The 56,077-nt window shown below is 42.4% G+C and carries 38 protein-coding genes and 1 rRNA gene (1 of these 39 running past the window's edge); 7 read left to right on the top strand and 32 right to left on the bottom strand.

Annotation, left to right across the window (positions count from 1 at the left end; all coding sequences use genetic code 11):
* From AC6EJC_RS20685 to AC6EJC_RS20590, 20 genes are all read right to left on the bottom strand, one after another.
* Nucleotides 1–74 (bottom strand): 16S ribosomal RNA (locus AC6EJC_RS20685); the annotation flags it as partial.
* Between the two features lie 379 nt (nt 75–453).
* Complete coding sequence (ligA, locus tag AC6EJC_RS20680) at nt 454–2,469, bottom strand: NAD-dependent DNA ligase LigA (RefSeq protein ID WP_444955583.1); 2,016 nt, start codon at nt 2,467–2,469, stop codon at nt 454–456.
* A gap of 90 nt (nt 2,470–2,559) precedes the next feature.
* Nucleotides 2,560–4,884: a DNA helicase PcrA gene (pcrA, locus tag AC6EJC_RS20675; protein ID WP_069290489.1), complete on the bottom strand. Its 2,325-nt coding sequence runs from the start codon at nt 4,882–4,884 to the stop codon at nt 2,560–2,562.
* A 41-nt stretch (nt 4,885–4,925) separates the two neighbouring features.
* On the bottom strand, nt 4,926–5,618 hold the full coding sequence (gene pcrB / locus AC6EJC_RS20670; RefSeq protein WP_498475311.1) for a heptaprenylglyceryl phosphate synthase: 693 nt from the start codon (nt 5,616–5,618) through the stop codon (nt 4,926–4,928).
* Between the two features lie 144 nt (nt 5,619–5,762).
* Nucleotides 5,763–6,635, bottom strand: a complete 873-nt coding sequence (locus AC6EJC_RS20665) for a phosphatidylinositol-specific phospholipase C/glycerophosphodiester phosphodiesterase family protein (protein ID WP_444955581.1) — start codon at nt 6,633–6,635, stop codon at nt 5,763–5,765.
* Nucleotides 6,636–6,741: 106 nt separating this feature from the next.
* On the bottom strand, nt 6,742–8,142 hold the full coding sequence (locus AC6EJC_RS20660; RefSeq protein ID WP_444955580.1) for an undecaprenyl-phosphate glucose phosphotransferase: 1,401 nt from the start codon (nt 8,140–8,142) through the stop codon (nt 6,742–6,744).
* The gene (locus AC6EJC_RS20655; protein WP_348620727.1) at nt 8,139–9,047 is read right to left on the bottom strand and encodes a glycosyltransferase family 2 protein; all 909 of its coding nucleotides are present in this window, start codon (nt 9,045–9,047) and stop codon (nt 8,139–8,141) included. Before AC6EJC_RS20655 ends, AC6EJC_RS20660 begins: the two co-directional genes overlap by 4 nt.
* 371 nt (nt 9,048–9,418) lie before the next feature.
* Nucleotides 9,419–9,496, bottom strand: coding sequence for a putative holin-like toxin (locus AC6EJC_RS20650; RefSeq protein ID WP_354005523.1), 78 nt, complete (start codon nt 9,494–9,496; stop codon nt 9,419–9,421).
* A 199-nt stretch (nt 9,497–9,695) separates the two neighbouring features.
* Nucleotides 9,696–10,607, bottom strand: coding sequence for a glycosyltransferase family 2 protein (locus tag AC6EJC_RS20645; RefSeq protein WP_444955579.1), 912 nt, complete (start codon nt 10,605–10,607; stop codon nt 9,696–9,698).
* A gap of 191 nt (nt 10,608–10,798) precedes the next feature.
* Complete coding sequence (rfbD, locus tag AC6EJC_RS20640) at nt 10,799–11,671, bottom strand: dTDP-4-dehydrorhamnose reductase (protein WP_444955578.1); 873 nt, start codon at nt 11,669–11,671, stop codon at nt 10,799–10,801.
* Nucleotide 11,672: 1 nt separating this feature from the next.
* Complete coding sequence (gene rfbB / locus AC6EJC_RS20635; protein ID WP_444955577.1) at nt 11,673–12,692, bottom strand: dTDP-glucose 4,6-dehydratase; 1,020 nt, start codon at nt 12,690–12,692, stop codon at nt 11,673–11,675.
* Nucleotides 12,693–12,719: 27 nt separating this feature from the next.
* The gene (rfbC, locus tag AC6EJC_RS20630) at nt 12,720–13,268 is read right to left on the bottom strand and encodes a dTDP-4-dehydrorhamnose 3,5-epimerase (protein WP_444955576.1); all 549 of its coding nucleotides are present in this window, start codon (nt 13,266–13,268) and stop codon (nt 12,720–12,722) included.
* A gap of 23 nt (nt 13,269–13,291) precedes the next feature.
* Nucleotides 13,292–14,035, bottom strand: a complete 744-nt coding sequence (locus tag AC6EJC_RS20625) for a sugar phosphate nucleotidyltransferase (RefSeq protein WP_444955575.1) — start codon at nt 14,033–14,035, stop codon at nt 13,292–13,294.
* Between the two features lie 28 nt (nt 14,036–14,063).
* A complete protein-coding gene (locus AC6EJC_RS20620; RefSeq protein WP_444955574.1) occupies nt 14,064–16,016 on the bottom strand; it encodes a hypothetical protein in 1,953 nt (650 codons plus the stop codon).
* Between the two features lie 39 nt (nt 16,017–16,055).
* Nucleotides 16,056–17,024 carry a glycosyltransferase gene (locus tag AC6EJC_RS20615; protein WP_444955573.1) on the bottom strand — a complete coding sequence of 323 codons (969 nt, stop codon included), beginning with the start codon at nt 17,022–17,024 and terminating at the stop codon, nt 16,056–16,058.
* Between the two features lie 12 nt (nt 17,025–17,036).
* Nucleotides 17,037–18,314 carry an ABC transporter ATP-binding protein gene (locus AC6EJC_RS20610; protein ID WP_444955572.1) on the bottom strand — a complete coding sequence of 426 codons (1,278 nt, stop codon included), beginning with the start codon at nt 18,312–18,314 and terminating at the stop codon, nt 17,037–17,039.
* 75 nt (nt 18,315–18,389) lie between these two features.
* Nucleotides 18,390–19,178, bottom strand: a complete 789-nt coding sequence (locus AC6EJC_RS20605) for an ABC transporter permease (protein ID WP_444955571.1) — start codon at nt 19,176–19,178, stop codon at nt 18,390–18,392.
* Nucleotides 19,175–22,393, bottom strand: coding sequence for a glycosyltransferase (locus AC6EJC_RS20600; protein ID WP_444955570.1), 3,219 nt, complete (start codon nt 22,391–22,393; stop codon nt 19,175–19,177). The genes AC6EJC_RS20605 and AC6EJC_RS20600 overlap by 4 nt, the downstream gene beginning before the upstream one ends.
* Nucleotides 22,394–22,918: 525 nt before the next feature.
* Complete coding sequence (locus AC6EJC_RS20595) at nt 22,919–24,070, bottom strand: class I SAM-dependent methyltransferase (RefSeq protein WP_444955569.1); 1,152 nt, start codon at nt 24,068–24,070, stop codon at nt 22,919–22,921.
* A gap of 298 nt (nt 24,071–24,368) precedes the next feature.
* The gene (locus tag AC6EJC_RS20590) at nt 24,369–25,289 is read right to left on the bottom strand and encodes an NAD-dependent epimerase/dehydratase family protein (protein WP_444955568.1); all 921 of its coding nucleotides are present in this window, start codon (nt 25,287–25,289) and stop codon (nt 24,369–24,371) included.
* Nucleotides 25,290–25,582: 293 nt separating this feature from the next.
* Between AC6EJC_RS20590 and AC6EJC_RS20585 the strand changes: the two genes are divergently transcribed.
* Nucleotides 25,583–28,039: an O-antigen ligase family protein gene (locus AC6EJC_RS20585; RefSeq protein ID WP_444955567.1), complete on the top strand. Its 2,457-nt coding sequence runs from the start codon at nt 25,583–25,585 to the stop codon at nt 28,037–28,039.
* Nucleotides 28,040–28,121: 82 nt separating this feature from the next.
* Here AC6EJC_RS20585 and galU read toward each other — a convergent pair whose 3' ends face one another.
* The gene (galU, locus tag AC6EJC_RS20580; protein WP_028542106.1) at nt 28,122–29,003 is read right to left on the bottom strand and encodes a UTP--glucose-1-phosphate uridylyltransferase GalU; all 882 of its coding nucleotides are present in this window, start codon (nt 29,001–29,003) and stop codon (nt 28,122–28,124) included.
* 188 nt (nt 29,004–29,191) lie between these two features.
* Here galU and AC6EJC_RS20575 point away from each other — a divergent pair, with 188 nt between their 5' ends.
* Both AC6EJC_RS20575 and AC6EJC_RS20570 read left to right on the top strand, forming a co-directional pair.
* Nucleotides 29,192–30,223 carry a glycosyltransferase family 2 protein gene (locus AC6EJC_RS20575; RefSeq protein WP_444955566.1) on the top strand — a complete coding sequence of 344 codons (1,032 nt, stop codon included), beginning with the start codon at nt 29,192–29,194 and terminating at the stop codon, nt 30,221–30,223.
* A gap of 14 nt (nt 30,224–30,237) precedes the next feature.
* Nucleotides 30,238–30,693: a GtrA family protein gene (locus AC6EJC_RS20570; protein WP_444955565.1), complete on the top strand. Its 456-nt coding sequence runs from the start codon at nt 30,238–30,240 to the stop codon at nt 30,691–30,693.
* 119 nt (nt 30,694–30,812) lie between these two features.
* Here the strand turns inward: AC6EJC_RS20570 and AC6EJC_RS20565 are convergent, their stop codons facing one another.
* The 4 genes from AC6EJC_RS20565 to AC6EJC_RS20550 form a co-directional block, all read right to left on the bottom strand.
* Nucleotides 30,813–33,323 carry a U32 family peptidase gene (locus tag AC6EJC_RS20565; protein WP_444955564.1) on the bottom strand — a complete coding sequence of 837 codons (2,511 nt, stop codon included), beginning with the start codon at nt 33,321–33,323 and terminating at the stop codon, nt 30,813–30,815.
* Nucleotides 33,324–33,759: 436 nt separating this feature from the next.
* Entirely contained in the window at nt 33,760–34,200 is a 441-nt protein-coding gene (locus AC6EJC_RS20560) for a GNAT family N-acetyltransferase (protein ID WP_444955563.1), read from the bottom strand.
* 260 nt (nt 34,201–34,460) lie between these two features.
* Entirely contained in the window at nt 34,461–36,380 is a 1,920-nt protein-coding gene (locus tag AC6EJC_RS20555) for a stalk domain-containing protein (protein WP_444955562.1), read from the bottom strand.
* A 49-nt stretch (nt 36,381–36,429) separates the two neighbouring features.
* On the bottom strand, nt 36,430–37,674 hold the full coding sequence (locus AC6EJC_RS20550; protein ID WP_444955561.1) for a S1C family serine protease: 1,245 nt from the start codon (nt 37,672–37,674) through the stop codon (nt 36,430–36,432).
* 359 nt (nt 37,675–38,033) lie between these two features.
* On the opposite strand from AC6EJC_RS20550, the gene AC6EJC_RS20545 reads away from it, so the two are divergent.
* On the top strand, nt 38,034–39,659 hold the full coding sequence (locus AC6EJC_RS20545) for a nitrite/sulfite reductase (RefSeq protein WP_444955560.1): 1,626 nt from the start codon (nt 38,034–38,036) through the stop codon (nt 39,657–39,659).
* A 112-nt stretch (nt 39,660–39,771) separates the two neighbouring features.
* Here the strand turns inward: AC6EJC_RS20545 and AC6EJC_RS20540 are convergent, their stop codons facing one another.
* The 3 genes from AC6EJC_RS20540 to uvrB all read right to left on the bottom strand — a co-directional run bounded on the left by AC6EJC_RS20540 (nt 39,772) and on the right by uvrB (nt 46,414).
* The gene (locus AC6EJC_RS20540; protein WP_444955559.1) at nt 39,772–40,983 is read right to left on the bottom strand and encodes a hypothetical protein; all 1,212 of its coding nucleotides are present in this window, start codon (nt 40,981–40,983) and stop codon (nt 39,772–39,774) included.
* Nucleotides 40,984–41,392: 409 nt separating this feature from the next.
* Nucleotides 41,393–44,254: an excinuclease ABC subunit UvrA gene (uvrA, locus tag AC6EJC_RS20535; RefSeq protein ID WP_444955558.1), complete on the bottom strand. Its 2,862-nt coding sequence runs from the start codon at nt 44,252–44,254 to the stop codon at nt 41,393–41,395.
* A 168-nt stretch (nt 44,255–44,422) separates the two neighbouring features.
* Nucleotides 44,423–46,414, bottom strand: coding sequence for an excinuclease ABC subunit UvrB (gene uvrB / locus AC6EJC_RS20530; protein WP_444955557.1), 1,992 nt, complete (start codon nt 46,412–46,414; stop codon nt 44,423–44,425).
* A gap of 208 nt (nt 46,415–46,622) precedes the next feature.
* Here uvrB and AC6EJC_RS20525 point away from each other — a divergent pair, with 208 nt between their 5' ends.
* Nucleotides 46,623–47,450, top strand: coding sequence for a flagellar motor protein (locus tag AC6EJC_RS20525; RefSeq protein WP_444955556.1), 828 nt, complete (start codon nt 46,623–46,625; stop codon nt 47,448–47,450).
* Entirely contained in the window at nt 47,434–48,246 is an 813-nt protein-coding gene (locus AC6EJC_RS20520; RefSeq protein ID WP_444955555.1) for a flagellar motor protein MotB, read from the top strand. Before AC6EJC_RS20525 ends, AC6EJC_RS20520 begins: the two co-directional genes overlap by 17 nt.
* 231 nt (nt 48,247–48,477) lie before the next feature.
* Here the strand turns inward: AC6EJC_RS20520 and AC6EJC_RS20515 are convergent, their stop codons facing one another.
* Nucleotides 48,478–48,702 carry a Spo0E family sporulation regulatory protein-aspartic acid phosphatase gene (locus tag AC6EJC_RS20515; protein ID WP_444955554.1) on the bottom strand — a complete coding sequence of 75 codons (225 nt, stop codon included), beginning with the start codon at nt 48,700–48,702 and terminating at the stop codon, nt 48,478–48,480.
* Nucleotides 48,703–48,960: 258 nt separating this feature from the next.
* The gene (locus AC6EJC_RS20510) at nt 48,961–50,382 is read right to left on the bottom strand and encodes a tetratricopeptide repeat protein (protein ID WP_444955553.1); all 1,422 of its coding nucleotides are present in this window, start codon (nt 50,380–50,382) and stop codon (nt 48,961–48,963) included.
* A gap of 256 nt (nt 50,383–50,638) precedes the next feature.
* Between AC6EJC_RS20510 and AC6EJC_RS20505 the strand changes: the two genes are divergently transcribed.
* Nucleotides 50,639–51,019 carry a helix-turn-helix domain-containing protein gene (locus AC6EJC_RS20505; protein ID WP_444955552.1) on the top strand — a complete coding sequence of 127 codons (381 nt, stop codon included), beginning with the start codon at nt 50,639–50,641 and terminating at the stop codon, nt 51,017–51,019.
* Nucleotides 51,020–51,102: 83 nt separating this feature from the next.
* Here the strand turns inward: AC6EJC_RS20505 and AC6EJC_RS20500 are convergent, their stop codons facing one another.
* Nucleotides 51,103–52,500 carry a DNA-binding protein gene (locus AC6EJC_RS20500; RefSeq protein ID WP_444955551.1) on the bottom strand — a complete coding sequence of 466 codons (1,398 nt, stop codon included), beginning with the start codon at nt 52,498–52,500 and terminating at the stop codon, nt 51,103–51,105.
* 265 nt (nt 52,501–52,765) lie between these two features.
* Nucleotides 52,766–56,077 carry the 3' portion of a glycosyl hydrolase gene (locus tag AC6EJC_RS20495; protein ID WP_444955550.1) on the bottom strand. The gene runs 756 nt beyond the window's last position, so only the last 3,312 of its 4,068 coding nucleotides appear in the window; the start codon falls outside the window, past its right edge; it ends in the stop codon at nt 52,766–52,768.

The following is a 56,077-nucleotide window of genomic DNA, read 5'->3' as shown; positions in this document are numbered from 1 at the left end:
CAACCCCGCTCGACTTGCATGTATTAGGCACGCCGCCAGCGTTCGTCCTGAGCCAGGATCAAACTCTCCATTAAAGACCAACCGAAGCTGGTTTATAGAAAGAGCGATAAGCTCATTTTTAATGCTAGCGATTCTTCTTTATAAAAGAAAAAATCTTTATTTCATCATCCATTTGTTCAGTTTTCAAAGAACTTGTCTGCTCTCGTTTCACTCAACGAGCCAGGAATTAGATCATATCATGTTAGTTGCTTTGTTGTCAAATCTTTTTTTGATTATCTTTTCAGCAACCTCACTTCAAGAAATGTTATTCTCAAAGCAACGTCTAATAATATATCATGCCTAAAGTTATTTAGCAAGCATTTATTTATATCTATTTTACTTCCTACTACACAACAGATAATAAGGCAGCCACCCCGCCCCAGAGCGAAATGACTGCACTCATTGCAAAACTATTTATTCTTGTTCCAGCAGTCTGATGAATTCATCCTCATCTTCTATGGTGTCAATTCCGAGCTGTTGGGCCTTAGCCAGCTTACTCCCAGCCTTTTCACCAGCTATCACTAGATCCGTCTTTTTCGATACAGACCCAGCCACTTTGGCTCCCAGCGCCTCCAACTTGGATGCAGCTTCGTCACGCGTAAGCTGATGCAAGGTACCTGTAAGCACGACAGTTTTGCCACTGAAATAGCTGTCTGTCTTCTTCTCCCGTGGAGCTTCGGGGGCCTGAGCTTTCACTCCTAGAGACAGCATCTTTTCAATCCCCGCCTGAGTAAATGGATCAGCAAAGAAAGCAACAATACTTTCCGCTACAATCCCGCCCACATCCGGCAGTTCTATCAGTTCTTCCACCGTAGCGGACATCGTCTTGTGCAAATCACGGTAGTGTTCAGCCAACATGCGTGTCGTCGCTTTACCGGTATTCGGTATGCCTAGAGCATAAAGGAAAGAAGCCAAATCTCTCTCTTTGCTCTTTTCAAGTGCCGCCAAGAGGTTACTAGCCTTTTTCTCACCAAACCGTTCCAGCTTTACAAGATCATCAAATTGGAGTGTATACAGATCCGCAGGCTCGCGCACATCAAGTTCGTCATGTAACTGGATGGCCGTTTTGTCGCTGAACGTTTCAATATCCATAGCATCACGTGAAGCAAAATGGGAAATGCGGGCCACAATTTGCGGTTTACAACCCAGCTTATTGTCGCAAAACAAATGGGCGCCTCGCTGTTGCAACGGAAACCCGCAGGCTGGACAATGATCGGGTACAACAATTTCCTCCCCGTCGTTCTCAGATGTTACCTTCCCCAATATCTCCGGAATGACATCATTTGAGCGCCGGATAAAAACACGTGCTCCCAAAGCAAACTTCAGGTTTTTGCGCTCGATGTCACCAGCATTGTTAAGTGTACAATTTTGTACAGTGACTCCCGCCAGCTCTACGGGTTCTACCCTTGCCAGTGGGGTGATCTTACCGGTTCGTCCTACATTCCACTCGACCGAGTTAAGAACCGTAGTCGTTTCCTCTGCTTCAAACTTATATGCCACTGCCCAGCGCGGGAATTTATCGGTGTACCCGAGAGCCTCACGCGTACGCATATCTGTAATTTTCAATACTGCCCCATCAATGAGATAATCCAATCCAGCACGGGATTCTTCAATCTCAGTCAGTTGCTCCATTACATCATCAAAATTATCAAAGTAAGTCAGGTATGGGTTTACCTTAAAATGATTTTCACGCAGGAAAGTCATCATTTCCTGGTGGCTGCTAAACTGGATACGGTCCGCATATCCCACATTGTAGAAAAATGCATTCAATCGCCGTTCTGCTGTCACTTTGGGATTCAAGTTACGCAAAGCGCCAGCTGCGGCGTTGCGCGCATTTTTAAGAGGGTCCACGGCAGTCTCATTATATTTGGACAGTACAGATAGATTCATTATCCCTTCTCCCTGCACTTCAATAGTTCCATTTTGAAAAGGAATTGTAAGTGGCACGGATTTAATCGTCTTCACCTGCGCCAGTATTCCTTCACCCACCACGCCATTACCGCGGGTAGAAGCCTGTACCAGCTGTCCATCTGTATAAGTCAGGTTCAGCGTCAATCCATCAAATTTAAGTTCTATCGCATAGCCTGGAGATGGCAAAGGTTGCTCCGGGTTCTTGGTATTGTAATCATTGACCAGCTTCACGACACGCGCGTTCCATGCACGCAGCTGTTCCATATTCTGAGCTTTATCAAGGCTCCATAATGGGGCAAGGTGGCGATGCGGTGTGAACCCTTTGAGTAACTCCCCGCCCACACGCTGTGTCGGCGAATCCGGCAGCACAAGGCCGCTCGTCTGTTCAAGCGCTACCAGCTCGTCATAAAGCACATCATATTCTTTGTCGCTGATCTTGGGTTCATCCAGTGTGTAGTAATGATAGTTATATGTGTTCAGTTCAGCAACAAGCTGCTCCATCCTGTGCATTGGGTTCATGCAGGCGTATCCCTCCGGGAACTTCATCAGGGCAGAGGTCCTAAGCCAAGCTGCCACTCATGAGGTTCGAGATTTAATGATGTTTGAGATTTATTCTACTTTTGTAATCGGTGCAAAGCCAGCTAACAGTCGTTTAACCCCTACTGGAGCCGGGAAAGCAATTTGAAGCTCCATATCATTGCCCGTCCCTTTTACAGCTACAATAGTTCCAATCCCCCATTTACCATGCTGTACCTTGTCTCCAGCAGCAAAAATGGAGGGACCTCCTGCCGAAGCAGCCGGAGTGGGTTTCGTGGATGAAGATGTCGTTACTGTTACGCGGGGTGACGCGGAAGCGGACGAACCACTACGGCTCATCGTATCAAACGAGCGTTCTCCACCAAAGTTGCTGCCACTACCTTTATTCAGTCCGCGCCCACCATAAGATCCGCCTACATTGCCTGAACGACGGTAGCGGTCACGTTTGATGATCGTATCCTCTTTTAACTCGTCCGGAATCTCTTCGAGAAAGCGGGAAGGCGGGTTAGCTGTGGTGCGGCCAAACAGAGTGCGCATCTGTGCGCATGTAAGGAACAGTTGCTCCTCTGCACGGGTGATCCCGACATACGCCAATCTGCGCTCTTCCTCCAGCTCTTCGTTATCCAGAAAGGCACGACTATGAGGGAATACTCCCTCCTCCATACCGACAATAAATACGATGGGAAACTCCAATCCTTTGGCGCTATGCATGGTCATCAATACAACCGCATCGCTTTGCTCTTCTTCATCGTCATTCATGGAATCAATATCGGCAATCAACGCAAGGTCGGTCAGGAAGGAGACGAGTGACTTGTCTTCCGCGCCTTTTTCAAATTCCATGGTTACCGACAGGAACTCATCAATATTCTCCAAACGCGAGCGTGACTCGAGTGTATTCTCGTTTTGCAGCTCCAATCGATATTGGGTGGTTTCCAGCATTTTTTCTGTTAACTCGGTAACCGACAGGTAGTCTACCATCCGACTTAAACCTTCGATCATATCGTAAAACTCTACCAACGCATTGCGCGTACGTCCTGCAAAGCCCAAATCGTCTACAACTTGAAGGACACGGAAAATCGAAACTCCACGTTCCGCTGCAGCTGCCTGCAATTTGCCGACGGTTGTGTCTCCGATGCTTCGTTTTGGCACATTAATGATTCGGATCAAGCTGATGTCGTCGTCAGGATTGGAGAGCAGGCGAAGATACGCCAGCAAATCCTTAATTTCTTTACGATCATAGAACTTGATACCGCCAACGATCTGGTAAGGAATATCCGATTTAATCAAAATTTCCTCGACAACCCGAGATTGAGCATTCGTACGATACAAAATGGCATGATGGCTATAGGTTTTGCCCGCGTTAATATTCTTATGAATTTCGGAAGCGATAAAGTAGCCCTCATCATGCTCAGAGTCAGCACGATAAACTTTAATCTTGGCTCCGCCTTCTTTGTCAGTCCATAGTTTTTTCGGCTTACGGCCTGTATTTTGACCAATAACTTCGTTGGCAGCATTGAGAATATTTGAGGTGGACCGGTAGTTCTGCTCCAGCAAAATGGTGCGCGCTTCCGGGTAGTCCTCTTCAAAATTCAAAATGTTGCTAATATCCGCACCCCGCCACCGATAGATGGATTGGTCACTGTCACCTACTACGCAAATCCGGTGATGCTTGTCGGCCAGCATTTTGCACAGCATGTACTGCGCACGGTTCGTATCCTGATATTCATCAACATGAATGTATTGAAATTTTTTCTGATAGAAATCCAGTACCTCAGGTACTTCTTTAAAGAGCTGAATCGTTGCCATGATCAAATCATCAAAATCAAGAGAGTTGTTATTTTTGAGTCGTTGTTGGTACTTGGTATATACCTTCGCCACAATCCCCTCAAAATAGTCGCCAATCTTGCGTTCATACATTTCGGGAGTGACCAGTTCATTTTTAGCCGTACTCATCATAGACTGAACCGCTTTGGGTTCAAACTTTTTGGTGTCTATATTCAGATCCTTCATGCAGCTCCGAATGACAGACAATTGATCCGTAGAATCCAAAATGCTGAAATTCGAGGTGAATCCAATCCGCTCGATATCCCGACGTAAAATACGCACACACATCGAGTGGAAGGTGGATACCCACACATCTCTTCCCTGTGGGCCAATCAGCTTGGATACGCGATCCTGCATCTCACGCGCGGCCTTGTTCGTAAAGGTAATCGCCAAAATGCCCCATGGAGCCGTCTTGCGGGTCGCAATGAGGTAAGCTATTCGATGTGTAAGCACCCGCGTCTTACCACTGCCTGCGCCAGCCATAATCAGCAGTGGACCATCTACCGCCTCCACAGCCTGACGCTGAGGCGGATTAAGGCGAGCTACCGCCTCGTGTATATCTATTGATTGCATGCGTGCATGCTCCTTTCCCTGAGCTTCCATAAATTCACGTTCTATACTTCCAATTTCACAGCTACCGTCTCCAGCGCTTTCGCCAAGTCACGATAAATGATGTTTCCTACTACAATGGTGTCACAAACGGCAGCCGCTTGTAACGCGGTAGATTTATCCACGATTCCTCCCCCGTATAGGACACGAGAGCGCTCCGTACTGCGATGTATTTTTTGCACCAGCTCCATATCCCCAAAAGCACCGCTGTATTCCACATATACAATCGGCAGATGCATGAGCTTGTCAGCAATCTGTGCATATGAGGCGGCAGATGAAGCATCCAGCGAAGTATCTGCTCCGGTAAGCTTAGCGACTGTGGAATCACCGTTCAAAACAATATATCCTTCCGTTACAAGCAAATCCCAAGGGATCATATAACCAAGCTGCTCAATCGCTCGTTGGTGTTGCCCTAGAATCCAATTACTGTCAGTGGTATTTAGTACCATGGGAATCATATATAGATCAAACCCCGGCACTACAGCCTCCAGATCGGACACCTCAAGCACACACGGCACCTCATAACGCCGAACTCGCGACAGCAAATCCACCGTATTTTCATAGGTAATACCTGAGGAACCTCCTACCATAATCGCATCCGTACCAGACATACACACGGCGTCAAGCGCCTCATCATCCAGTTCCTTGTCAGGATCAAGCTTAAACACATGCCTCCATGATTGAATTGAATCTGCCAACACACATTCCTCCAGCATTCATTGCTTTTGTCATGATCCAGACGAGCCGAATTCCAATATCCAAAAGCGTTCTATGCTAAGTCTATGATAGTGCTTAAAAGGTGTCAATGTTCGTATCAAATGGGAACACCCCATTCAGACAGCTCATGGTCGTAGCGCATACAACCAACTGCGTTTACTAAGTTCTTTTTCCGTTAAAATATCTGTATAGAAACCTCGCACACCCATCTGTTCATACTCAGCCGCATCCTTCAACTCATTAATGGTATTTACGTAGCACACTGCTCCTGCCTGGCGCAAACTTTCCACTAAAGCACCACTCACCCGATTCTCTGGTAAAGTTACTGCCGTTATATCATTTTGTTGTACAAATCGAACGATCTGGTCATCTTTATCCTCTGTGGCATAGAGCGTATAAATAACGGATGGATAGGGATAAATACTCCGCAACGTTTGCAGCATTTCTTCATTGTAAATTTGAGGAACAATACGGGACAAAAGCTCGGGGTTTTTCTCCTGTGCCTGACGGGTCAGTTGTGCAAACAACTGTTTGATTTGGGCAGGGTCCTGTTCTTTCGTATCGGTCACAATATAAGCATCCGGGTATGTTTCCAATAAATCCAATACATCCTTCCAATCTACTGGGGTATAGGAACCGTGTATAGGTGTGTTCTTAAATTGATGATAGCTCCAAGGTTTTCCGCCCTGTTCTGTAGCAACTGCGTGTTCCTGTTGCATTTGCTCTGTAAAAGATTCTGTCCATTCATGGCGCGCCACCAATTGTCCATCCGAAGTAAACATCAGGTCGACCTCGAATACGCGGCTGCCTTTTTTATAATTTTCCACAAACGCTTCACGCGCATTAGTATAGGCCAAACCATCAACGGCTCCCATGGCATGCGAAATCACGCGGTGCGTGGTAAAGCCAGTATGTTCTTCTGTAGATTGCCCTTTGTAAGCCAGTAAAAATGTGCCGATTAACATTAAAAGAATGACCGTAGCAATCAATCGTTTCATAGGGTGTCACATCCTTTTCGTACAGGTCAATACCCCACATACGCATACTCAAAACAACTGCCAGACGCAAAAACACCCTCCGGCTAAACCGAAGGGTGACTCTGGATTAATACGCGTTCTTGAAACCATTGCGAATCGTACGGAAAATAATTTTAATATCGAATAAGAGCGACCAGTTCTCAATATAGAAAATGTCATGCTTAATCCGTTCCTCAATAGATGTATCTCCACGCAACCCATTGCTCTGTGCCCAACCTGTGATTCCGGGACGAACATGATGCTTCACCATGTATTTTGGAATTGCCTCACGGAACTGATCCACATAATAGGGTCGTTCTGGGCGTGGACCAACGACACTCATATCACCAAGCAGAACGTTGAAAAATTGCGGCAACTCGTCGAGGCTCGTTTTACGAATAAAAGTACCAAAACGTGTGCGTCTTGGGTCATTAGCAGTCGTCCAGCCCGTATCTTCAGTTCCAGGGGGCAGCACCTTCATCGAACGAAATTTGTACATTCGGAAGGTGCGACGGTTCAAGCCTACCCGCTCCTGCTTAAAAATGATGGGCCCTCTGGATGTAATCATCACACCAATCGCCACTGCCAGCATGATCGGAGAGGTCAGGAGAATCGCGAATAAAGAGAATAAAATATCGAACAGACGCTTAAACAATCGATTCCCCGCCACATCCAGTGGAATATCCCGTACATTGATCATCGGCATACCTGCAAAGTTGTCAAAATACGGGCGAGCCGGCAAATAATCGAAAAAGTCGGGGATTATAAGCGTGCGCACTCCAGCCTTTTCACACATGTTGATAATCTTGGGGTACTTATCATGAGCATCCAGCGGCAGCGCCAGAATGACCTCGTCAATCATCAGACGCGACAACGTAGCCTCCAATTGATCTAAGCCTCCAAGAATCGGGCGGAAATGCGCTTCTTCCTCTTCACTCCAATGCCGCTTATCATCCAGAAAACCCACGACCTCGTATCCCAGATCAGGATACTGTCCAAGATTATGATAAAATCGTTGGCCTAGAGTACCCGCCCCGAGAATAAGCATGAATTGCTTGTTGTACCCTTTTTGACGGAGAGCTTTAAGAACTTGCTTCAAAAAAAATCGGTAAAACAAAATAAGCAGCACGTTTCCAACCATATAGATTGCCAGATAGGACCGCGAGATGTCGATTTGCTTCACGAAGAACATCACACTCAACAGCACGAACAGGCCAACGATATGAATCTGGGTGACTCGGAATACGTCGTCTGCAAACCGTTTTTTGCGTTTGGGCGAATAGAGCGAGAATAACATCCCCAGCACTACGGCAATCAGGCCGTAGATTAAGCTCCAGCCTCCATATACTTGAATAGGAAGCGGTTCTTTATAGGTGATCCATTCACTTTCAAATTTGAAAAACCAAGCGATCAGAAAGGAAAACTGAATGACCGCGAAATCCGCCACAATATATAATTGGGTTAAAAAACGCTGATTTCTGCGTATCATGCTTTCACCTCAGTACGAGATTGTTCCCCGCCGTCCGGCTTGACCGGTGCGGACAACTTATTTTTTAGAAAGGCCATTCCAAATTTCACGGTAATTCCTGCATATACAGCCATATTGGTGATCCAACTGTATTGCTGTTTATAGTGCTTACGATGAAATACCCACATAGCTCTATGAAACTCATAAATAATTTTCAAAGGACGACGGCGAGCGCTGCCCCCTTTGATATGAATAATATATGTGCGCGGGTAGTAGTAAATGCCCCACCCGGCTTGCTTAATCCGGTAACACCAGTCAATATCCTCACCATACATAAAAAAGGTTTCGTCCAAGCCGCCAACCTGGTCAATCGTCTCCCGGCGCACCAGCATAAAAGCACCTACCAGTACATCTACAGGATACTCATCGTCCGGGCTTAGATGCCCAAGCTGATATTGATTGTACTTCGGGTTATCCGGGTAACGCTTCGACCAGCCAAAAGCATAGTAAAAAGAAGCTGACGGCGTTGGAAATCCTCGCTTACAAGCCTTATCTAGCGAGCCATCTGGCAAGATGACCTTACAGCCCGATGCTCCCATCTCCGGATGCGTATCCATAAACTGAATCATTGTATCCAGCGTGTCCGGTTGCACCAACGTATCGGAGTTCAACAACAATACATAACGCCCGCTGGCTACTTCCATCCCCTGGTTGTTCGCCTTGGCAAAACCTGTATTATTCTTATTGGCTATCAACGTAATCTCCGGGTATGCAGCACGAATAGCCTCAACAGATCCGTCACTGGAGTGATTATCAATCACAATCACTTCATATCGGTACTGCGACTTTGACGCATACACCGATTGCAAACAATCCAGCGTCAATCGACACGTATTATAGTTGACGACCAGTATGCTTACATCCATATTTAAAACGCTCCTGACAAATTCAGTAATCTATTCTACTATCGCCTATTATAGCATACCGCGCAGACCACGGGGCGCAAAAAAGCACATAACTTGTAGCCTTACATAGTTAGTAGAATTTCACAAAATTCGATTCCAGTCGCTCCAAAGTGCAAATATAGACAAACGAAACCATTTCGATCTATATATTGTTCATTGGAAGTCGTTTATTAGATTTTTGTAAAATCCTCGGTTGAGGTCTAAAATTCATCGTGGTAAGATATACATGGAAAAAGGGCTGGTGCCAGCCAGCCCCTGCGCAACCAACGCTCCAAGAGCGGACGGTTTTGGAACAATCAGGCCGAAAATAGACCCTTCCTTGCGGGGGCGGTCTATTTTCGTTTGTTAAACTCTAACAGTGTGACGATTAACGCCCCGAACGTCAGCATTAAACTGAGCGCCTCAAACACTGTCACAGGCTTCACCCCCCTCCTCGGGAGAGTTAGCCGACCGCCCTTGCCAGCTCTATCGGTTGCACGTTTCAATTATACTATATTTTTCCATAAAGGAACACGCATTCGATGGTATTTTATCTAGTATTCATTTGCACCTTTGACTATTTGACGCTTATATATGGAAAAAAGTTTCAATATTTTTCTTTCCAACCCCCTATAACTTCCTCATTATGAAAACCAACTTATAAATCCAGTTGTCCAACCGTGACTGCCTATAAAATGGAGACTGCCAAATATATTTCATACGAGAAAATACACCCTTTTGGTAGCTGGCCAGGAATTGATCCATATCTTTATACATTTGAGGAGACATGTCTTGTCCATAAAGTTGAATAAATTGCTGGGCTTGTTTGCTTAAAATATAGCGATTTTTTCCTTTTGCAAATCTACTTAGTCTTTTCCTCCACTTGCTAACCCAACCATCCGTAGAACCTCCCAGCACATTGTTTTGATGCTGTCGATACCAAATGTACGGCTCGGGGTCAAAAACAACCTTACCAAAAGAGGAAGTGCATAAGTAAATCCACCAGTCATGCATAATAAGTTTATCCAAAGAATCTGGGATTCTCTTTTTCACGAGCTGAAGTGTTTCTTTATTGATCACCATGGTACAACCTACACATACATTCTCAATCAGAGCATTATAGAAGGATACAGGTCGGGGGATGTCAGCTGGCCATACTTTAAGTGGTTCCAATGTTTGAGAGACCATTTGAGTAGCAGAACAGTACATCAGCGGTCGGCTCCCATCCTGATCCCTGAGATGAGCCACAGCCTGAGCAAGTTTGTTAGGCATCCACACATCATCCTGATCACAAAAAGCATAATAGTCGAATGTCTCAGACGATCTTTGAATCAAATCAAAAAAGCTTTTAATAACCCCTACATTGCTCTCGAGGCATAAAATAATCTGTTGAGGATAACGTTGCTTCAGTGCTCTCAACTTGGCAACCGTATCATCTGTCGAGCCATCATCACGGATTAGAATCTGAATTTCTACGTCTTTTTGATTGATGAGACTTTCTATTTGCTCATCTAAATAAGCTGCTCCATTATATGTAGACAATAAAATTTGTATGTTAGGTCTGTTCAGAGTAATGACCTCCTTCTTTTAAAATGTGTAATAGAGGGACAATATGTTCCATCTGCTTATACATTATAATGCTCAACGTCCTTAATCAACATAGGCTTTAATATAATAAAATCTCCCAATCATGAACTGATGGGAGATTGTTGATATTTATAATAAGGTTTTATTTACTCGGATTTACTAAGACACTCCTGCAAAAAATCACGCAATCCCTCACGCCAGTTTCGCAAATCATTCAATCCATTGGTTCGGATCGCTATATGCTCCATAACAGAATTACGTGGCCGCGCTGCTGGTCTGGGGAATTGCTCTGTGCTGCATGGCTCCAATTTCGCTGTGATCTTGGCATCTAATATTTCCGCCGCATCCTGTAAAATAGCTTGCGTAAATTCATACCAGGTACAGGAGCCACTATTGGATGCATGGTATACGCCATAGTTCTCCGTTTGAACCAATTCCGCCAAAAAACGTGCCAAATCCACCGTATAGGTAGGTGAACCCTTCTGATCATTCACCACCTGCAGGAGCGGCTTCTCCTGACCAAGCTTCAGCATCGTTTTAACAAAATTGTTCCCGTACAATCCATATACCCAAGATGTACGAACAATAAAATACCTGGAGGAAAGTGTTTGGGTCAATACCTCTCCTGCCCGTTTGGACTTTCCGTAGATACTCTGCGGATTGGTATTATCGTACTCATGATATGGCTCTTTTGCCGTTCCATCGAAAACATAATCTGTGCTGATATAAACCAGCTTGGCTCCAACCTTTTCCGTAGCCAGTGCCATATTACGTGTACCTGCCGCGTTGACTTGATAAGCCCCATCGACATCAGTCTCTGCTGCATCCACAGCCGTATACGCTGCACAGTGGATTACGGCGTCAGGTTGATATTGTCCTACAATCTTCACGGTCTGCTGCAAATCCGTGATATCCAATTGTTCCCGATCGTAACCAAGGACATCATGTCCTTGCTCCTGAAAAACCTTTACTACGTCTTTACCAAGTTGACCGGATGCTCCAGTAACCAGTACCTTCATCTTACGCATCCCCCAGGCGGGCACCATACTGCTTAGCATAATATTGTTGATATTCGCCGGATTGGATGCGAGTCCACCATTCTTTGTTATCCAAGTACCAGCGAATCGTTTCTTTAATGCCGGTTTCAAAAGAGTGTTTGGGCTTCCAGCCCAGCTCGTTCATCGTCTTCGTTGGATCAATACCATAACGGCGGTCATGACCTGGACGATCCTGCACATACGAAATCAGAGATTCTGGCTTGCCCAGCTCCTCCAATACCGTTTTGACGATATGCACATTTGTCCGCTCGTTATTTCCCCCGATATTGTATACTTCACCCAGTTTACCCTGATGAATGACCAGGTCAACTGCGCTGCAATGATCCTCTACATACAACCAATCACGGATGTTCAAGCCATCCCCGTAGACTGGTAACTGTTGGTCACTCAACGCACGCGAGATCATCAGTGGAATCAGTTTTTCCGGAAACTGATACGGACCATAGTTATTGGAACAACGAGTGATATTCACAGGTAGACCAAAGGTTTCATGATATGCACGAACCAGCAGATCGCCACCTGCCTTGGAAGCAGAATAAGGACTATTAGGCTGCAACGGAGTTTCCTCCGTAAACAATCCTGTTTCCCCCAGAGAACCGTACACCTCATCTGTTGATACCTGTACAAACTTGGTCACGTTATATTTCTTGGCTGCGTCCAGTAGCACTTGCGTACCCAATACGTTTGTTTTCACAAACACTTCCGGTTCCAAAATACTCCGATCCACATGTGACTCCGCTGCAAAATTCACCACCACGTCAATTCCCTGCTGCATCAACTGGTCAATCGCTTGTGCGTCGGTAATATCTGCTTTCACGAAGGTATGTTTGGGGTGAGTTTCGATGGATTTCAAGTTTTCCAGGTTACCTGCATACGTAAGCGCATCTATATTCACAATTTCGTAATCTGGGTGCTGCTTTAACATGTACAATACAAAGTTACTGCCAATAAACCCGGCCCCGCCGGTGACAAGAAGTTTCATACAGACCTCCTAAATCTTATTATTCGTCTAATCAAAATTAATTTCTGCATCAGCCAGAAGCGGATGCTTCTGATCTTTCTCTGAAAGAATAGCATGAGAAGTTGGCCAATCAATCCCTAGTACAGGATCATTCCACAGAATTCCACGATCATTTTCAGGTGAATAATACTCGTCTACCTTATACAGCACTTGCGTATTAGGAACAAGCGTACAGAACCCATGAGCAAAACCCTTAGGCACCAGTAGCTGACGTCTATTATGCTCGCTTAGAATGACTCCGACCCATTGACCGAATGTTGGAGAACTTTTACGAAAATCCAAAATCACATCATAGATAGCCCCAGAAAGTACACGAATGAGTTTGGTCTGTGCTTTAGGATTGAGTTGGTAATGCAAGCCACGAATCACACCGGCTTCTGCAGACAAGGATTGGTTATCCTGAATAAAAGCATGGTCTATTCCGTTTTCTTTCATGATCTGTTCATTGTAACTTTCCATAAAAAAACCACGGTGATCACCATGAACCACGGGTTCAATGATTTTTGCACCTTCTAGTTTCAAAGGGATTACCTTCATTTCGTTCGCATCCTCCCTTTATTTTAAATCTTTAGCTTTCCAAACTCTTCACCAAACACAATATCCTTAGCCAATTCATTAGCTCGCGCAAGAGATGGGTGAGTTCCTGCATCTGTCCACCAGCCTTGAAGAATATCATACGTCAATGTTCCATTAGCAATATATGCATTGTTAACATCAGTGATCTCAAGTTCTCCCCGAGCTGAAGGTTCGAGCGTTTTTACAATTTCAAACACACTATGATCGAACATATAAATGCCTGTTACAGCATAATCACTTTTTGGTTCTTTAGGTTTTTCTTCAATTGACACAATACGCTCCCCTTGAAGCTCGGCCACTCCAAAACGATGTGGATCCTGTACCTGTTGAAGAAGAATTTTTGCACCCGTGGTTTGATTACGAAAATTATCCACGAAAGGTGCAATATCATCTTCAAACACATTATCGCCTAAAATAACAACCATTTGATCATCACCTACAAATTGTTCAGCCAGATCAAGAGCTTGTGCGATCCCGCCTGCCTCATCCTGAACTTTATAAGTGAATGTTACGTCCATCTCACGACCGCTGCCAAGAAGGTTAACAACATCTCCCATATGCTCTTTACCTGTAACGATAAGAATATCGTGTATGTCAGCTTGCTTGAGCTTGGATACGGAGTGGAAAATCATTGGATATTTACCCACAGGCAGCAGATGTTTATTTGTTACTTTGGTTAAGGGGTAGAGGCGAGAGCCTGTACCTCCTGCAAGAATTATACCTTTCATTAATAATAACCTCCTAAATAATTTTGTTTTATGATTGTTTAATTCGATTTTTAAAAAGTTCAGGGAAATTAGGATAAATCTTATCAAATTCTCCTCTTAAATATTGAATTTGTTTTTGCGTAAAAGAACTGCTTTTTTTATAAACCCTAAGCTTTATTCCGTTTTCTATAGTATACTCTTTTGAAAAAGTAAAGTTATTATTAATAATATGTCCCTGCATTATTTCCTTTGCCAGTAACCCCACTACTTGCTGATCTTCTGCCCTTAAATGATATTGAATGGGGTCTGCCACTACTACAATATCAGCATTGAGAAATTCAACCGGGAAACCGTCTCGCAAATCAACATTTGATGAGCTAGCCAAATTAGGCATATAGTTTACAACATCAGGAAGATATAGCTTCCTTAGAATATCGTCATTAATATAAGTTGAACTTGCTAACACATATATTTTTGAATTATGCTGTTGAGACATAGTATTTAAGTTATTTGCTAATAATTGAAGTTGAGGAATATCTGCTCTGACCTTCGGCTGGTAAGATTCTACAGAGTATATTATACCTCCTACTTTTGACAAAGGGATCAACCTAAAAGTATAAGCAAAATTTAATAAGAATAGCACAGCTAATACGGTTACTCCGATTCTTTTAACTGTGTCATGAATTAAAAAATTATATATCCCAGCAATAGCCACTAAAACTAACAAGCTTATTTGTGTGTATAATAAATATTTGTGATGAGGGCCCATACTTTGAATTCTAAAGAATAAAATTTGCGTAATTATAAAAGATAAAAATAAGGATAATGAAATTGAACGTATTCCTTTTTTCATAATCCCTATTAAAAATCCTAAAATAACAAAAGAATATAGGTATAATCCAAACGATTTTGTAACATCTCCAAACTTGTCCAAATTATTTCCATTACTGTATGCAGAATATGCCCTGGAAAAATCATTAAATACACTCTGCTCTAAAAAACCTCGAAAAAGAAGCAACAATATACCCAAGCTTAATGTTCCAACAAACGCCATATTAAGGATAAAGTATTTAATTAGATTTTTCCTTTGTTCTTTTTCAAATAAAAATTTTAAAACGATGGATGCACTTAAGGCAAGAATATAACTTACAGCGAAAAAAGCAAAATAGCGCCTTTGCAAAACCACTAAAATCAGCATAAGTGACATAACTATACATTTTCTATAATCCATTTTCCCCCAATCATAATCGATTGCAACTAACCAGAGTACAGAAGTAGCTAACAAGCAAGTCGCATCTAAATATCCAAAAAATAGTGGCATAAATAAAAAAGGAAAAGAAAATAATATTAAAAGTGTAGTATGTTCAGAGATCTTATTCCAACCAGCCTTTTTTGTAATCTTATAAAAACAAAAAGAAAGAACTAAAGACATCGGAAAAATGAAAAGGAATAAAACTAACATGACATAACTAACGAAGCTTTCTCCTACAATTTTCATAGGGAGAGCTAAAAGAGAAGGAATAATGTTATTGTATTCCATAATATTGATACTAACATATAGGTCGCGTAGTGTCTGAAAAGGGATTATAAAAAAATTACGGCTTTGCTCAATAGTTACACCCCAGTATCCACCGTAATCCCAGAAATAAACAAATCTATCTCTACTAACTTCTGCAAATACAAATACAGCAACGATAAAAAACACCAGAAAAGATAGCAACATATCTTTCTTTCTAATTTTTCTCCAAAAATCGAAAAACCCACAAATATTTAAGGTCCAGGAAATAATTCCGTAATAAAGCCCCAGAAAAGAAATGCAAAGTAAGGTTCCCGCAAAAGCACTAAATTTAGTGTCTCCTATATATGCAAACAGCAACCCTATTAAAAAAAGCAATATGCTTACAATACAAAGTTTAGCTATTAAAGTTTTTTTTATAACATGGAACATACAAATTGATAATGTTTTAATGTTATTTCCATTATTTTTTTTCTTTTCCATCATCCTAACCTTTCTGTACCAATTGAAATGAATCAAAAAAATTTATTCTTGAATATATTTGAATAACGATTCCCTTAATATTTTATTTTCTAAAAAGTTCAACTCAGGTTCTTGCATGCCTGACTTTCGGGCTGAATTAATATATGATCTTAACAACCAAAGAAGCCGATCATTCCCTTGTAGGTTAATTGATTCAGCCATTTCCTCTATTCCAGAAGAGTCTTCCATCAGTATAACATTACCCTCGAAACGATCAAGATGCGCTGCATAAATCCAACATATCTCAAACAGCATATGCTTTCTGTTAGTATGAATTGTATTAGTACCATGTATACGATAGTGCATTAATGGTTCTTCGATAAGAGCACATTCCCCATATTCGGCAGCTCTTAATGCAAAATCCCAATCATGTGCAAATCGTAAATTCCGCATTCCACCAATGTCTTGATACAATTTTTTAGTGAAAACCATATTACTTGTCGTAGAAATAAAATTAGACATTAATAAATTTTTGACAAAGTTATTACTATTAGCAAAAGATTTTTCTTTATTTGCCACAGGCCAAGGTTCCATATTTCTCCACCCTTGTTTAATACCTAATTTTTTCCCGGCATCATCAATAATCTTAATATATGAGCAAACCAAATGAATATTTGCCTGTGAGTTCAAATAATCCACACATTTATTTAAACGATTTTTCTCATATATATCATCAGAATTAAGGATAGTGAGATAATCTCCAGTTGCCATATCTAAACCACGATTAATAGTGTTGTGAGCTCCATTATTTTCTTGAGAAATAACTTGTAGACGGGGATCATTAATACTTCTTGCAATACTGAGTGACCGATCACTAGATCCGTCATCAATTACTATGAGCTCAATATTCGTATAAGTCTGATTGAGAACACTTCTTATCGCTTCTTCAATATATTTCTCATGGTTATATAAAGGTATAATCACAGAAACTTTGATATCTTGATTCATAGGAGCTTTTTTTTTAAAAAACATATATACTCTCCTCTACTGAACTTCTTCGAATTTTATCCCTGGAGGAACTAAATAACCTCTTCCTTCTTGATACGGTCTCGGGTCTCTCACCACTATAATCAAAACATCATTAATCCATTGTATTTGCTCATGTGCTTGGTACGTACCTGTTGCCAGAGCAATGTCAAGAGAATACTTACCGTTACGAAGGTATGGAAACTCTAACTTAAATTGATACCTATAAATTTGGTTCTTTTTTAAAGGCTCTAATTTCACTTTTTCAAAATGTGTATTTGTAACGATTACAGTATTTCCTAAAGCATCCTTAAGAGTGAATCCGAAAATTGGCATATCAACATCTTTATGCATTTTTATAGTGAAATCAATACAAACTTTATCGCCCCCTGCAACAATACTTGATTCTTTTCCAGATTCCTCGTTAATCAACCGGACAGTTTCAAAGTTCCCATCTCCATTACCGAATGTTTGTGGTCTTGTTTCTCCAGATAAAGCGCTTATTACTTCAGGTGTCTGCTCTTCATTACTGTTGTACACGGTTACTGCCTGCATTTCCTTAATATCGTAACTCATAAATGCTTGGTATTCGTCGAGTATTTTATCTGGCCGCCCTTCTTTAAAAATTTTACCTTCGTCCATCCAAATAATTCGGTCGCAAAAACTGGCCAAAATCCCCGTATCATGACTTACAAACAAAACGGTGCCTGTCTTTTTTACTTCACGTATTTTTCTGTAACATTTTTGTTGGAATCGCATGTCACCTACGCTTAAGGCCTCATCAACGATTAAGATTTCAGGATTAATATTAATTGCAATTGCAAAGGCCAAACGTACAAACATACCGCTAGAATAAGTTTTGACAGGCTGGTAAACAAAATCGCCTATGTCTGCAAACTCAAGAATCGAATCCACACTGCTGTCCACGTACTCTTTGCTATAACCAAGCAATGTACCATTAAGATATATATTCTCGATTCCAGATAAATCACCGTTAAATCCTGCCCCTAGTTCAAGCAATGCAGAAACATTACCATTCACTTCAATTTTCCCAGAAGTAGGAGCCAGTACTCCCGCTATCATTTTTAACAGTGTAGACTTACCAGACCCATTTTTACCCACGATACCAACTGTTTCTCCACGTTTTACATTGAATGAAATATTGTCTACTGCATGAAAATCTTTATGATATTTTCTCTTACTAATACTCACCACTTCTTTCACACGATCCAGTGGTTGATTATAAAGCTTATATACTTTGGACAGATCAACTATATCAATTAAACATTCTTCCAAGTCTGTACCTCCTACATGTTTTCACAAAAACTATCTCTGTTGTTCAGCTTAAATAAGTCACTATCAATAAGCCAACTATAAAACATCAGCAAAATGAGATTTCATTTTCTTATAAAACGTAAGGGCAATCGTTGCTAGAATCATAGTCACTCCCCAAAAATATAAAGTTTGCGTCGGGTGTTCAAAAAACCAAATTTTATTAATTAAAGCGTCTCTATATCCATTAACAATATAGTAAATAGGATTCAGCTTTATAAGCCATCTTAAATTTTCAGGAATTACCGATTCCTCCCACATGATTGGAGTCAACCAAATACCAAACTGGAGTAATATACCCACGATTTGTGTGGTATCTCTAAAAAACACATTGAGCGTAGAAAGAAAATAAGCTAGCGCGGTAATAAGTGCAAATAAGCAAATATTGAAATATATAATACTAAGCAAATGAATACCTGGAAAATCTCCATACAGACTATAAATTAGAATCAAAAAAATATTAAAGGCAATATTCAGAAAAAAAGAAGCTGTAACTTTTACTAAAGGTAATAAACCTATTTTAAAAACCAATTTTTTAACTACAAACGAATAACTTGTAAAAGCTCCCGTTGAATTAATAATAGCATCAGAAAAAAAATTCCATGGAATCATTGCTGCACATAACCAGAGTATAAAAGGAACGTTTGAGATAGGTTGAGCACGAAAACCAACTTGAAAAACAAACCAGAAAATCAAAATTGTCATAAGCGGTTGGATGATTGCCCAAACCACACCGAAGTAAGAACCTGAAAATCTATTCTTAAAATCACTTTTAGACATATTCATAAGAAGATGTCTATTTCTCCACAGATCATGAATTATATTCAAAGCATAACTCTCTCCTTTTCTTCCCCTGACTCAGAATGATATTTCCCAATAGCTTTTTGAAATGACTGATTCATCAAGCTTGCAGCTCTTTTCGATGAGAAAAAATCAACATTTTCTGAGATGCAATCTAATGAATTTTGTTTATATAAATGAAGATTAGAATAAAAAATGTCAAATGTCTGTTTTAATGTATTAAGATCATGTTGCTTTGAAATAATTCCAATATTATTTTTTTCAACAAATATCGAAACATCTCCTACATCTGTTGAGAAAATAGGTGTTCCTACACACATAGCTTCAATTGTAACAATGGGGAGCCCTTCATAAATGGATGCAATAAATAGCCCATCTATAGCTTTTATAAATTGAGATACATTTGAAATATACTTTATCCGATGTATACGACTCTGCAGGTTATAGCTTTCAATTAATTTTTCTACTTTCGAAGATAATTCTCCATCACCCACCATTATAAAATCAATATTATGGTGAGAATCAACAATATACTTAGCAAGTTCCAGTAACTTTAATGGCTGCTTTTGCTCAGTAAATCGACCAACAAAAGCAAAATACATCCTTTGAGGATCCAAATCAAATTGATTGAGTATATCTGCACGCGAATAACTTTCAGTTGTTAATGTTATTTTCTCTGTATCCGTTGCAGAATAAACTAAGTCTATATCTTCAGCATTTATACCGTACGTATGGATAAATTTTTCTTCGATTCTCTTATTAATTGCAATAAATCGATCATAAGAATGAATTACAGGTCGATTATAATACTCAATCCAACCATATTCATAATCGTATACGTCTTGTACTATTATAGGGATATTATAAAATATCTTTCTCAATTCGCTTGCATTTTCCATAGTCCAAGGGGAGCTATTACATATCCAGACCAAATCAGGATCATAAACCAATTTTAAATTTTCAAGCAAATAATTGTATTTATCAAATGTAGCCATCTCAGCAAAATCATAATAATCTAACCCCATTTGAGCAATTTGATAAAATAAACTTCCCTGCTCAGGTCGATGTGCTTCAAATGTAATCACGACAAAATTGTATGAGCCCTTTAAGCGTTCCATAATTTCTATTGTATTACGTTCTACACCGCCAACTGCCATAAATACCGTGAATACAAATACAGTTAGTTTTTCTTTACTTTTTTGCTGTACTTTTAATTGATTATTCCAAAATAATTCATGCGGTTTATTAATAAAAAGGGTGTTGTTATCCAACATCTTTAAATTAGGAATTTCTAATGTAAGATTGATTTCGTTCTCGATGCGTTTACTCCCAGGAAGACGTATAAACTTCCCTATAGCTCCCCCATTATTCTTACTGAAAGCATCATAAGGTGTCAAATGTCTAGATAATAAAATTGAGTCTTGAACAGAAAATCCGTGCATAACAGGAAAATATTCCAAACTATCCGATACTATCACAAAATCACAATTATATTGTGATAAACAAAAAACTGCATTAAGAAATTGATTCTTTTCCATACGATTGGAGGTATCCATTAAATCGTAAACAAATTCTATATATTGATTTTCTAAGCAGTTTAAAATATCGATATGAACATCTAATAAATTAGAACAAACTTCCCTGTATTCATTCAGCATATGAGAGAGGTTTTGATCTTTAGAGCATTTAATAGTGATCCATATTTTCCTCCTCATTTCAGCCGAATTTATATTTGCTGAATCTGCCAGTTTATTTTTTTTCTCTTCCGTCAGAAGTGAATATACCTTTTTTACAATTTTTTTTGTGAAGCCTAATAAATGATACCCTCTTTTTAAAATACGTTTGCTGAGTAGATAATTTATTTTATAACTGATCTCTACCGATTTTGTATTAGCAGGAAGGACATCACTTATAATAACAGGATCAAATTGCCTATGAAAGTAATATATTCCTTTTTTGTAATTATTAGCGTTAGTATAATTGAACGAAATTTTTTCTTTTGTTCCATTATTAAGATAAGCTATAGCATAGTCGATTTTTGTTTTGCAGATATTATCTAGAGGATCCAACCGAATTCTACCAACATTCTCCTCAGGTATATCCAATTTTAAAATTATATTTTTTTCTCCGACAGTATGAAAAGTGACAGCGTTCAGTTCGGAGAAATGATTACTTTTATCGTAGAAAACTTGAGCTTTACCAAAAAATAAATATCTAAAAGTAAATCTCTGCGCTTTATATTTCGGTCCAAATTCATAATTATTATATCCATATGCAAGCCCTAAATACATATAATAACTGAATATAATAGAATAAAACTTTGAACAAATCTTCTTTAACAAATTAAATTGTCTTTTTCGCAAAATCAATTCGAATAATTTGGTAAACTGCATCATTAGATATATAAGTAATCTACCTGTATCTCCTACAAAGTCTATAACTTTATTTGAATTCATATAATTATAATATTTCTCATGAAACTCGTTTATATTAAATTTGATTTCTTCGGTATTTAATTCTGGATGTAATTGTTTAAATGTATTTAATTCTTCTCCTGCCGACTGCTGTCTTTTGCAAAATTTTTCCACACTGTCATATACATGATCGTGATAGGCTAAAGCATTAGGATTGTAAAATATTTCAATCCCTCTTTTATGAAGCCTGTATCCTAGATCAATATCTTCAAAACCATATTTTTTAAATGCTGGATCAAACAAACAATCCAATTGTTCCAATTGCTCACGAGCTACACTAATATTAGAAGTATAAAAGTGCCGGAAATCAACAATCTCAAATGGACGCATACCAACAAATCCGAATTGTTCACACCCAATATCTGTAATATGTTTCATTAGATGGTTCATCCTAATACCTTCTCGCCAATCAATGCAACCCAATGTAGCGTACATACTTCCATTTTTTAAATAGGTTTCATAATGTTCATTCACAAAATTTAAAGTCGGAAATATGTCATCGCCTGTAAAAATAACAATTTCTCCTGTGGCATGCTGATACGCATGGTTTCTAGCTTTAGAAGCCCCACCATGCTTATTAGACAACACTTTTATAGGTAAATCTTCGAAATTTTCTAAAATAGATACTGAATTGTCAGACGATTCATCGTCCGAGAAAATGAGTTCATATTTATATTTCGTAACTTCATCTATCTTTCTCCACTGTTCTAATAGATCCGGAAGCAAAGAAGCCCTATTATATACAGCTATGATTACACTTACCTGCATCTAAACACCACCACTAAAATTATTTCCCAACGCTTTTCTTCATAATATTCATTTTGATCTTTGTTATAATTTGAATGTTTATCTCCCTTGGGTAAGGTCTTCCAAAGTAGATTGTTGTCTCTCTCATGATACGTGTTACTAAAAGGCTGAGGACACTTCAAAATATACCTGTATCCGTGCACAGACTCCAATTCCCGATAACTGCCCCCGATCAATGGTCGCAGTTTTGAACTTGCCTATAGGGTTCAATAGCTACCACCCCATAAGCGTTCTCTATAGGCAGAGCTGTCCTCGCCTTGTACAATGGCGCTCTATCCTTATTGTAAAGGACTTCTAGCTTTCTACTTTTGGTTATGCTAAGTTGTGAAATTCATGATCTGATTCCCCAAATATAAATGATATGTGATAACTTCATTTTACACAAATCAGGCCATGAGCCCCTTTATATCCAATGGACGTCGCACCTCAATATCATATAAAACATCTATTAACAATTTCACTTTTATGTTAAACATATATAGGATTTCAACTTTCTGTGTTATTGCTAGCGTTAATAGCGTTCATCATTTTATTATAAAAAATATCAACAAATTCGCTGACTTCTACTTGACTTAACACCTTGAAATATCCTTTCAAAGTAATGTATGTTGCTTGTTCAAATACTCCTCTTAATTCAAATTGAGGATCAATATTCATAAACAGAAATCCTTGTCTATGATATTCTAGGGCATTTAAAGGCACAGAAGATTCAATCAGCCCATCCGTCAATATTTCCTCAATGCTGCATATGCAGAAACAATCTTCAATTGGATCAAATCTAAATTGTTTTATTCCTTCGTTGCCAGAAATATCAAAAGTCACAGAAAACTGATTCGTTTCATCCACAATTAAAATCCCACTTTTTTTATGCTCTTGAGAATATAATCCTTCTCCAACGGCTGTATATAATGAAGAGATATTTATACCTAGAGGATTATCATACTTATAAACAGAGTTCAAATTAAATACAGATAGTGACTCAACATTATTGGCGCAGATTGCTACCATGTACTTCCCTGTCGAATCAAGATCTGCTTTTTTCAACATTCGAACCTCATGGTCCGTTGGATTTTCATCAGAGATGCTAGATACAGCATACAATGATTGGTTGTATATTTTTAAAGCACCAAACTCCTGATACAAAAAAGCTTTAAACTCTTCCGGATAAAATTCATGAATATGATAGGGGTTATGGTAACCACTTTTATCGGTATATATATATTTATTAGGTGTTGAAATAATTAAAACACCATTTTCATTAAGAACTCTCTTAGCTTCTTTCAAAAACGATTCCTGTATATTTTTATCCACATGTTCAATCACTTCTAAACTTACGATACAATCAAACTCCCCGTCCTCAAATGGGAGACTTTCCAGTGAAGCCTGTATAAAGGACAAATTTTCCTGAGTAGCATAGCGTTCATTGCACCATTCAACAGATTCGCTTGAAATATCAATGCCAACAACTGTGTTAGCTAATTGTGAAATAAGAAGAGAGCCGTAACCGGTACCACATCCCGCATCTAACACATTCATGCCTTTCAAATAATCAGAAATTATTGTATACCGGTGAACATGCTCAGCTTCTATTTCTACACCATCACTATTTGGAATAAACCTTTCACCTGTATATTTCATAATGTTTACTCATGGCCTCCTAAAATATTTTGGAATAAAAACGTAGATCTTATAAAAAAATCCTAGAAATACACGAATAACAAAAAAAACTAAACCTAATGGTATCATTAAAAATAATATAGAAGCAAGTAAGATCCCTTTGTTCTCAAGCCTATACTATATAAATTGAACTGAAAAACTTTATACCTGAAGAAGCAGACGGTCAATCATGATGTGTAAAAAAACATTTTCAATGAAATATTCCCCAGATTACTGCGTTAGAATAATATTTATTTTCAATTCATGTCGTACTTCATAATTACATTTTGTCATATATATTGCTTTTTTTGATCATTTTAAATATTCCATCTTCAATTAAAGTCAATGGAGAATAACCCGTCAATTGAATCAACTTACTATTATTAATACGATTATTCATTAGAACCTTATTATTGGATTTTTTATAAACTATTTTAATTACATCACCTACCCTCTGCTGAACAATATCAATTACTCTTTGAATAGATGTACACGTTCCACTGGCTATATTAATGACTTCATTTATTTGAGTAGTAGCTGACAAGTAAGTTGCAGCAAGAAAATCATCAATATAAATAAAGTCTCTTAGAGAATTTACATTTCCCCAGAAAGTAAAAGGCTCTTTATACAAAGCCTTGTCAATAAGGACAGGAATAATACCTTGATTTTTATGTGGATTTTGAATTCCGCCATATGGATTAGATATTCTGAGAATCACATAGGGTAAGTTATTAGATTCATAATGCTTAATTTTTATTAGGTTCTCACAGTAAACTTTCTGCAGTCCGTATATATTAATAGGATTCAAACAATCATTTTCTTCTGCTATTTTATCTGTATCCCCATATACAGTACCGGCAGAGGATAAAAAAATAAACTTACTGATCTTTTTATTAGAACATTCATTTAAAAGGTTTATAAATGATAAATAATTTTCACTCACATCCTGCGCTATGTCTTCAAACTTATTTGTAGCATTAATTGAACCAGCAGCATAAATAACCATGTCATTTTCTTCAATAATAGAGTTTATTAAATCAGAGTTTGTAATATCCATCTCGTAAAAATTTATTGTAGAAACTAAATGTTCCACGTAAAAAGATTTTTTGCCCGCTATTTTCACATTCCATCCCTGCTGATCAAAATAATTAGCTATATGTGACCCCAAGTACCCACATCCAACAATCAATACATTTTTCATCGTATTCCTCCAAGATCCTAACAATATGCTTAGCAACTAACTATCACGAAAGTATACCGAAAATTGTTCATTAAATTATACTTAAATCATCTAGAATCAATCTTAAAGCCGTATCGCGGTGTATTTGGTATCATCCTCACATATTCCTATGCACAATAATTTGAGATACGCTTAACCAACAGGCTTTTTAATTAATTTTTCAAACCAGTCACTCTTTTCGAAAGTAAACTGGTTCCTTTTAAAAGGGTATGCTAAAATGTTGACGTATCTACAAGAAAAGGAGATTGTAAACCTTGTCGAATCCAGTATACGGGAAACAGGCCAAAACGTCGACCCGTGACGATAAAAGGCCGGCTATGTTTTGGGTGTTAATTGTTGGCATGATTCTGTTTTTAGCTTGGGCCCCCTTCCAGGCTGCGCTTTTTAATGGTCAAATGCTCGACTTTGAGAAGCCTCTGTATTGGGCTTTGATCATCAGTACGATTCTATTGATTTTAGGAATCGTAACCTATTATAAGAAATTCAAGCTGGAAGAGCAAAGGGATTGGCTGGCTGTATTAGTACTGCTGCTTCCCCTGTCTTATGTGCTTTCACTGACTTCAGCAGCTTCGCATTATCTGGCCATGAATATGGTGGTGGTACAGTGCATATATGCCGCTCTGTTTATCATCTCAATCTATCTACTCCAGGATCGCTTAGGCAATAAGATTATTCACAATCTGATTATGACTGTTGCTTATGTCATTGTAGGCTTTGGCTTTATTAACTGGTTTGGACAGTGGGTGTTTGCCGGCAAGCTGGTAGGCTGGTTTACCCAATATGTGTATCAGTATCGTTATACCAATGCAGTTATGACAGATACAAATGGTCTCCGGCTGACATCAGTGTTTCAATATGCGAATACATATGCCGCCTTTCTAATGGCTTTCCTGTTCGCTGCCGTTTTCTGTCTGATGAAATCAAAACTATGGTATGGCAAGGCAGTTCACGGCTTCATGTTGGTACCTATTCTGGTCTCGTTATTCCTGACCTTGTCACGGGGCGGTCTGGTTATGTTGCCAGTCGTTTTCGTACTGCTCTTGCTCTTCTTTAAACCAGCACGTCAGATTATATGGATTTTGCATTGTGCCATTGCTGGTGTAGCGTCAATATCTATCTTGGCACCAATTACAAATATGGGTTTACAACTCAACAAGACCTACAACGGCGGAGAGGCTGCGAAGGCTTGGGGGTTACTTATTGGGGTCTCCCTGGCTGTAGCTGTCGTACTGTGGCTTGTTGAACGTTATCTGGCACCGAAGTTGGAAAATGCCCTCAAAGGATGGGCCTCCCGCAAGTTATCCAACCTGTGGCTACCTGTCGGATCAGTTGTGGTGATTGGCTTGCTGGCTTTTCTGTTTATTGGAACTGGCCTGCGCAGCGTACTACCAGAAAACGTCCAGGTCCGGTTTGAAAATATCAATTTCCGGCAGCATAGTGTACTGGAACGACTTGTATTCTATCAGGATGCTGCCAAATTGATTAAAGATCATCCTGTTATTGGCACCGGCGGCGGCGGTTGGGCTACTTTATACGAGAAATACCAAGATTATCCTTACACAAGCCGTCAGGCCCATAACTTCTTCATGCAGTATCTGGTTGAAGTTGGTATTCTCGGTTTTGTAATTTTCATGTCATTTATCTTATATATTTTCTACAAATATATCCGTAACTATATTAGACAAAATGATGAAGATCGGGATTCTCACTTTCTGTATCTCATTTTGGCGCTTTCGATCTTACTTCATAGCTTGCTAGACTTTAATCTGAGTTACGTGTTCATGGGCATACTGGTATTTATGAGTCTCGGTGGTATGGCTGCTGCTATGGACAGCAAACCTCTTAGACGCTTGTCCATGAGCACTTCTGGTTTCCGAATCATGTATAGTGCAGTCATCGGCATTCTAAGCATTGTGGTGCTTTTTGCAGGTCTCCGCTTCGTGCAATCGGCCAATGCTGCCACATATGCCAAACAGATCATGGCGGTCAGCACATCTTTTGAGGAAATCCAAAGTGCCATTAATAAGGATCTTGAACTTCGTCCTACGCACCCGGATTCGGTTATAAGATTGGCTGCACTGTACAAGAATGTGTATGATCAAACGAAAAAAGAGGAATTTTATAACGCTGCAATAGAGGTACTTAATACGGGCCTGAAGGCAGAACCGTATAATAAAATCATGTATAACTCCAAAGTTAACCTTTTAAAAGCAAAAGGTGAGCATGAGCAAGCCTTCAGTATTTTGGAAAATAACATTTCCAACTTCAAATGGGACAATGACTGGTACAATATGTTGATTACTCAAGCTTACTCTATTGGTGATAAGGCACGTGAACAGAAGGACACCGCCAAGGAGCAGAAATATTTCCAAGCAGGCCTTGCTGCTTATCAGAAGGTTCTGGATGGGGTAGCTCATATTAAGACGGTTCCACCTGAAATTCAATTGACACGTACTTTTGAGGTAACTCCAGGTATTGCGCTCAGCACTGGAAAAATTGAATTCATGTCAGGTAAGCCTGCTGAGGCTGCAAGCATCCTCAAAAACGGCTTGAAAGACGACCTGAGCGACCCTACAAATCGTGAGATTGCTCGATATTATATCGTCGCTCTGCAAAAGCAAGGGCAGGATGACAAAGCATTGTACGATAAACTAATAAAAGCTGATCCGACGGAAAAAGAGCAAATTGCTCAGTTAAAATCGGAGAAATAGTAGAAAAAAGAGACTATCAGATGATGTTATATCATCCGGTAGTCTCTTTCTTATTTTAATAAAGTGAGGTTGGGTGAGATGTCTATTTTTGTTGATCAATCTTTTCAATAACCTGTCTCATATAAGCCAATACTTCATCCTTAATCTCGTTATGCTGCAGAGCATAATGAATAGTAGTTTCAATGAATCCCAATTTCTCGCCAACGTCATGGCGATTCCCGTCAAATTCGTAGGCCAGGATCGGATTCTTTTCTCCCAGTTTGGACAATGCATCCGTCAACTGAATCTCCCCGCCTACTCCCGCAGATTGCTGACCCAGGATATCAAAAATATCAGGCGTCAAGATATAACGTCCCATAATCGCCAAGTTGGAGGTTGCTTCTTCCTTCTTTGGCTTTTCTACCAATCGTTCCGCCTCAGAGATTTTGGAAGTGAGTGCATGACCCTCAACTATGCCGTAACGATGTACCTCGTTCCAATCCACTTGTTTTACACCTACTACAGAACGCTGATACTCATCGAACACGTCAATCATCTGTTTGAGACACGGATTCTCAGACTCAACGATGTCATCCCCTAAAAGGACGGCAAAAGGTTCGTCACCGATAAACTTACGTGCACACCAGATGGCATGCCCCAACCCTTTGGGTTCCTTTTGACGAATATAGTGGATATCTGCCATCTCTGATGGTTTACGTACTTCATTGAGCAGGTCCCATTTTTCCTTCGCAGTCAAATTATGCTCCAGCTCAAAAGAGTAGTCAAAATGATCCTCAATCGCCCTTTTGCCTTTACCAGTAACGATAATGATATCCTCTATACCAGATGCAACAGCCTCTTCAATAATATATTGAATTGTTGGTTTGTCTACAATGGGAAGCATCTCTTTAGGCATCGCTTTTGTAGCAGGAAGGAACCGGGTTCCTAATCCCGCAGCAGGAATAATCGCTTTACGGATTTTCATAGGTTAAAACTCCTTTTCAACAAAACTTACTAAATTATTCAATAATTCGAGTAACGTTTGTAAATTGCTAATAGTTTATTATAGCACTTAGTCATTGCAATGTTATATAATTTAAGTAAACCATATTATAAATCAAAAAAGATAGAAATTTGAGTACCAGATATGCCAAAATTTGAGGAGAGAGTTCTTTGGATTCAATAATCAGTAACCCTGTTTTAACGTTAGTTATTCCCTGTTATAACGAAGAAGAGGTACTGCCTGAAACTATAAGCAGACTTACGGTCATTCTTGAGGAGTTGGCAGAGAGCCAGCTCATTTCTAAACATAGTAAAATGTTGTTTGTTGATGATGGTAGCCGTGATAAAACATGGGACATCATAGCATCATATAATCTAAAAAATCCTTTTGTCAGTGGTCTCAAGTTGGCGAAAAATGCCGGCCATCAAAACGCCCTATTATCTGGGTTAATGGAGGCTAAAGAGACATCTGATTGTGTGATATCCGTTGACGCTGACCTGCAGGATGATCTCAATGCCATCCGAGAATTTATAATAAAGTTCAAAGAAGGTTATGACATCGTATATGGGGTTCGAAAAAGTAGAACCACCGACACATTCTTCAAGCGTTCAACAGCCCAAGGCTTTTATCGTGTTATGAGTAAAATGGGAGTCAATATTGTATACAATCATGCGGATTACCGCTTAATGAGCAAAAGAGTTCTTCAGGAATTAAGCAACTTTAAAGAGGTCAATCTTTTTTTACGTGGTCTAGTTCCGTTAATAGGTTATAAGTCTACTGAAGTTTATTACGATCGACATGAACGCTTTGCAGGAGAATCCAAATATCCTTTAAAGAAAATGCTCGCTTTTGCTTTCGATGGAATCACTTCATTTAGTATAACCCCAATCCGGCTTATCTCAGCTGTAGGTTTTGCAATGTTTGGCATAAGCTTATTAATAGCTGTGTATACCATTATTAGTAAGCTCCTTGGAACCACTGTCTGGGGCTGGTCTTCTTTAATGTTGTCCATCTGGTTTATAGGTGGTCTGCAACTTGTAGCACTGGGGCTCATTGGCGAATATATCGGTAAAATATATAAAGAGGTAAAACAAAGACCCAAATATATTATTGAGACCCTATTAGATTCCCAAAGCACCCTAGATACTGAAAACACAAAAAAAGTGAAAAATAGTGAAAGGGAAGCTGTGGCTGTCCACTAAACAGATGCGAACAGGTGACTAATTTGACTTTATTTCAGAATAGCTTTTTCCGTTTTCTTGTCGTAGGTGTCCTAAATACAATATGCGGCATGTCCGTCATGTTCTTGCTCTTTAATACTTTAGGGACTAACTACTGGTTATCGACCTTTATTGGTAATTCTGTAGGTGCTACTGTAAGCTATTTCTTAAACAAAAGATTTACTTTCAAAAACAATGCAAGCCATGGACAGACCATTTTGAAGTTTGTCTTTATCATATTGATATGCTATTTACTATCGTATTGTCTCAGCTATCTAATCAGCCACTTCCTGATCTCAAGTCTGAGTATTAAAAACAATGCAATTTTAGGCAATCTGTCCATCCTAATCGGGAATATCTTTTATACTTTAATTAATTATGTCGGACAAAAGTTCATTGTTTTTTCTAAAAAAAACGAAAGCCCAAAAAGTATAACGATACGAGATTCTTAGTAGTTTAAATGAAATTATTGATAAAAATAGGGTATGTGCTTTCAACGCACATACCCTATTTTTTCTTTTTCTACGTTCAAATATTAAAATAAATAACTGTGATAACCTATAGCATCCTTTTACTTCACCAGCTGCCCACGTGTAACACCCAACTGATTCGTTGCTTTCAGCGTCTTCCATACTTGTGTTCCGCTGATTTCTCCGCGCAGGGCACGGTTATAGAGATCAATAACCTCATGCACTTGCTCCGGTGTCTCCTCCAAAAATTCCACGCGGTAACGGGACACGCCCAGCTCCAGGAAGTTGGACAGGTATTCGGCGCCGGATTGCTCAATCGCGTTGTATACCGTGTTGCGGCAGCCTTCGTCCACACGGACCGGATGAGACATACCAATTCGATCGCGCAGGGATGCGCGATGGTCCTCACACGGACGTCCACAATTGGTGTAGTCTGTGCCTTCACTCATGAAGGTACAGTATACGCAATGTTCAGTATGGAACATTGGCATATGCTGCTGGATCACGATCTCCAGCTTATCGGTACGCGTGCGTCTGAGCATATCGACCATTTGCTGAATGTTCAGATCGTACGACGGTGTAACCAGGTCGCAGCCGGAATCCAGGAACAGATCAGCCGCTTTGTGGTTGGCGATATTCAGCGAGAAGTCACCAATCAATTGCGGATGATGTGCGTCCGGGTTCTCCAAGCGATGTCGCAAGTAGAAATACAGTGCCCCTGGATTGCGTACCAGCACAGCATCCGGCTTCAGGCGCAGGATATTGTTGTGGTAGCCATTTTCACCCGGCATGTGAATACGTGGGGTCGCCAGCGCAATTCGGCGCCCTGCGGCGTGTACAGCCTCTACGGCTGCCGGGAATTGCTTGATGAACTCGAAGTCGGCGTAGATGAACTCCACGCCGGCCTCGAGCGCAGCCTCAACCTGAGGGAGGCTGCGGCACAGCGCGGTCAACTCTGCCTGACCGCGTGCCACAGACGATGCCGGAACCGATGCATCGCCATACACCTCTACCGCCCGCTTCGTGTACACGGGCGGTTTGGGGCGCTCGCCCGCGAGCAATTCCACCGCCTGACGGCGGATACTGTTCAGCTCGCGCATCGGCACGATGACGTCCCCATGCAGATGGACGTCCAGCTCTTCCAGCTGGAACACCGTTCCGCCCAGTCGGCCGAACTGCTCCTCGAGCAGTTCATGCGTCATCGGACGCTTCTGGGCAATTTCGAGTTCCAGCTCGGAGTCCACGCGGACCGTTGTGCCCTTCTGCACGTCGGTCCACCATGTCGACAGCGGTTGCCCTGGGGAGCCGCTGACCCGCACATGTACCGGGAAGACCCGGTACGGCTTGTCGGTGTCGTACGACTGGCGCAAACGCTTGTCCAGCGCTGGGTCGTTGGTCTTCCAAATGCGGTCGCCCACGTGCACACGGCGCAGATCCACATCGTTGCGTCCCGCTACGATGTCGATGATCCAGCCTTCTCCGGCTTCGCCTTCAATCTTCACGCCCTTGCGGCGGATATCATATACGCGTCCGCCTTCTTCTTTTTGCGTGGGATCTCCCGCATCGAATACAATCCCATCGCCACGCTTCAGCGGTGCATCAATACGGCACACTACGCCATCACGAAGGATTTGTTCCACTCGGCCCAGATACACCCCACGGCTTTTGGGGAACGTACCGTCAACCAGCTTCTTGTTATTGGTTCCTTCGAGAAAACCGTGCGTAAAGCCGCGTGAAAAGCTCTGCTGCAGTTCGCGGATATCTTCTTTGCTCGTCTTGGACGTATCGCCATCAAAATACTTATCAATGGCCTTGCGGTACTTGCTGACCACATTCGCCACATATTCAGGTGTTTTCAGTCGCCCTTCAATTTTAAAAGAAACAACACCCGCGTCGATCAGTTCAGGCATCAAGTCAATCGCTGCCAGATCCTTAGGTGACAGCAGATACGTCACATCTGCCATTGGTTTCTGCTCCCCATCCACCATCAGATCGTAAGGCAAACGACATGCCTGTGCACACTCACCACGGTTAGCAGAGCGGCCGCCCCACATTTCTGAAGTCAGGCATTGGCCAGAATAAGATACGCATAACGCTCCATGTACGAAAACCTCCATTGGAAGTCTCGCCTGATCGCCTATTTTTTGAATCTGTTTCAGGTTGTTTTCACGTCCTAGCACAACCCGTTCCATATTGTACGGCTTTGTAAACTCTACCGCTTCCGGCGAGGTGATCGTCATTTGGGTAGAACCATGGATCGGAAAATCCGGTGAAATATCGCGGATCATTTTCACCAAGCCCATATCCTGAACAATTAAAGCATCGACTCCGGCATCAATGCAGGCATCGACCAGCTCCTTAGCGTCCTCCAACTCGTTTTCAAATACCAGTATATTGAATGTTAAAAAACCTTTAACCCCATAGCTATGCAAAAACGCCATAATTTCAGGCAGTTCCTCCATGCGGAAATTATTCGCTCGTGCACGTGCATTGAACTTTTCCACCCCGAAAAAGATCGCATCAGCCCCATTCGCCACCGCCGCACGCATACAATCCCAGTCACCGGCTGGTGCCAGAAGCTCTACATCTTCTCTTCGTACTGCTGATTTCATCTTTGTCCTCCCCATATGCTGAAAACGAATGATCCCCTATTGGATAATCGTTGTTTTCAGGGCAGCTACGCTGCTTACTTGGTAATCTCATGAATGTTCCATCGACTCATTCCAAAGCTGATCATGTTTAGTCAGGGGAATGGAAGCCTACTAAGAATCACATTTTTAAATCCTATCTGTCTCTATTATCTTGTCCGATCATTCACACGCTGAACCATCGGTTCCTCGCATGAATTACATCCAACTCAAAAAATCCGCATCACGAACATTTGCGGCAGAATCATTCTTATCTTGTAACTAATCTAGTGTACCAGACTGCGCCCCAAGCTTCTACACTTTCCAAGCGATTCCTTTAAAAATATAATACTAAAAACACACAAAAAACACCTCCAATCCCGTCGAGCGGTACTTTGGAGGTGAGTCATCCTATTATTGACTAGACAAACCTATACTTCGCAAGCATTTCTCCCCAGGGTGATATTCCCTCTTCCCTGAAACCTGATTTTCTATATAGCTTTCTAGCTAGCTCATTGTCTGGTTTATATCCAATCATTATAACATCAGTCCTATCACTGGCTTTCCTTATTTCGTCGATAACCAGCAACATTGCATTGTAACCATGACCTTGACCTTGAAATCTTTCGTCAATCATAAATCGGTAAACCCAGTAATTTCCGTCATCCGGGTCTAAACCAAACATCGTAAAACCAATTAATACGTCATCTTTATAAATAGCCTTAGATAAAAATCCATCTAAAAACTGACGTTCCGCAATTGAAAAAAGGTTAGATACAATAAATCTTTTTTGCTCAGGTGTCGGTTTAAGTTCGGCACATGCTTCCCAATTATGTTTGTCGACTGCTTTTAGCGTAATCATTTTGGATTCCTCCTATACGGGGAAATCCGTATAGACTTCCCTAGTGCTTACTTCACTCATTATAAGATTGGTGGTATTTGGCGGGCGCCAGCGAAGCGGGACATTTGAATCCGAAGAAGCGTCAGCGTTCGCCTTTGACCTGGGATTCTTACTATTAAGTCCTTATACAATCCAAGAATCCCGGGTCAACAGCGATCGTAGAATCAAATGGCACGCGTAGCCTCTTCCCACCATACCTCGTAATCTTTTACCCACACTCTCTACTTCACAAAACTAAACGAATTCAGCGTCGAATCCAGAGCATTAGACTGTACAGCCGTGTTGTTCGCATCGTTCAATGTCGTTGTTACGGTGTACGTTTTTCCGTCACGTTCAAACACCAATTGGCGGCCTGTATAGCCAATGCCTTCCTCTATACGATGGAATGTAAAGGACACTGCCGGAACACCAGCAAACGTTACGTCCTTAACCTCCTCTACTTTGAGGTTTTTATAGTTCTTTGCTTGCTTATCGTAGAAGTCCTTGAGCTGGGACACCGTTAATTCAAATGATTGGTCATTGTCGATTTTGATGGAAAAACTTCCTCCGGTAAATTGGTACTCTACATCGCCCAATTCAAATTGATCGCTAACCGCAGTCCAATACCGTGGGATATTCACCGTATATTCATAGGCTTTAGACGTCTTTTTGACCGTTTTCGTTTTGTCCGTTAGATAGTCGTCTTCTTCCAACTGTCCAAAGTTACTCGCTACGGTTTGGAAATCAATTTGAAGCGAGGAAATGAGCGCGTTGAACTGGTCATTTCCTTTACTTACTTTTTCAGGCACCGCGTATTCAGCCAAGTAGCGGTATCCATTTTGCTGAATCAGCACATTGTACTCCTTGACCCATTCATCACCAAAATTATAGCGGTACTCCTGCACCAACCCTTGAATGCCTGCAACCTCCAGCGGATACGTCTTCTGTGCCTCATAAGCTGTGGACACAAATGAATCGCTCAACCATTTTTGCAGTTGCTGACCCCAGTTCTCCAATTTTCCATCCGCTGGAGCTGAGGTTACTTTCACGCGGAAGCTCGATCCATCATTGCTCTCGTATTGCATCCGCTGATCGTCCATTTTCCAGCCTGCGGGTATGCTGAGTGACACACCGTAGTCCGGATTCCCGGCCTCGCGTGTGCCTCCTACGACAGTGGACAAGTCTTTAATACTTTTATCCTGCGCATTAAAGGAGGTCTTGAAGGAATTTAACAGACCCGCATACTGGTTCAGATCTTTATAGTTCGTTGCTTTAGCATCGGAAAAATAAATCACATACAGTCGTCCGTTATCGTAGTACTGACGATTTTCCCACAATACGCCGTCCCCATCCTTCGTAATGACACGAGCATAAGGCACCTTCGCTTTCGGGAAGGATTTTCGATCTACAACAGTTTCGCCCGTTTCCTTGGCCGTCTGTACCAATTGTTGCAGCAGATCGTCCGCATTCAGTGGAACCGGCTGTGGCGCTGTGTGCACTTCCATATAGTACGCACTGTTCTCATCCATAAATGTGGAAATGCTCTCATCTCCACCTCCCTGACCGATGACGAGTCCTGTTGGATAGTTCATAGACCAGTCATAGTAACTGTTCCCGATCTGCGTCTTGCCCTCATCATTATCAATGTTCGGTGTCTCTTCAGCTACCGTGCCCGCCTCTTCTTGCGCTTCCATCCGAATGATGATTCCTGCACCATTCTTCTCCAACTTACCGCCAAGCCCTTCTGCTACTTGACGCAAAGGCACCATCAGGATACCTGATGACATTTCCGGTGGAGCCGGAAGTGTCACCTTGTGACCTCTCACCCAAGCTGTACGGCTACCAATGGTCAGCGATACGATACGAGTTCCGCTGGTGATTTTGACCACATTATCTTCAGCTAATCGAATTTTGCTGTTAAATGCCTTTTTAAACACACCAGCCGGAACCATCAGTGCACCACTTTTTGAATATGGCTTCGTAATATTGGCATTCTGGCCGTTCACGATGGCTGTATTGCTGCCGCTTTGCAAGCGCAATTCCAACATGGTTTTGGTTTTATCATGATCTGCTGCAACTGCTGGCAAAGCGGAAAGCAGAAGGGACAATGCGACAGCGCCGACCCCCAGCTTACGCATCATTTTTCTTTGAATATGCTTCACAGTAAATCTCCCTTTAGCTTTATTTTATAGATTCAAGTGCCGTTATCGTTCACTTTCCAGTAGCAGCCTCTTGAGCTGACTCCGATGCATCCTTTGAACGCGCTATACCGCCATCTTCAGCGGCTTCCGATTCATTCGAATCTTCAAGATCTTCTCCAGACTGAATGGATTCATAGATTTCACCATTATCTTGTGTCAGTACCAGCTTGCGCTTCACAATATCACCGTCCGACTGCATAAGTACACTCACCGTTTGACCTGGTTGATAGTTTTTAAGCAGCTCATTGACGTCGATGGCGGAAGCTACACGCTTACCGTTAATACTGTACAGTTCATCGCCTTCTTTGATTTTGGCCTGAACGGCGTTGGCTGAAGTAATTTTCGTGACTTTCAAAGGGTCCTCGGTAGGTAATCCGACGATAGCTGACCAACTCTCTTCCAGCCCTAGTCCAAGACTAGCACGCCGAACCTCACCATATTTAAAAAATTGACCGATGACATATTTCACCGTATCCGACGGAATCGAAAAGCCCATATTTTCAATCCCAACCGCCGAGAATTTCATTGTATTGATCCCGATGACCTCGCCTTTGAGGTTGACCAACGGACCGCCGCTATTACCAGGATTGATCGCGGTATCACTTTGGATCAAACGATAAGCAGCGTTGACACCACGGTTCAGCCCGCTAACGACACCCGAGGTTGCCGAATTACGAAGTGAAAAGGATATAGGCGTACCGATAGCCACCACCTGTTCACCTACCTGTAGACTGTTCGTAGAAGCTGCCAAGGTAGCGGGTTTGAGGCCGCTTGCCTTGATTTTAATTAATGCCAAATCACTGACCGGATCGCTGTAGCTGTCGGTGATTCCGTAAGATTTTCCGTCCGAAGTTACAACCACCGCGTCACCTAATCCTTCAATAACGTGTGCATTCGTAACGATCCATCCATCTGTCCGAATGATGACACCTGTTCCGTGAGCCAGATTGTATCGATCTCCTCCTGCTACGGTTTCTCCCGTGGCTGAACGGCCAATGATACCGACCACTGAAGGAGATACATTTTTAACGACCTGCGGCACACGACCGGCCGATAACGTATATGTACCATTTGCGCTGTTATACGCGCCGCTGGTTCCTAATGCCTTATTCATATCGCTTACGTTAACATAGACCCCGCCATTAATGACTTTGGCCTTTAACGCAGTTCCACTGCTGGCTGCACCTGCCGTTCCAGAAACACATAGAGCGCTGCCCAAAGCCAGAACAACCACCCTTTTCCCCATCTTACGCATATACTCACCATTTCCTCTCTAACAAGACCCTGTTCTATCAGTTAGTCCAAATCTACCATAGAGGGGACACGCATACAATCGCTTTAAGCCCTATCTTTTTCTAAAAAGCGCCGTTTGCCACCTACCTGTCCTCTCATACTATTTATATTATAAATTTTCCAAATCCTTATATCAAAAAAATAAGCAAAAACGATAAATAATCGTTATACCGTTTGGAGCTTTCCTTCGTTTACGGGCATAACCAACTGTGATACCATCACATTATATCTTAGTTTTATTGTCGGAAATAAAAAAAAACTCGTGAGTTCTCTATCCAAAATACTAAAGTATAAATAAGGCACATGAAGGAGGTTAAAAGGATGGCCTATGAACCAATCTGGAACGCTCATCCCGATAAGCTAAACAAATTTGAGTTTGTCAAGCTGGAAAAAGACGGTCTCGACGTTATACGTACCATTATCGAAAATTATGCAAACGAAGGCTATGACTCGATCTCTGCGGACGATATGGACCGTTTCAAATGGGCTGGTGTTTATCAGCAAAAGCCCAAGGATGGTCATTTCATGATGCGTGTTCGCATCAACACAGGTATCATGACTTCAGCACAGGCACATGCATTGGCGGACATCTCCGCGCTGTACGGACGCGGTCTTGTGGATGTCACCACTCGTCAGGCAATTCAATTTCACTGGCTGACGGTCGAAAGCTTGCCCGATATTTTCGAGCGGCTGGAAAAAGTCGATTTGTATTCCTTTGAAGCCTGTGGGGACTGCCCTCGTACCATTGTCGGCAATCCGCTGGCTGGCATTGATCCCAATGAATTGGTGGATACCAAGGAGATTGTAGATGAAGTAAACCGTTTTTTCTTATTGAATCGGGACTTCTCCAATCTTCCACGCAAGTACAAAATGTCTATCTCCGGTAATACGTACAACAACGCACAGGCTGAAATTAACGACTTGTCCTTTACGCCAGCCACCAAGATCCTCAACGGGAAAGAAGTGATCGGCTTCCATGTGATGGTTGGTGGAGGTTTGTCCGCCAAGCCGCATTTGGCACAGTCGCTGGATTTGTTTGTTCGTCCTGAGGAAGTACTGAAGGTAGCTGTTGCTGTCACAACCATTTTCCGTGATTACGGCTATCGGGAAAAACGGCACCATGCCCGCCTGAAATTCCTCGTTGCCGATTGGGGCCCGGACAAGTTTCTGGCCAAGCTCACCGAGTACATCGGCGAAATGCCAGGACGAGGCGAGGACAAAACGATCGGCTGGCACGCCGCCTATTTTGACGGTGTACATCCTCAAGCCCAAGAGGGCCTGAACTATGTCGGACTGAACGTGCCTGTCGGTCGCCTCAGTGCTGACGAGTTGCATGAACTGGCCGACCTGGCTGACCGCTATGGCGATGGACAGATTCGCACCACGATGTCGCAAAATATTTTGCTGAGCGGCGTGCCGGATGACCAAGTGGATGAACTACTGGAAGCTCCCGTGCTGCAACGCCTGACACCACAGCCCAAGCATTTTATGAGCCGTACGGTATCGTGCACAGGAAATGAGTTCTGCAATCTGGCGATTGTGGAAACCAAAAAGCGGGCGGTTGACGTTGCCGAGTATTTGGATCAGCACGTACAATTGGATGAAAAGGTACGCATTCATTTTATCGGCTGCCCGAATTCCTGCGGTCAAAAGCATATTGCGGACATTGGTCTGCAGGGCTCGCTCATTAAGACACCCGAAGGCATGGTCGACGCGTTCGACATCGCTGTCGGCGGAGCGCTTGGATCAGGTGCCCAGTTCAACAAGGCACTCAAAGGCCGCGTACGCGGGGATCAGGTTGGACCTGTACTGGCAGAGCTCATTCTGTTCTACAAAGAAAACAGGACCGCTGGCGAAAGCTTTTACGCGTATGTACAACGTGTAGGTATTCCGACTTTCCAGGAAAAGCTGTCTGCCATTTTACAATCCAGCCACGTTGCATCCTAGATATAACGTCCATTACCAGCCTGCTTGTATCTCATATACAAGCAGGCTGTTTCTTATCGTCATACAGCTGCACAATACCGTTTTCTTCGATTTCATAAAAAAAGATACCGGATTACTCCGGTATCAATATTTTCGCAAAATCGAGTACTGTTGGCTTCTGAGCGCCTTCTGTAGATGTTACCACTGCGTAGCCTGATGGTATTTTGTATATCAATCCCGTATCATATCGGATGCCGAAGGAGTTATCTTCCTTGTAATGAGTCTTAGTTTCCCACACCTTCGTACCGTTTCCTTTCAAGCCTGTAATGGTGATGCCATGCATCTTCGTGGTTTTGCCCAGTGGATCATATTGATCACTGAACTGGACGTACAACTGCTCCTCAGGCAGATACACCCGGTCAGCCACATAGTCCTCTGTATTACTAAACAATTGCAGACCATTACTTAACACCTGCGTACGCTTGCTATTTCCTTTAAGCCCTGTTACAGCAATATGACCGCTGGGCAACTCACGTACTGCGGCAATGTCTTTACCTGACCCCAAATCCAAATGGATATTACGGATATCGCGACCATATACATCTGCTTGTACCCCCACGGGACCATCTAAGCTGTTCAAAAGCGCATAATATCCATTGTGACTGCCGACCAGCCAACCCGAGGTCACTCCGGCCGTCGTTCGATTCCATTGTACATCGCCAGTTTTTGTGTATTTGAGTACAGTGAAGGACTGCTCAGCAAGATTCAGAGAGGAGACCAAAAAACTGCCATCCTCCAGTGGCTCCAAACCTACCTGAGAATCTTGCCCATCAGCTATCAAGTCATCTGTGGGTAACGTTTTGGACCACACGGTGTTTCCATCCGCGTCCAATCGTGAAGCCTGCAAATCTCGTATTCCGTTCGGTTTTGTATAGTCAATCAGAAACAGCAAGCCACCATCTGACGTCTCCCGCTGGACTCCCCTGCTGCTTGTTCCCGGTTGTACGTTCAGTTCCTGCTGGTGTTTCCATACGTTCTCCAGAAAACTGTCCAGCTTGCCATACGTGACGTGTACTACACTTGTCTCTGTATCGTCCTCGACGTTCAGCATTAAAAACCCGCCATTCGCTGCGGGCTGAATATAATTGTGAGCGTTTCCTAAATCCTTAATACTGCCAATCGCCGCACTCGTTTCAATCTCGGCTTGTTTGGGCGCAAACGCCTCGGACACCTCGGAGGCATAGGACGGTGCAGCACTATACCCCATCATACATGCCGCCAAAGCAACTCCTGCTGCCCATGAATATACGCGTGTACGTAAAACTCTACTTTGCATGATCTTCAAAATGTTCCAGCTCCCTTCATGACTTCCTCAGAGATGTTGTATAAACCTTAGATGTGATCAAACTACAGACGGTTTCGCTTCAACTTGTAATGGTTGTCACGTGGGCACGGAACTTCGTATGATGCTATATATTCATAAGTTATATATTTACCTCTTCAAGCCCGAGCCTAAACATTCAAAACTCCAAAATAGAGACTACTCAGAGACTTTCTGTCGATGAATATACGTATAGATTCATTATTCCAGCGCTTGGTAAACTATGTGTCACATGCTTTAACGCAAGAATTTGATAAAAGTTTTCTTTTCTACAAAAAAAATAAAGTCCTGCCAAGGGGAGGGCATAAATACGCTAATTCGTATTCCGCCTTCCTACCTGTGCAGGACTTCCAAAACGTACGTTAAACGGTATCTATAGATCGACTGTCTGAAGCGCTTGGCTACGCTGTGTATCCCGTTCAAGGATCGGCTTTAAGTATCGGCCTGTATAGGATTCTTCGACTTTCACGAGTTGTTCCGGTGTCCCGGTAGCCAAGATCGTCCCACCACCGCTTCCGCCTTCCGGTCCCAGATCAACCAAATAATCGGCTGTTTTAATCACATCCAGATTATGCTCAATGACCAGCACCGTCTCTCCTGAATCAACCAAACGATGCAGTACCGTCAACAATCGGTCAATATCGTGAACATGCAGACCGGTTGTCGGCTCATCCAAAATATAAATTGTTTTGCCTGTGCTGCGACGATACAATTCAGAAGCCAGCTTCACACGCTGTGCTTCACCGCCAGACAAGGTAGTCGCTGGTTGGCCCAGCTTGATATACCCCAAACCTACATCCATCAGCGTCTGAATCTTGCGATGAATCTTTGGAATATTTTCAAAAAACTCTGTCGCATCCTCTACCGTCATCTCCAGCACATCAGCAATACTTTTACCTTTGTATTTAACCTCAAGGGTCTCCCGATTATAACGCTTGCCTTTGCACACTTCGCATGGGACGTACACATCTGGCAGAAAATGCATCTCAATCTTGATTATGCCGTCGCCTTTACAAGCTTCACAGCGCCCACCCTTAATATTAAAGCTAAAGCGACCTTTTTGGTAGCCTCGGACCTTGGCCTCATTTGTTTTTGAAAATAAATCCCGAATATCATCAAATACTCCGGTATAGGTCGCAGGATTGGAACGCGGCGTACGGCCGATTGGAGACTGATCAATCTCAACGACCTTATCGATATGTTCAAGCCCGCGAATCTCCTTATGTTGGCCCGGTCGCACTCTTGCCCGGTTCAGATCACGCGCCAACGTTTTGTACAAAATTTCGTTGACCAGCGTCGATTTTCCAGAGCCGGATACACCAGTAACAGCCGTGAACACACCTAACGGAATTTTGACATTCAAATTTTTGAGATTGTTCTCCTTGGCTCCGCGAACCTCCAGCCACTTATCCGTAGGCTTGCGCCGCTCAGTATTGACCTGAATGAACTTGCGTCCGCTCAAATATTGCCCGGTTAAGGAATTCGGATCTTCCATGACTTCCTGCGGTGTCCCCTGCGACATGATCATCCCACCATGGATTCCGGCTCCTGGCCCGATATCAATGATATAGTCCGCCGCCATCATCGTATCTTCGTCATGCTCCACCACAATCAACGTATTGCCGAGATTCCTCATATGCTCTAAAGCACTAATCAGACGGTCATTATCTCGCTGATGCAGCCCGATACTAGGCTCGTCTAAAATATAGAGCACACCCATCAGACTGGACCCGATCTGTGTCGCCAATCGGATACGCTGTGCCTCACCGCCTGACAACGTGCCTGCTGCACGGCTTAAAGTCAGGTACTCCAGACCAACGTTAACAAGGAATCCTAGTCGGCTGTTAATTTCTTTTAAAATGAGATTGGCAATCGACTGCTCTTTCTCACTCAGCTCCAGTGTATGGAAAAAGTGAGAAGCTTCACCGATAGACAAAGCTGTCACATAAGCAATATTGCGCTCTTGAATGGTTACCGACAGACTTTCTTTTTTCAGTCGGTGTCCCTTACAGGTGTTACATGGCTTTGCGCTCATAAAGCCTTCAATAAATTCACGTATACCCTCAGAAGCTGTATCCCGATAACGACGCTCCAGGTTGGGGATAATGCCCTCAAAGGTCACATAGGCTTCCTTACGTTGACCAAAATCATTTTCATAGCGGAAACGGATCTTCTGATCAGCCGTTCCATGTAAAATGATGTTCATTTGTTCTGTCGTCAGTTGACTAACAGGAATGTCCTGCGGAATACCGTAATGTTCGCATACTGACTGCAAAAATTGAGGATAATAAGTGGAAGTTCCTCCACTCCATGCCTGAAACGCCCCATCTTCTACACTTTTTTCAGGATCGGGGATGAGCAAATCAGGATCAACCACCATTTTAACGCCTAACCCATCACAATCCGGACAAGCGCCGAACGGACTATTAAAGGAAAACATCCGCGGAGACAGTTCATCTATGCTGAATCCACAAATCGGGCACGCAAAGTTGGAGCTAAACCGCAACTCCTCTTGCCCCATAATGTCTACAAGCAACTGCCCGCCTGAAAGATTCAGTGCCGTCTCAATAGAGTCGGACAGACGCGCACGCACATCTTCCTTAACTACGATCCGGTCTACGACCACTTCAATCGAGTGCTTCTTGTTCTTCTCCAGCTCAATCTTCTCGGACAATTCACGCAGTTCGCCATCCACACGTACCCGTACAAAGCCCTGCTTGGCTATATCAGCGAACAGTGTCTTATGCTCACCTTTGCGGCCCGATACCAATGGAGCCAGGATCTGCAGCCGTGTCTTTTCAGGATACTGCAGAATGCGGTCTACCATCTGTTCGACGGTCTGTGAAGTAATTTCAATGCCATGTTCAGGACAATGAGGGTGACCCACCCGGGCAAACAATAACCGCAGGTAGTCATAGATTTCTGTAACCGTTCCGACGGTAGAACGCGGATTCCGACTTGTCGTTTTTTGGTCAATGGAAATTGCAGGAGACAGACCGTCAATCGAATCGACGTCCGGTTTCTCCATTTGCCCGAGGAATTGACGGGCATACGCAGATAAAGATTCTACATACCGCCGCTGCCCTTCCGCATAGATCGTGTCGAAAGCCAGCGACGATTTACCCGAGCCACTAAGCCCTGTCAGAACGACGAATTTGTCCCGTGGAATCGTCACGTCAATATTTTTGAGATTATGCGCCCGTGCGCCTTTGATGATGATGCTTTCATTCGCCAAATGTTTCATCTCCTTAGCCGTAGTTCACGTCATGCTATATCGCATTGGATTATCCCATGGAAGTGATATATCGCAAAGAGAACGACCACATAGGCCGCTCTCACTATATTTAAAAGCATTCAAACATTTCATTTTCAATATGTTTTATTTCCAGCTTATTCTCAATGTTTAATCAGCCTGCAACTCCAGCAAAGCGTCACGCAGCTCGGCAGCCCGCTCGAACTGTAGGTTCTTGGCGGCGTCCTTCATTTCTGCTTCCAGACGCTGAATGAGGGATTGACGCTCCTTCTTGGAAAGTTTACCCGTCTCATTAGGAAGGTAATCATTCTTCGACTCTGCCACCTTGGTTGCTTCAATAACATCACGAATCTTTTTACGAATTGTTTGCGGGGTAATCCCATGCTCTTCATTATACTGAATTTGAATCGCACGGCGACGTTCGGTTTCCTTTATCGCTTTATCCATAGAATCGGTAATCTTATCGCCGTACATAATAACACGACCGTCACTATTCCGTGCTGCCCGTCCGATCGTCTGAATCAGAGAGCGCTCAGAACGCAGGAAGCCTTCTTTGTCCGCATCCAAAATCGCGACCAGAGATACTTCCGGCAAATCAAGACCTTCCCGCAACAGATTGATCCCGATTAGCACGTCGAAGGTACCTAGACGAAGATCTCGCAAAATAGCCATCCGCTCCAGCGTCTTAATCTCGGAGTGCATATACCGAACCTTGATGCCCACTTCTTTTAAATAGTCAGTCAAATCTTCAGACATCTTCTTCGTAAGTGTGGTCACCAGTACCCGTTCTTCACGTTCTATGCGAAGCCGTATTTCATTAATAAGATCGTCAATCTGCCCCTTGCTCGGACGCACCTCAATAATGGGATCAAGAAGCCCTGTAGGACGAATAATCTGCTGTACCATCGTTTCGCATTTCTCCATCTCATAGGGTCCTGGAGTAGCCGATACATAGACAATCTGACTTACCTTATCCTCGAACTCTTCAAACTTCAACGGGCGATTATCCAATGCAGATGGCAGACGAAACCCATGTTCCACCAGCACATTCTTACGCGCCTGGTCACCGTTATACATCGCCCGAATCTGCGGCAATGTAACATGAGATTCGTCGATGACGATCAGCATATCATCTGGAAAATAATCCATTAGCGTATAGGGTGTCGCTCCCCGCTCGCGAAATGTCAGTGGACCTGAGTAATTCTCGATGCCGGAACAAAAACCAACCTCTTTCATCATCTCGATATCATAGCGGGTACGTTGTTCCAAACGTTGTGCCTCTAGCAGCTTTCCTTGTTCCTTCAGCACTGCTAGCCGCTCTTCAAGCTCACGTTCAATGTTGACCAGTGCTACCTTCATTGTATCCTCATGGGTAACGAAGTGAGATGCCGGGAAAATGGCAATATGCTCTCGTTCACCGATCAATTCACCCGTAAGCACATTAATCTCGGTAATCCGTTCAATCTCATCCCCGAACAGTTCTACCCGTATAGCATGTTCCCCATGGGAAGCCGGGAATATTTCAACCACATCCCCCCGTACACGGAAAGTACCCCGCACGAAGTTGATATCGTTCCGCTGATATTGAATATCGACCAAGCGGGACAAAATCTGATTGCGGGGTTTCTCCATACCGACTCTAAGCGAGAGCAGCAGGCTTGAATATTCTTTCGGGGAACCCAAACCATAAATGCAGGAGACACTCGCTACAATAATAACGTCACGACGCTCAAACAGAGAGCTTGTCGCTGAGTGGCGCAGTTTATCAATCTCCTCATTGATGCTGGAATCCTTCTCAATATACGTATCGGAAGACGGGATGTATGCTTCCGGTTGATAGTAATCATAGTAGCTGACAAAATAATCGACGGAGTTATTCGGAAAGAACTCTTTAAACTCACTCGCCAGTTGAGCAGCCAAAGTCTTATTATGTGCAATAACCAGCGTAGGTCGATTCAACTTGGCAATGGTCTGTGCGATGGTAAACGTCTTACCTGTTCCCGTAGCACCCAATAGCGTTTGATGCTTCTTTCCTTCTGCAATTCCCTCTACCAATTCAAAAATGGCCTGAGGCTGATCGCCTTGAGGTTGGAATTCCGACTGAATTTCAAAAGTCTTATCGCTAACAACGATATCACTCATTGCCCTGCATCACCCTTATCGTCTAAAATGGAAACATCATGATTTTACACCAGTCGAGCTTTACCGTCTTTACCTGTAATTCTATGTCGATATTTCCCGAGCAATGATACTTGGGAAATATGGTTGGATAAGAATGTTTGTTCCCGTATTATACCTCTTTCTTACCGGGGATGCAAACGATAAGTCTTGAATAGGAGTGAATTAAATTTTGGATATCACCATCGTATTGGGCATCATCGCCGGAATCATAGCATTAATCGGTGGCTTCTTATGGGAAGGCGGCGAATTTACAGGGCTGCTTCAAGGTACATCGGCTCTAATTGTATTTGGTGGAACTTTCGCCGCAGTTGTGATCAGCTACCCTGCCTCCAAGCTGAAGACTATACCCATTGCTCTTCGGATGGCATTTAGTCGTGAGGACAATCCTACGGAGCAATATATAGAAGATTTGGTTTCCATGGCGACCACCTCCCGCCGATCCGGTGTGCTTGCGCTAGAGCGAATTTCATCGGAGCATCCGAATGCATTTTTGCGTGAAGGTCTTCAATTGGTTATCGACGGCACCGAACAGGCGCAGATCAAACAGATTTTAGAGCTTGAGTTAGATGCCATTGAACACAAACATGAAGGGTACGCCAAAATATTTGAATCCGCAGGCGGCTATGCCCCTACGATGGGGATTATCGGTACTGTAATGGGTCTGATCCATGTACTGGGCAGCCTGACCGAGCCAACTGCGCTTGGTCCGTCCATTGCTGTTGCTTTTATCGCAACACTATACGGCGTTGCTAGCGCCAATCTGATCTTCTTGCCCATCGCGTCCAAAATAAGAGCATGCAGTGAAAGTGAAATTATCATTATGGATTTGCTGCTGCAAGGTATTCTGGCTATCCAAAATGGAGAGAATCCAAAGCTTGTACGCAAAAAGTTGGAGTTCTTTATCCGCTCAGAGCAAATCATGGATCGCAAACCGCCTCGTCGCTCACGCACAGAGGACGCTTCTCCAAAGGAGGACTTCCATGAGAGCGCGCGGTAAGCGCCGTGGGCGTCAAGAAGGCGGAGACCATCGTGATCGCTGGATGATTACCTATGCTGATCTGATCACCCTACTGCTCATTTTTTTCGTCGTGATGTATGCCATGAGTAGTCTGGATGCCAAAAAGTACGATGTCGTTGTTCAGTCCCTCCAGGATACGTTCCACAAGGGTAACTCTATTTTGGAGCAAGGCTCGGGCATTACGGGTACTGCCGATCGTTACACCAATAAGAATCCACCCACGACCAAGCAACCGGCATCCGATAAAAAAGAAGCGGGATCGAACAAACTCACCGAGCGTGAACAGGCATTTCGCATGCAGGAAAAAGAGCTGCAAAATCTAATGGGTGTCATTCAAGAATATATTACGGACAACAAACTGGAAAACCAGATTTTTGTGTCAGATCAGCCGCGTGGTATTGTCATTACGCTGAATGACCGCTTTTTATTCGATCAAGGCAGAGCCGCACTCAAGCAAGGCTCTGCCAACACGTTATCCAAGTTAGCCAGTCTGTTTCGAGATTTGAAAACACCAATTAGCATTGAGGGCCATACGGACAACATTCCGTTCACTCGCTCCTCGAACTCATCGACCTATAAGGACAACTGGGAGCTTTCCGGCGCACGGGCACTATCTGTACTCCGATTCTTTCTCGACAGAGAGCAACTGTCACCCTCAGGATTTCAGTATGCGGGTTATGCAGATACCCGGCCGGTTGGTGACAATAGCACCGAAGCTGGACGACAAAAAAACCGCCGTGTCGAAATCACTGTGCTGCGCCAGCTTCAGCAGTAAAACCCAAAAACCTCCTGAGTCACGCAACAACGTGAATCGGGAGGTTTTTTAGATACATATCATCATGTTACATGGCTTCCCCTCTGATGTAGACGCAGAACAATAAACCGTACGAACAACGTGTATAAGAGCGGCGTACGAGATGCAATAGAGATTATCTTGTTTATTCTATATCCCACTATGTATTAGAAGCCAAGGTGAAGTTAGGTATATTTTGCTGCTACTCGAAAATTAATAAGATAGGACAAGCTCATGTTGCTTCTCTTGCATCTGTGAACTATTGGTTATAGTATGTCTACGATAGCTGCATTTCCAATCGCTGTACTTATTAAGGAGTCGATCCAACTCCATGGACTTGATTAACACCCGCCGATCCTTCAATCCCACCTCATTCGCCAAATCATTTAATTCTTTCCGCTTTTCTTCGATGCAGTCCTCCAATTGTCGCAATTTCACATCAATAAACCTCCTGTTCGGTGTGGTATTTACATTAGTTTACAAGCTGATACCTTCCCCAGAGGTTAAAATTATAATAAAACCCAATTCATCCCTTAAACGGGATGAAACAAAAAAGCCAATCCAAAGGAATTGGCTTAGAAGTATAATTTCTAATTCTACTAATGTCCATTTCCATGCCCATAAGTGCTATAGTTCCCATTTCCATGCCCGAATATATCCAAATTAGTATTAATCGTTTTTCCAAAACTAACAAAACTAATTAGACTTAGTGCCAACAAGGAGAACATCGTTAATTTTTTCATCATCTAATATCTCCTCCATTATAATTTCATAATTCTTTCTATGCTGAGATGTGGAGTCCTTTCTGAACTTTTCGAACAAAGCAACACATTCTACAAACTTTGTTTTGTTATTAATATTTTTATAAAATTTTAGACTTTCTAAAATAGAATCAAGACCTTGATCGATTTTTTCATTACCAAAATAGTAAATTGCCAGTTTATAATGTAAATCAGCATATCTGTCCACAGTTGGCGCTAGCTGATAATATCCACTATCCAAAAAGAAACTATCATTAAAATCTCTAATTTCCTCTGAGAAATCGGAAAGTATGGCATCAATACTGAAATTATGTTTAATAGCAGACTCAACAATAGTAAGCAAACCAGGCAATACTTCAAGGGGATTTTTCTTAAGAAAATTAACATACGAAGGTAAACTCCCCTTTTCACCCATTAGAACCTTTAAATTAAGTTTATTTGCTTCTGCCCATAATTTGAGAAGTTCAACTTCTTCTAACCCTAATTCATCCAGTCCTTCAAACCAGCCTAAATCAGCGTAACCTTCAATGTATTCCATTGCTTTTTCATACATTCCTTGTAGTTCCAAAGCATTGCCTTTAAGTAAATAACCTTGTCCATAGTAAACAACAAGCGGCCTTTCAGTCTCTAATTGTCTATACTTTTTTATGTTTTTTCGCTTCTGAATTTCATTTTTATATACAGTTATCGCCAGGTTTCGTAGCTCGTCAGCATACCTTTCCACCTCTTTCCATTGGTGAAGACTAAAGTAGATATTAGCCAACTTCAACAAAGCATCTAAATGATAATTTTCAGGAAGTCGGTTACGATAGGGGATGAATCTTAAAACCGCTTCCAAGTTCCTCTCTAAATCTTGACCTATCGAAGCTACAAACAATTTATAATGACTAATTGCCAATCTCTCAGAATGTTGGTACTTTTCATTTTCAATGACACATTCATAGAAAGGAATTGCCTCTTGCAGCTTTCCCCCTTCGTACAACTCCTCTGCCAAAGCAAAGATTGTAGGGATGTGATTAAGATCTTCCATTAATCGAGATAGTACTTTCTCCACACACCTCAGATTTCCTATTTCAACACAACGTATAAGGAACGGCTTAACTCTTTTCCAATGAGGTCTTCCATCGTAAAAGCATTCATCAACGTATAGGTCATACAACCAGTCCTCTGGATAATTAAGCGCTTTAGTGATCAAGTCCATTTGTCGTACGGAGATAGGTTTAGGCGGATTCCCGTTAAGCATAGCACTAAAAATGCCCCGGTTAAGACCTGTAGCTTGTCCAAAACTATTAAAAGTGTAACCACCAAGTTTTAATTCTTTCTCAATTTCCGAACGAATCGTGGTTGCATTTTCCAATAAAAACACCTCCCGGCGTATTCAGATGATTTTAAAAAATCACCCTCCTCGACAATCAATTACAATATACTAGAAATTATATGAATAAATTGGATGATGGTCAACCCCTTTTTCTACACTGTTTTTTATATTATGGAATTTAATGTTTATTAAATAGTCCTCACAAAGACTTAATATCGAATAATTAAGGTAATTCAATTACCTCCACGCCCGATCTACCTTTGTCTACACTCATACTATAGGAGTGTGGATGTCTATGGAAACAACGAAACTCATAGGAGCGAAAATCCGTCAATTTCGAAAATTGCTTGGTATAACACAAGAACAGCTGGCAGAAGCATCCGATTCAACTGGTTCCTATATCGGAAAGTTGGAGCGCGGCGAGGTCAATGTGCAGATCAAAACATTGGAGAAAATAGCCGAAGCGCTGGACACAAACGTGTTTGCATTTTTTGACTTCAATCCACATGAAGAACTCAGAAGTCAGCCCTGGATATGGGGATGTATTCATATCCTTTCCCAGCAGAGTGAAGCGGAGCAAAATAAAGCTTATCGCATACTAAAAGAACTGTTTACGTCAGAGAGTGAGCTTTTGGAGAGTAACTCCTACACCCCTGATACACATGAGGAATATTAACTTTCACTCGATTAACATGCACGAAAAATTAAAAGAGCTGTGTGATCTTCTACTCTAGGTAGAGAAACATAGCCCTTTTTGCTCTAAGAGGTCATTTGCCTCATATTATTTTCCACTGCTTTTATCACTTTCTCATATTCTGTCCGTTGTTCTTCGGTCGAATGATCCTTATATTTCTCAAACAATAACGTGATGGACTTGATATAGTAAGTCTTATCGTTTAACTGTAAGGATGCTTTTAAACTAATCAGCATACTATCTATTGCCTCGGTGTAGCTTCCTTTATTAAAATAGTATCGACTAAGCTCAAGAAAAAAACGAGAATATGTTAGCAGATCATTATTTGTATGATAATACGAAATATTTGTACGTAGCTCCCTAAATTCATTAATATTCTCAGCAAAAAGGACCAGAGTATCGTCTACTGAGTAACTGTAATGATTGGCCGATTCTATAATGGTTAATAGCCCAAGTAATATTTCCTGAGGATTATTTCTAATAAGTTCAACATAGGCAGGCAAACTAGCCATATCCCCCATTAGAATTTCTAAATTCAAACGGTTAGCTTTTCCCCATATTTCGAATTTCTGTGCCTCTATCATACCAATCTCATCCAGACCTTCAAATCCAGTTAGATTTTCATAGTAAGGTATGAACTTCATAGCCGCTTCATATAGTCCTTGTTTTTCGAAGGAATTTCCCTGCATTAAATAGGCTTGACCATAATAAACGATTTGATGTCTTTCTGTATTTAGACGTATAACTTCGCGATTCTTCGCCCTCGCTTGAGCTTGATGCCAATAAATGCTTGTGACTAGTACCTCAAGTTCCTTCGCATAGTGTATAGCCGTCTCATAATCATAAAATTGGAAATATGCATTGGTCAATTTTAATAATGCGTCTAGTTGATAATTCTCGGGGAGATTCTTTCGAAACGGTGCAAACTTTATAGCTGCTTGCCGATTATTATCCAAATCAGTATTTAGAGAATAACAAAACAAACGATACTGGCAGAGTGCCAACCGCTCCGAGTGGTAATATCTCTCATTTTCGATTACACACTCGTAAAAGGGGATAGATTCCTTTTTCTTACCTACTTCGTGCAATTCTTCTGCAAACCCGAATATCGTCGGCACATAAGACAAGTCCTCGGTTAGTCTCGACAGTACCTTTTGAATACAGTCTTCCCTCCCTAACTCTACACAACGCAATAAAAAAGGCTTAATACGCTTCCAGTGCCCTTTTCCCTCGTAAAAGCATTCATCTATGTACAACTCATACAGCCAACCTTCGGGATATCCCAGTGCCTTGGTAATAAGGTCCATCTGCCGAACGGAGATCGGCTTGGGTGGGTTGCTGTTCAGCATGGTGCTAAATATACCACGGTTAATTCCAGATATTTTACTGAAGCTGCTAAATGTATAGCCTCTTTGCTTTAATTCTGTCTCTATCTTCGAGCGGATCGTTGGTGTATGTTTCATTCCAATCCCCCTCTTTAACTTGAAGAATTATATTTTTCGTCTCTTATAGCATTATAAGGTAATTTTAGTTCGTGATTTCTTAAACCTGAATATAATAATCAAACATATCTCTTGGAGGGTTTTTGTACAAAAAAATGAGCAGGTGGGATACTAAATCCCCTGCTCATTTCAACGATGGTATTTAAATAATTTTAAAATGGCGGGATCTCCCCATCGACGCAAATAATCGGTTGATTCACATGTCGCCGTATATCAGACGCCTGTCTTAATTAGCTGTCGGTTCGGTTCCCCAAACAAGTACGCCATTATGATACAACGTAGCTTTCGTATGATCGGCGAATGAAGTCTGCGTGCCTTTATACGAGTAATCGTCACTTTCGTTATAGTTCGACCAGTCTGTTTTATGAATACGGGTTTGAATTCCGCCCGTGCTTCCTCCAGGTGCTAACACGTCTGCACTCGAGTTGAAGCTGACTTCCAAATAATAATCAGCGCCGGTTACAGATTTATCCATTTTAACCAGCTTACCATTCAGCTTCGAGCAGCTCAGCATCGCATAGTCACAGTTGAATGTCTGCGCGCGGTCGCCGTCGATCGTGTAGTAGTAGCGAATTTTCAACTCGTTGATCGGTACGGAGGCTGTACCTTTGTTTAAAATTTGGAAATGCGGGTTCAAGTGGTTGTCGTTCACATTTGTATCCGCTGTGCGATACTGGAGCACCAGTCCCGTTGTCGGCTGCTGAGTATCCGCTTTCGGCGCTGCGCTAGCCGTGTTCGAAACCGTTTGACCTGCATCGTTCTTCGCTACGACTTGGTAATAGTACATCGTGTCTGCCGTTACGGCTATGTCGGTGTAGCTGCTTCCGTATACATCGCTCGCTACTGTGGCGAACGCGCCGTTTTCAGCCGTCGAACGCTTCACTTCATAGCTTGCCGCATTCGCCGATGCTGTCCAACTCAGCGCTACTTTCGCCGTTTCGCCCGCTGCGTTCAGTGTGAAGCTGCCCGGTACTGACGGTTGCTCAGTAATGCCATACGTTTTTAAGTTAGTAGGGAGCTTTTCAAGCGTAATGACGTTCGGATGATTATACACTTTTTTCAGATGCTCAAGACTGTTTTGTTTGCCGTCTCTCAGGAAGTCCCCATACCATGTAGCGAACCAGCTCCAATGGGCTTGATACGCCTTCATCAGATCAGGATCCGGGATAGGTCCGTTTTCGCTCATGGCAACTAACTTTTTGTCCTTACCCAATGCAACAAGGTCTTCATATTTTGCAATTTGCGGACTGTAGTCGCCTGCTTGCGGATAAGAGTCGAAGCTCAAAATATCCACATACTCATCCCCTGGATACCAGTCGGGAGCAACAGAGTTCCAGACCCAGATCAGATTGTTCAATTTGTGCACATTAGTCAAACGGTCGTGCATCAAAATATACAATTTTTTAACAGGCTCAGGACCTTTGGCCCCCCACCAGAACCATTTGCCTTCCGCTTCGTGCAAAGGACGGAACAGGACAGGAACTTTCGCATCCTGCAACTTCTTCAATTGCTCTGCAATCACATCGATGTCGCGAATAAGTAATTTATAATCTTCGGACTCTGGATTATTCATCGCATATTCTATATCGAATGTGGTCGAATCGGCATAGAAGCCTCTCCACCATTCTTTTCCCTGCGTATCGATCAGACCTTTCGGCGCGTTCCAGTGCCATGCAAAGGTAACAATGCCCCCTTGCTTATCCCATTCAATCGCCTTTTCCGCCTCTGTGGAACTGAGACCGTGTTCCGCTCTGCTTGGCGAATAGTCGATCAGGTCAAGCGCTGCAATAGCCGGCTTCTTACCTACATTTGCTTGAAGCCAATCAATTTCGGTTATTTCCTCTTGACCGGAAAGCATATTCTTGCCGTATTGATCAACCAGATAGTTCATCAATGCTTTTGCTTCTACCGTCGCATTCGGATTGATGAGCGTTTTGGTTACCGCATGCGGTGGACGGTCAGCAGCTGGCTCCAGCTTGACGTAGTCGATATCATACCAGCCCCAGCCTGTTTCAAAACCGATCGTATTTGCCCCTGCATTCAACAGAAGCTTACCACCGGAAGTTTCTTTAAAATCAGCCGATTTCGAAAGTATCAGCTCGCCAAACGCTTTGCCGTTTAAAGAAAAGTTGGTGCGTTTGTCATCATGAGGCGAACGGTAGCCGATTGTAAGATTGTACAAGCCTGCCGCCTCTGCCTGGATCGTCATCGTCAGGGAATCCCCTGCATTGTGGAAATTAGTTACATAGCCGGTACCTGAGAAGCCGGTCCCGCTGGATTCCACAATGGTTCCCTTCAGCGTGCCATCTTCGGCTTCATAGCGAACCGGACCGTTTACGGACGCCTGCGGAACCGCTTTCAAGACATTGGAATCGCTTGTTCCCGCATTTGTTTTTGCGGTTACTTTATAATAGTACGAAGTGCCGTTCGTTACGTTAGTATCCGTATAAGACGTTTCGATCAAGTTGGATGCTACAGCAGTAAAAGGGCCGTTTTCATACGTTGCCCGCTGTACACTGTAACCTACAACTCCGCTGGAAGCGTCCCAGGACAAATCGACTTTCCCATCGCCAGCCTCAGCTCTCAGCGCAAAGCTTTCAGGACCTTCCCCAGGTGGCACAGACGTATCATTGCCGACAGTCAACACGATGTGATAAGCCGTCAAAGGCGGTACTGTATAGGTAAAGCGGTTGCCTGAAATTTGCGTAATTGGCGCTGCTTCCTTAATTTCCGAGCTATTTTTGTCGAAGCCCCATACTTTACCGGAACCATAAGTCGTCTCGCCGGAAAGATCAAATTGGGCGTCGAATGCGCTGTCCATGCTTTTATTCATGACAACAAGGTGCAGTTCTTTGTAGGATGCATCCGTTACGGAAGCATGCACTGAACTATTGACAATATCGGACGTTTGCGCATTAACGCTGATATCACCGAAAGTAGAGCTTTTTCCGTCATAATTGCGGTAAAGCTTGTAAGCGGCACTAACGTAGTTGTTGGCACCATCCTTTAGCTTCCAGTAGTTTGCCATATAAACGTCGTTTTTGCCCAAGATGCCCAGCACATCGGTCATCGCGATACCGCCGGAAATATCATTTTCGCCGCCATAGCTATACTCGGTCAAAGCCAGCTTGGTTCCCGGGTAATACTTATCTACCGACTGCTTCAATCGAGGCAGTAAAGGCAAGAATTCGCTGTTCCATTGAGCAATCCAGCTATCTTCCTTGTAGGTCGGATCCCACAAAGTACGAGGCGCCTGCATTCTGGCTTTCTTCGTTTCGTCATTGCCTACCTCATTCGTAATTCGTATGCCTCCGCCCATCGCTTCAGGATACCAGTGCACATCGAACACATCCAGCAATCTCTTGCCTTCGGCTTGCGAGCTGAGGCGCATTTGATCCAGGTAATAGTCCACGAACCAACTGTAGCTGCCTTTTACAGAGTTCCAATCAGGTGCAGTTTGAAGATCTTTATAGGCGCCAAAACCGTAAAGAACCGGGCCAAAAATTTCCGCACCCGCGTCAACCGCTTTTACAGCTTT

It is taken from the genome of Paenibacillus sp. TY11 (genome assembly GCF_059772165.1).
The sequence above is the reverse complement of the archived record's forward strand: the minus strand, read 5'-3'. Positions and strand labels throughout refer to the sequence as shown.

Coding starts and splice junctions, on each gene's coding strand:
- ligA (WP_444955583.1), bottom strand. CDS start 2,469: ATGAACCCAATGCACAGGATGGAGCAGCTTGTTGCTGAACTGAACACA.
- pcrA (WP_069290489.1), bottom strand. CDS start 4,884: ATGCAATCAATAGATATACACGAGGCGGTAGCTCGCCTTAATCCGCCT.
- AC6EJC_RS20665 (WP_444955581.1), bottom strand. CDS start 6,635: ATGAAACGATTGATTGCTACGGTCATTCTTTTAATGTTAATCGGCACA.
- AC6EJC_RS20660 (WP_444955580.1), bottom strand. CDS start 8,142: ATGATACGCAGAAATCAGCGTTTTTTAACCCAATTATATATTGTGGCG.
- AC6EJC_RS20655 (WP_348620727.1), bottom strand. CDS start 9,047: ATGGATGTAAGCATACTGGTCGTCAACTATAATACGTGTCGATTGACG.
- rfbD (WP_444955578.1), bottom strand. CDS start 11,671: ATGAAGGTACTGGTTACTGGAGCATCCGGTCAACTTGGTAAAGACGTA.
- rfbB (WP_444955577.1), bottom strand. CDS start 12,692: ATGAAACTTCTTGTCACCGGCGGGGCCGGGTTTATTGGCAGTAACTTT.
- rfbC (WP_444955576.1), bottom strand. CDS start 13,268: ATGAAGGTAATCCCTTTGAAACTAGAAGGTGCAAAAATCATTGAACCC.
- AC6EJC_RS20625 (WP_444955575.1), bottom strand. CDS start 14,035: ATGAAAGGTATAATTCTTGCAGGAGGTACAGGCTCTCGCCTCTACCCC.
- AC6EJC_RS20620 (WP_444955574.1), bottom strand. CDS start 16,016: ATGATGGAAAAGAAAAAAAATAATGGAAATAACATTAAAACATTATCA.
- AC6EJC_RS20615 (WP_444955573.1), bottom strand. CDS start 17,024: ATGTTTTTTAAAAAAAAAGCTCCTATGAATCAAGATATCAAAGTTTCT.
- AC6EJC_RS20600 (WP_444955570.1), bottom strand. CDS start 22,393: ATGCAGGTAAGTGTAATCATAGCTGTATATAATAGGGCTTCTTTGCTT.
- AC6EJC_RS20595 (WP_444955569.1), bottom strand. CDS start 24,070: ATGAAATATACAGGTGAAAGGTTTATTCCAAATAGTGATGGTGTAGAA.
- AC6EJC_RS20590 (WP_444955568.1), bottom strand. CDS start 25,289: ATGAAAAATGTATTGATTGTTGGATGTGGGTACTTGGGGTCACATATA.
- galU (WP_028542106.1), bottom strand. CDS start 29,003: ATGAAAATCCGTAAAGCGATTATTCCTGCTGCGGGATTAGGAACCCGG.
- AC6EJC_RS20565 (WP_444955564.1), bottom strand. CDS start 33,323: ATGAAATCAGCAGTACGAAGAGAAGATGTAGAGCTTCTGGCACCAGCC.
- AC6EJC_RS20560 (WP_444955563.1), bottom strand. CDS start 34,200: ATGATTACGCTAAAAGCAGTCGACAAACATAATTGGGAAGCATGTGCC.
- AC6EJC_RS20550 (WP_444955561.1), bottom strand. CDS start 37,674: ATGCGTAAGATGGGGAAAAGGGTGGTTGTTCTGGCTTTGGGCAGCGCT.
- AC6EJC_RS20545 (WP_444955560.1), top strand. CDS start 38,034: ATGGCCTATGAACCAATCTGGAACGCTCATCCCGATAAGCTAAACAAA.
- uvrB (WP_444955557.1), bottom strand. CDS start 46,414: ATGAGTGATATCGTTGTTAGCGATAAGACTTTTGAAATTCAGTCGGAA.
- AC6EJC_RS20520 (WP_444955555.1), top strand. CDS start 47,434: ATGAGAGCGCGCGGTAAGCGCCGTGGGCGTCAAGAAGGCGGAGACCAT.
- AC6EJC_RS20505 (WP_444955552.1), top strand. CDS start 50,639: ATGGAAACAACGAAACTCATAGGAGCGAAAATCCGTCAATTTCGAAAA.
- AC6EJC_RS20500 (WP_444955551.1), bottom strand. CDS start 52,500: ATGAAACATACACCAACGATCCGCTCGAAGATAGAGACAGAATTAAAG.